Source organism: Paracidovorax wautersii (assembly GCF_900113035.1).
Lineage (GTDB): Bacteria > Pseudomonadota > Gammaproteobacteria > Burkholderiales > Burkholderiaceae_C > Paracidovorax > Paracidovorax wautersii.
The window spans coordinates 1-56,152 of record NZ_FONX01000024.1; the positions used below are offsets into that span (position 1 = coordinate 1).

Here is a 56,152-nt window from a genome sequence, read left to right on the forward strand (position 1 = left end):
CGTCGATGGCCCGGGGCGAGCGCGTTGGTCTGGAGGATGCATCGGCCAGGGCGGCTTCGCCACCGCTCAGATACCGGCCCAGCCACTTCCTGGCTGTCTGAGCGGTGACGCCTTGGGCGAGAGCTGCCTGGGCGGCGTCCTGGCCATGAATGGTCATCTGTTGAACCATCTCAAGTCGGCGGGCGAAGGTAAGTCGGGCATGCTTATGGGTGTTCATCCGGTTGGGTGTCCTGAGTCGATTGGGTGTTTGGCGACTTCCAGTCTCTCAAATCCAACCAGGATGAACACCGGATACAACCTATTGAAGCTTCACAGCTAGCCGGCCGAGCGAGCCCTCACAGGGGCTGGGCTGGCGGGGGCGAAGGTTTCGCTTTGCAGCGGCAGGGCCATGTCGTCGTGGGTCAGGGGCGGCGGCTTTTCCGCATAGGGCACGGGCGGCGCCAGGGCATCGGCGTCGTCGCCCGGCTGCCGGTCCAGCCAGAGCGTGGTGCGCGCCACCGCGTAGAGCGTGCCGAAGCAGGCCGCGAGCAGGGCGATGTCCAGCGGCCAGGGGCGCTCGTAGTTGGCGCCGAACAGGCCCAGCACCAGCAGCACCACCACCAGGTGGGCGCAGAACACGGCCAGCGACGCCGAACCCAGCGTCTCCAGCCAGCGCATGCGGGGCAGGCGCGCGAGCAGCGCGGGCCCGAAGCGGATGGCCAGCACGGTGAGCGCGAAGAGGTCGATCAGCCGCAGCGGCGCGAGCAGCCACTTGTCCTGCAGCACGTTCCATTGCGGCATGTGCGGGAAGGGCGCCTGCCCCACGGCGTGGCGCCAGACGAAGCCGGTGAGCGCGATGGCGCCGGCCACCCAGAGCGTCCAGCGCGGGAAGGCGAAGGGCGGCGCCTGCGGGTCGTTGCGGCTCGCGCCCATCCACAGGCCCATCACCCAGAGGAACTGCCAGGCCCCCATCACGAAGGAGCCGGTTTCGGTGAACGGCACCGACACCGGCAGCACGTGCGCGAAATGCCCGTAAGCCCACTGCGCGAAGCCGAACTGCGCCAGCACCCAGAGCAGCACGCTCACGGCCATGACCGGCACCCAGCCGCGCCGCAGCGCGAAGGCCAGCACCCACGGGCTGAGCAGCATGAAGAGCACGTAGAGCGGCAGGATGTCCAGCAGCGGCGGCTCGTGCACCAGCAGCAGCCCGCCCACGAGCGCATCCACCGGCCGGGCGAAGTAGAAGGCCAGCAGGCCCTTGATGGCTGGCTCGTCGATGCCGATGACGGTGATGACGGTGAAGAGAAACAGCAGCGCCGCCGCCTGGCAGCCATAGAGCGTGAGCGCCCGGCGCCAGAAGGCGCGGCGCATCTGCGGCACGCCCTTGCGGAAGGCCACGCGCCCATAGACCAGGCCGGCCATGTAGGCCGACAGCAGCACGAAGCCTTCGGCGGCCGAGACGTATCCGAAGGGCTGGCCCAGCGGCAGCGAAATGCGCGTGGGCAGGTGGGTGACCGTCATCAGCACCAGCATCAGGCCGCGCACGGCGTCGATCTCCCAGCGGCGCTGGGAGGGGGCGGAGGCGGGCGGAGGTGGCGGCATGGGCAGTGGAGGCCGGGTGCGGAGAGCATGGCCGGCGGTGCGCCATGGTGGCATGGCCGCCGCGGGCCCGTTGTAGGTCGTTGACAACTGCCCCGATCGGAGGGTGTGCCGCAGGGCCGCCATGGGCTACCCTCGCTGCACTCCTGCCTTCGTGGCGCCCTCCGCCTCGCCCCAGCCCACCGCCGACCGACCATGACGACAGCCCACACCTTCTCCCGACACACCCTGCGCCGCCTGCTGGCGGCCCTGTCCCTGACCGCGCTGGCCGGTGGCGCGCAGGCGCTCACGGTGGCCAGCCTGTCGCCGCAGGGCGAGGTGGCCCGCGTGCGGCAGGTGGTGGCCAAGTTCGACGGCCCGGCCGTGGCCTTCGGCGACCCGAAGGCGCCCGCGCCCTTCACCGTGGATTGCAGCGAGGGCGCGGCCCGCCAGGGCACGGCCCGCTGGACCAGCGACCGCGAGTGGGTCTATGACTTCGCGGGCGACCTGCCGCCCGGCGTGCGCTGCACGGTCAGCCCGGTGCCGGGCTTCAAATCGGCCGCCGGCGCTCCGCTGACGGGGGCGAGAAGCTATCAATTCAATAGCGGCGGGCCGTTCGTGCAGAGCGTGCAGCCGGGCACCTACCAGCCCATCGACGAAGAGCAGTTCTTCCTGCTGCGGCTGAGCGGCCCGGCCACGCAGGCCAGCCTGCTGGCCCATGTGTGGTGCGTGGCCGATGGCGTGGGCGAACGCATTCCGGTGCGCGCCATCGATGGGCCCGACCGCCAGGCGCTGCTGCAGTCGCAGGGCCTGGAAAAGGCCGCCGCCAAAGAGCCGCTGCGCTATGCCACGCTGGCCTGCAACCGGCGGCTCACCTCCGGCTCGCAGGTACAGCTGGTCTATGGCGCGGGCGTGGCCACGCCCAGCGGCGTGGCCAGCACGGTGGAGAAACGCTACACCTACAAGGTGCGCGAGCCCTTCGCGGCCGACTTCGCCTGCGAGCGCGAGAACGCCCAGGCCGCCTGCCTGCCGATCCGCCCGCTGCGGCTGTCGTTCAACGCGCCCGTGCCGCGCAAGCTGGCCGAAGGCATCCGCCTCAAGTCGGGCAGCGAGACGCTCAAGCCCCGCATCGAGCAAGAGGGCGATGCCGATTCGGTGGTGACGCGGCTTTCGTTCGCGCCGCCTTTCACCGCAGGCGGCAAGTACACGCTGCAGCTGCCCGCCGATTTCAAGGACGCCTCCGGCCGCACGCTGGCCAATGCGGCGAGCTTCCCGCTGCCGGTGGCCGTGGGCGCCATGCCGCCGCTGGCCAAGTTCGCGGCCTCGCCCTTCGGCATCGTCGAACGCTTCGCCGAAGGCCCGCAGGGCCCGGCGCTGCTGCCCGTCACGCTGCGCAACGTGGAGGCCGCGCTGCGCGTGCAGGGCCTGCAGCCGGGCCAGGAGCCGGCCAAGGGCCAGGTGAGCACGCTGCAGGCGGAGAACGACGCGGACATCATCGCCTGGATGCGCAAGCTGCGCCGCTACGACGGCCCCAGCATCGCCCGCGACCAGGCGCGCCGCGACGTCAAGGGCGCGCTGCCCCCCGCGCTGCCGGAGCAGGGCCGCGGCGAGGTGCAGACCCGCATGCTGTCGCTGCTGGGCGGCCTGCCCGGCGTGAAGGCGCTGGACCTGCCCCGGCCCGCGAACGGCGACCCGCGCCCCTTCGAGGTGGTGGGCATTCCGCTCACGCCTGGCTTCCATGTGGTGGAGATCGCCTCGCCCCTGCTGGGCCAGTCGCTGCTCGATGAGCGCTACGGCGCGGGCCGCACGATGTACGTGCGCACCTCGGCCCTGGTCACCAACCTGGCCGTCCATTTCAAGCTCGGGCGCGAGAACGCCGCGGCCTGGGTCACCACGCTGGACAAGGGCCAGGTCGTGCCCGGCGCGCAGGTGCGCGTGTCGGCCTGCGACGGGCGCGTGCTGGCCACGGCCACCACCAATGCCGACGGCGTGGCGAGCTTCGACGGCCTCTCGCCCCAGGCGCCCACCTGCCAGGACCGGGGCGACTGGAGCCAGGCCTACTTCGTCAGCGCCCGCGCCAAGGGGCCCGACGGCGTGCCCGACATGGCCTTCACCTGGAGCGACTGGCAGCGCGGCATCGAGCCCTGGCGCTTCAACGTGCCCACCAGCAGCAGCCCGCAGCCCGACGAGGTGGCGCACACCATCTTCGACCGCACCCTGGTGCGCGCCGGCGAGACCGTGTCGATGAAGCACCTGCTGCGCAGCGAGACCCGTCAGGGCTTCGGCCTGCCGGAGAGCGACCCCGCCACGCTGGTCATCACCCACGTGGGCAGCGGCCAGCAATACACCCAGCCGCTCGCCTGGCGCAAGACGGCCACCGGCGGCCTGAGCGCCGAGAACACCTTCGCCGTGCCGCCCGCCGCCAAGCTGGGCGTCTACAGCGTCGAGCTGCGCGGGGGCGGGGAGAACGGCCGCAGCTTCAGCTCGGGCGAATTCCGGGTGGAGGAATTCCGCCTGCCGGTGCTCGAAGGCCGCATCGCGCCCATCGACAAGAAGCCGCTGGTGCGCGCGCGCTCGGTGCCCACCGAGGTGCAGATCAACTACGTTGCGGGCGGCGGCGCGGCCAACCTGCCGGTGCGCGTGTCGGCCATGGTGCGCGGCAAGTCGCTGCAGTACCCCGACTACGACGCCTTCAGCTTCAGCCCGCCGCGCCCTGCCAAGGAGGCCGTGGCCGGCAGCACCGCCGCTGAAGGCGACGGCGAGCAGGAGGCCGCCGCGAGCGAGGACACGCGCGTGATCGCCGACAAGCGCGCGCTCACGCTGGACCGCAACGGCGCGGGCAAGCTCACCATCGACGACGTGCCCCAGGCCCGCCAGCCGCAGGAGATGGTGCTGGAGGCCACCTACGCCGACCCCAACGGCGAGGTGCAGACCCTGCGCAGCGTGCAGACGCTCTGGCCCGCCGGCGTGGTGGCCGGCATCAAGACCGAAGGCTGGGTGTCGGCCGCGCAGAAGATCCGCTTCCAGGCGCTGGCCCTGGGCATCGACGGCCGCGCCCGCGAAGGCGTGCCCATGACCGTCAAGGCCATCGCCCGCATCACCACCAGCAGCCGCAAGCGCATGGTGGGCGGCTTCTACAGCTACGACAACAAGACCGAGACCAAGGACCTAGGCACGGTCTGCTCGGGCCAGACCGACAGCCGTGGCCTGCTGCTGTGCGACGCGAAGCTGGATGAGGCCGGCGAGGTCGAGCTGGTGGCCACCGCACGCGACAAGGACGGCAACGAGGCGCAGGCGGCATCGTCCGTCTGGGTCACCAAGCAGGGCGAGCTGTGGTTCGGCGGCGAGGACCACGACCGCATCGACGTGCTGCCCGAAAAGAAGAGCTACCAGCCCGGCGAGACCGCCCGCCTGCAGGTGCGCATGCCCTTCCGCCACGCCACGGCGCTGGTGGCGGTGGAGCGCGAAGGCATCCTGAGCACCCGCGTGGTGCAGCTCAACGGCCAGGACCCGACGGTGCAGGTCAAGGTGGAGGAGGGCTGGGGCCCCAACGTCTATGTGAGCGTGCTGGCCCTGCGCGGGCGGCTGCGCGAGGTGCCCTGGTACAGCTTCTTCACCTGGGGCTTCAAGGCGCCGCGCGAATGGTGGAACGCCTTCTGGTACGAGGGCAAGGAATACGTGGCGCCCACGTCCATGGTGGATCTGTCCAAGCCCGCCTACCGGCTGGGCATGGCCGAGATCAAGGTCGGCGCGCAGGCCCACCGCATCGAGGTGAAAGTGGCTGCCGACAAGGAAAGCTACCCCGTGCGCGGCCAGGCCCAGGTGACCATCACCGCCACGCTGCCCGGCGGCAAGCCCGCCGCCAATGCTGAGGTGGCGGTGGCCGCCGTGGACCAGGCCCTGCTGGAGCTGATGCCCAACACCAGCTGGAACCTGCTGGACGCCATGCTGCAGCGCCGGCCCTGGGGCGTGGAGACCTCCACCGCGCAGATGGAGATCATCGGCCGCCGCCACTACGGCAAGAAGGCCGTGCCCGCAGGCGGTGGCGGGGGCCGCGCGCAGACGCGCGAACTGCTGGACACGCTGCTGCTCTGGAAGCCTGCCGTGCAGCTCGACGCCAACGGCCAGGCCAAGCTGACCGTGCCGCTCAACGACGCGCTCACCACCTTCAGGATCGTCGCCGTGGCCGACGCCGGCACGGGCCTCTTCGGCACCGGCGCCGCCAGCATCCGCGCCACGCAGGACCTGCAGATCATCAGCGGCCTGCCGCCGCTGGTGCGCGAGGACGACCAGTTCCGCGCCCAGGTCACGCTGCGCAACACCACGCAGAAGGCCATGAAGGTGCAGGTGTCTCCGCGCGCCACGCTGCTGAGCCTGGAGCCGCAGACCGTGGACATCCCGGCCGGCGAATCGCGCGAAGTGGCCTGGAACGTCACCGCGCCCGCGCAGCTGGGCCAGACGCGGGCCCAGGCGCTGATCTGGGAGATCGACGCCCGCGACACCCTGGGCAGCGCCCGCGACGCGCTCAAGGCCAGCCAGCGCATCATCCCGGCCGTGCCGCTCACGGTGCAGCAGGCCACGCTGGTGCAGCTCGACGGCAGCTTCTCCATGGACGTGGCCCCGCCTGCCGACGCGCTGCCCGCCACCGGCGCCAAGCGCGGCGGCCTGAAGCTGTCGCTGGTGCCCAGGCTGGCCGAAGGCCTGCCCGGCGTGCGCGACTGGTTCGCCAACTACCCCTTCGTCTGCCTGGAGCAGAAGACCAGCAAGGCCGTGGGCCTGCGCGACGGCAAGCTCTGGCAGACCGTGGCCGCGCAGCTGCCCACCTACCTCGACTCGGACGGCCTTGCCAGCTACTTCCCGCCGCAGGCCGGCAGCGCCGACCGGGGCAGCGACACGCTCACCGCCTACCTGCTGGCGGCCACGCACGAGGCCTCTGCGCTGCACCCCGAGTTCAAGCTGCCCGAGGAATCGCTCGCCGCCATGGAGCGCGGCCTCACGGCCTTCGTCGAGGGCCGCATCCAGCGCGACTTCTGGAGCCCGCGCAAGGACCTGGACGTGCGCAAGCTCGCCGCCATCGAGGCGCTCTCGCGCTACGGACGCGCCAGCGGCCGCATGCTGGGCAGCATCGCCATCGCGCCCAACCAGTGGCCCACGCACGCGGTGATCGACTGGCTGAACATCCTCAAGCGCGTGCAGGACGTGCCCCAGCGCGAGCAGCGCCTGGCCGAGGCCACGCAGGTGCTCAAGGGCCGGCTCTCCTACCAGGGCACCAAGGTGCTCTTCACCACCGAGCAGGACGACTACTGGTGGTGGCTGATGCAGAACGGCGACGTGAACACCGCCCGCCTGATGCTGGCCGTGATGGACGACCCGGCCTGGCAGGACGACATGGGCCGGCTGGCCAACGGCTTCATCGCCCGCCAGCAGAACGGCGCCTGGCATACCACCACCGCCAACCTCTGGGGCGGCCTGGCGCTGGAGAAGTTCAGCGCCCGGTTCGAGGCCGTGCCCGTGGCCGGCAGCACCCGCGCCGCGCTGGGCGCGGCCACCGCCAGCGTGGACTGGGCCAAGGTGGAGCGCCAGCAGGCCGCAGGCGATGCCGGCGCGGCCCACCAGACCACCTGGTTCGGCGCGCCCGCATCGCCCGGCAACCTGAAGAACAACAGCATGTTCCTGCCCTGGCCCGACAAGGCCGGCAAGCAGCCGCTCACGGTGACGCAGCAGGGCACGGGCAAGCCCTGGCTCACGGTGCAGTCGGTGGCGGCCATCGCGCTCAAGGCGCCGTTCTCGGCGGGCTACACGCTCAAGAAGACCATCACCCCGGTCGAGCAGGCCGTGCCCGGCAAGTACACGCGCGGCGACGTGCTGCGCGTGACGCTGGAGGTCACCTCCAGCGCCGACATGACCTGGGTGGCGCTGACCGACCCCATCCCGGGCGGCGCCACCATCCTGGGCAGCGGGCTGGGCCGCGATTCCGAGATCGCCACCCAGGGCGAGAAGCGCTCGGGCAGCGCCTGGACGGCCTTCGAGGAGCGCAGCTTCGAGGCCTTCCGCAGCTACTACGAGTACCTGCCCAAGGGCACGGCGAGCGTGCAGTACACCGTGCGGCTCAACAACGTGGGCGACTTCGCCCTGCCGCCCAGCCGCGTCGAGGCCCTGTACGCGCCCGAGATGTTCGGCGAGACGCCCAACGCCCGCGTGAAGGTGGAGGCGGCCAAGCCCTGACGCCTGCACGCGGCCAGCGGCCCGTGCGCGCCGCGTGCGCCTCTGCCGCCAGAGGGGGGCGCCTGGTGGCGCCTGCCATGGGCCTGGGCCGGCCCGCCCACCTGCGACCGGCTCCCCTGGCGAGCCGCGGGCGTGGCCGCTGACTGCCTCGTCCGTAGTGCCGATGAGGCGCTTACCTACAAGGCGCGACACTTTGTAACTTTAGTATCCCTAACCACTATCTTGTGAGGCGACGTCAGCCGTGCAAGTGCCAGCAGGCTGCTGTCCTGGCACAGGCACGCCTGCCGTGCGGGCCTCATCCCCCAAAGACAGGAGTGGTTTCCATGAATTTTTCCCATTGGCCCCTGGCCCGGCGCCTTGCGCTGGCATTCGGTGGCGTCATCGCCATCTTTCTGGCCGTCATCCTGGTGGCCATGGCCAGCCAGGCGCGGCTCACCCGCGCCCAGGCCATGAACGTCCACACCTCCAAGGTGCTAGGCGTGGGCGAGCAGATGCTGCTGGCCATGGTGAACATGGAGACCGGCACCCGCGGCTTCGCGCTGACCGGCAGGCCGGGCTTTCTGGAGCCCTGGACGCAGGGCCAGCAGAGCTTCGATGCCGCCCTGAAGGAGGCGCGCTCGCTGACGGTGGACAACGCCGAGCAGCAGCGCCGCCTCGAATCCATGGGTGAGGCGGCCTCGCGCTTCAAGGAAGTCGCGCTGGCAACGCAGGCGCTGCGCCGCCAGGTGGACGCGGGCAGCGCCACGCTGGACGCGCTCTCCGACGATGTGCGCCGCGCCCGCGGCAAGGAGGCCATGGACGGCTTCCGCGCCGTGCAGGCCGAATTCATGGGCACCGAAGAGCGGCTGCAGGCCGAGCGCGAAGCCGCGGCCCAGCGCGCGGCCGACACCGCCTTCTGGCTGGAAATGGGCGGCTCCGCGCTGGCCCTGGTGATGGCGGTGATCCTGGGCACCTGGGTCACGCGCTCCATCACCCGCCCGGTGGCGCAGGCCGTGGCCGTGGCCAAGGCCGTGGCGGCCGGCGACCTGACGGTGCGCATCGATTCGCAGTCGCGTGACGAAGTGGGCGTGCTGCTGCAGGCGCTGCGCGAGATGAACACCTCGCTCGTGAACGTGGTCTCGCGCGTTCGCATCGGCAGCGAGGCCGTGGCCTCGGCCAGCACGCAGATCGCCCAGGGCAACTCCGACCTGTCCGGCCGCACCGAAAGCCAGGCCAGCGCGCTGGAGCAGACGGCGGCTTCCATGGAAGAGCTGGGCTCCACCGTGCAGCAGAACGCCGACAACGCCCGCCAGGCCAACCAGCTGGCCCAGGCCGCCAGCGGCGTGGCCGAGCAGGGCGGCGTGGTGGTGGCGCAGGTGGTGGACACCATGAAGGGCATCACCGACAGCTCGCGCAAGATCAGCGACATCATCTCGGTGATCGACGGCATCGCCTTCCAGACCAACATCCTGGCGCTCAATGCGGCGGTGGAAGCCGCCCGCGCGGGTGAGCAGGGCCGGGGCTTCGCCGTGGTCGCATCGGAAGTGCGCAGCCTGGCCGGCCGCTCGGCCGACGCCGCCAAGGAGATCAAGCAGCTCATCACCGACAGCGTCGCGCGGGTGGAGTCCGGCGCGCAGCTGGCCGACCAGGCCGGCAGCACCATGACCGAAGTCGTCGCCAGCATCCGCCGCGTGACCGACCTGATGGGCGAGATCAGCGCGGCCAGCAGCGAGCAGAGCTCCGGCGTCAGCCAGGTGGGCGAGGCCGTGACCGAGATGGACCAGAGCACGCAGCAGAACGCCGCCCTGGTCGAGGAAATGGCAGCCGCCGCGGCCAGCCTGAACAGCCAGGCGCAGGATCTGGTGCAGTCGGTGAGCCTGTTCCAGTTGGGCACCGGTACGGCCGCTGCCGGGCAGCCCGGGGCCTTGCGCAGCCCCGCGCCACGCAGTGCGATGGCGATGGCGCCGAAGAAGGCGGCTGCGCCCACCATCGCGGCATCGTCCACTCCCGCCCTGGCCCCGGCGCACCAGGCGGCCAGGCCGGCACCGGCACCCCGGCCGCGCGCCGCGCAGCCGCTGCGCACGGCGCTTGCCGGCGCGGGTGCGGGAGCCGCCTCGAAAGCCGAGGGCGACTGGGAGTCGTTCTGACGCTGCGGGGCAAGCGGGCGCGCAGGCAGCGCGGTGGTAGCCTGCGGCCTGCATGATCCGCCGCCCCATTCTTTCTTCATTCCGCGCGCTGGCGGGCCGCCTGGCTCAGCGCTTTTTCACGGATAGCCCGGCGCCACGCCTTCTTGCACGGAAGGCGTGGCGTTCTGCCATGGGCGCGGCGGTGGCGGTGGCCGCGCCCTGCGGCATCGCGCTGCTGGCGGCCGGCCCGCAGCCCGCTCTGGCCCTGCCCACGCCCGCCGAGGTGCGCGCGGACTTCCGCTCTTCCGACACCCTGGTGCTCTCGCGCGAGGGCGAGGTGCTGCAGCGCGTGCGCACCGATGCCAGCGTGCGGCGCGGCCAGTGGGTGCCGCTCGCGGACGTGTCGCCCGCGCTGCGCACGGCGCTGGTGCTGAGCGAGGACAAGCGCTTCTACGAACACAGCGGCGTGGACTGGGCGGCCGTTTCCGCTGCCGCCTGGGGCAATCTCTGGAACCAGCGCACGCGCGGCGCCAGCACCATCACCATGCAGCTGGCCGGCCTGCTGGACGGCGACTGGCGCCAGGGCCCGGGCGGGCGCAGCGCGGTGCAGAAGCTCGGCCAGGCCGTGGCCGCCCAGGTGCTGGACCGGCGCTGGCGCAAGGACCAGATCCTGGAGGCCTACCTGAACCTGGTGCCGTTCCGCGGCGAGATTGTCGGCATCGACGCGCTCTCGCGCACGCTCTTCGGCAAGGCGCCGCACGGGCTCGATCTGCGCGAGGCGGCGGTGGCCGCGGCGCTGGTGCGCGCGCCCAACGCCCGGCCCGCGCTGGTGGCGCAGCGCGCCTGCGGAGTGCTGCAGGCCATGCAGCCGCGCGAGGGCAGCGGCAAGGGGGGCGACAAAGGGGGCGACAAGGGGGGCGACAAGGGCGGCGCTGCCGCCGAATGCGATGCGCTGGACCTCTTCACCACCGCCGCACTGCAGCGCCGCGCGTTCGACGCAACCGAAGGCATCGCGCCGCATTTCGCCCGGCAGGCGCTGCGCGGCCAGGGCGGTGGCGACGCCGCCGCCGGCCCGCCGCCCGAGCGCGTGGCCACCACGCTCAGCGCGCCGCTGCAGCGCATGGCCCTGCAGTCGCTCACCCAGCACCTGCGCGAGCTGCGCGGCCGCAACGTGGAGGACGGCGCCATCGTGGTGCTGGACAACGCCAGCGGCGAGGTGCTGGCCTGGGTGGGGTCGTCGGGCACGCTCAGCCGCGCGGGCGAGGTGGACGGCGTGCTCGCGCTGCGCCAGCCCGGCTCCACGCTCAAGCCCTTTCTCTATGGCGAGGCCTTCGCCGAGCGGCGGCTCACGGCTGCATCGCTGGTCGATGACGCGCCGGCCAACATCCCCACGGCGAGCGGCCTCTACATTCCGCAGAACTACGACCGGCGCTTCAAGGGCTGGGTGTCGGCGCGCACGGCGCTGGCCGCCTCGCTGAACGTGCCGGCCGTGCGCACGCTGGTCATGGTCACGCCCGATGCCTTCTTCGCCCAGCTGCGGGCGCTGGGCCTGCCGCTGCGCGAATCGGGCGGCTACTACGGCTACAGCCTGGCGCTGGGCAGCGCCGAGGTGCCGCTGCTGCAGCTGGCCAACGCCTACCGCGCCCTGGCCCAGGGCGGGCGCTACAGCCCGGTGCGCTGGCTGCCGCGCGTGCCCGGCGAGCCGCCCGCGCCCGTGCAGGCGCTGGACGCGCGCGCCGCCTTCATCGTGGGCGACATCCTCTCCGACGCCAACGCCCGCACCCGCACCTTCGGCACCGACAGCGTGCTGGGCACGCGCTTCTGGACGGCGGTGAAGACCGGCACCAGCAAGGACATGCGCGACAACTGGGCCATCGGCTGGTCGCAGCGCTACACCGTGGGCGTGTGGGTGGGCAACGCCAGCGGCGCGCCCATGCACGAGGTGAGCGGCACCAGCGGCGCAGCGCCCATCTGGGCCGAGGTGATGGGCTGGCTGCACCGCGCCACGCCCAGCCGCGCGCCCAAGCCGCCCGCCGGCCTGGTGCAGGCGGCGGTGCGCTACGGCCCGCAGCCGGGCGCGGCCGGCACGCCGCTGGAAAGCGCCCGGCAGGAATGGTTTCTGGCGGGCACGCAGCAAAGCCAGTTTGCTATCGATACGGTAGCTAATGGCGACGCATCCATGCGCGCTGCAGCCCCTTCGGGCACGCAAGGCCGCACCGCCGGGGCCGCTGCGGGCGACGGTGACGGCGGGGGCCCGCAGGCGCCGCGCCCGCGCATCCTGGCGCCCGCGCCGGGCACCATCATCGCGCTCGACCCCGACATTCCGCCGGACCACCAGCGCCTGCGCTTCGCGGCCGACGACGTGTCTACCGGCGCCGGCCCGCTGCGCTGGCGCATCGACGGCAAGGTGCAGGGGCGGGGTGCGCAGTGGGGCTGGCTGCCCTGGCCGGGCCGGCATCGGGTGGAGCTGATCGACGCGCGCGGCGCGGTGCTCGACCAAGTGCAGATCGAGGTGCGCGGAGCCGGGGTGCGCGAGAGTCGTCGCTGAGACGGCGGGCTGCCGCCGCGCAGCCTACACTCCCCGTCCCGCCGGCGGAGCGAGCCGATCCGCACGCACCGCCACGGCCCTGCCGCTTTCTTGCCCCCGCGCTTCGCTTCGTCCCGCACCGCCTTTCATGCCTACCGCCGCTCCCCTGCTTTTCGTGTTCATCTGGTCCACCGGTTTTCTGGTGGGGCGCGGCGTGGCACCGCATGCCGATCCGTTCTGGTTCCTGTCGATGCGCTTCGGCGGCGTGGCGCTGGTGTTCATCGCCGTGGCGCTGTGGGCGCGCGTGGCGTGGCCGCGCGGCGCCAAGCGCATTGGCATGCAGCTGCTGGCCGGCGCGCTGATGAACGGGCTCTACGTAGGCCCGAGCTGGTGGGCGATGTCGCAGGGGCTGCCGGCCGGCGTCATGGCGCTCATCGGTTCGCTGCAGCCGCTGCTCACGGCGCTGATCGCGGTCGCGGTGCTGGGCAAGCGCCTGGCCCGCGCCACCTGGTGGGGGCTGGCGCTGGGCTTCAGCGGCGTCACGCTGGTGCTGCTGCCGCGCCTGCAGGACACCAGCGCGGCCGGCCTCTCGCTGCCCGTGGTGCTGGTGGGGGCGGGCGGCATCCTGGCGCTCACGCTCGGCTCGATGGTGCAGAAGTCGCCCTGGGCCGCGGGCGATCTGCGCAGCGCCGGCGCGCTGCAGAACCTGGGCGCCGTGCTGGTGCTGCTGCCCATGGCGCTGTGGCTGGGCGAGCCGCGCTGGGACCATGCGCCGCTGCTCTGGGGCTATCTGGCCTATTCGGTGCTGGTGCTGTCCATCGGCGGCGCCACGCTGCTGATCTGGCTCATGCGCCGCGGCGAGGCCACGCGCACCACCGCGCTGCTGCTGGGCGTGCCGCCCTTGTCGGCCCTGCAGGCCTGGCTGATCTTCGGCGAGCGGCTCTCGCCCGTGCAACTGCTGGGCTTCGTGGTGGCGATCGCGGGCGTGGCGCTGGCGCGCCGCCGCTGAGGCTGCGCCAGCGGCGTCCCACGGGGCCGGCTGCAGAAATTTCACGCGCCAGGCAAAAGCCTTCACGCACTGCCGCACGGGTGCGGGCTACGATCGTTCATCGATTGCCAGCCCCTCTTTTACGGAGATCTTCCCGTGCCCGACCTTTCCAAAATCACCACCATCGAAGACCTGCGCACCGTGGCCGAGCGCCGCGTGCCGCGTATGTTCTACGACTATGCCGACTCGGGCTCCTGGACCGAAGGCACCTACCGCGCCAACTCCGAGGACTTCCACCGCATCAAGCTGCGCCAGCGCGTGGCCGTGAACATGGACGGCCGCAGCACCGCCGTGAGCATGGTCGGCACGCCGGCCCGCATGCCGGTGGCCATCGCGCCCGTGGGCCTCACGGGCATGCAGCATGCCGATGGCGAGATCCACGCTGCGCGCGCTGCCGAGAAGTTCGGCATTCCGTTCACGCTGTCCACCATGAGCATCTGCTCGATCGAGGACATCGCCGAGCACACCAGCTCGCCCTTCTGGTTCCAGCTCTACATGATGCGCGACCGCGATGCCATGGCCCGCATGATCCAGCGCGCCCGCGCCGCCAAGTGCAGCGCGCTGGTGCTCACGCTCGACCTGCAGGTGATCGGCCAGCGCCACAAGGACATCAAGAACGGCCTGTCGGCGCCGCCGCGCCCCACGCTCAAGAACATCGTCAACCTGATGACCAAGCCGTACTGGTGCCTGGGCATGGCCGGCACGCGCCGCCACACCTTCCGCAACCTGGTGGGCCACGTCAAGGGCGTGACCGACATGCGCTCGCTCTCGGCCTGGACCAACGAGCAGTTCGACCCGCGCCTGTCGTGGGCCGACGTGGCCTGGGTCAAGGAGCAGTGGGGCGGCAAGCTGATCCTCAAGGGCATCATGGATGCCGAGGACGCGCGCCTGGCCGTGGCCTCCGGCGCCGACGCCATCGTGGTCAGCAACCACGGCGGCCGGCAGCTGGACGGCGCGCCTTCGTCGATCGCCGCGCTGCCCGCCATCGTGGCCGAGGTGGGCTCGCAGATCGAGGTGTGGATGGACGGCGGCATCCGCTCCGGCCAGGACGTGCTCAAGGCCTGGGCCCTGGGCGCGCGCGGCACCATGATCGGCCGCGCCATGGTCTATGGCCTGGGCGCCTACGGCGAAGCCGGCGTGACCCGCGCGCTGCAGCTCATCCACAAGGAGCTGGACGTGACCATGGCCTTCTGCGGCCACACCAACATCCAGAACGTGGACCGGCACATCCTGATCCCGGGCACCTACCCGGTCTGAGATCCCGCAGGGCCGGCCTCGCCTGCTACATCGCCTTGAAGAGGTGGGCGTAGAGCCGGCTCACCGCCAGCCGTTCGGGCCGCTCGCGCAGCTGCAGGTGCAGCCGGCCCGCCTCGTCGCGCGTGGCGCTGGCGATGGCCGTGGCGCGCACCACCGTGCCGCGGTGGATCTGCCAGAACTGCTGCGCATCGAGCTGTGCCGCCAGTTCCTTGAGCGGCGTGCGCACCAGGTATTCGTGCTGCGCCGTCAGCACCCGCACGTACTTGTCGGCGGCCTCTAAATACACCACGTCCTGCACCGGCACCAGGTGGATCTGCGTGCCCACGCCGGCCTGCAGCAGCTGCAGCGGGGCGGGGACAGGTTCCGGCTGCGCCACCCGGGCGGCCAGCGGCAGGGCGGTGAGGGCGCGCAGCTGCTCCAGCATGGTCTGCAGCGCGGCGTCGGGCGCCGTATCGGGCGCTGCGGCACTGGCGCTGGCGCTGGCGGTGGCGGTGGCTTCGGCCGTCGCCGCGCGCCGCGCCAGCACCTCCTGCAGCCGCTGCACCGTGCGCGCCAGCCGCTGCGGCTGCACGGGCTTGAGAACGTAGTCGATCGCCTGCGCCTCGAAGGCCCGCACCGCGTACTGGTCGTAGGCGGTGACGAAGACCAGGGCGGGAAAGGGCGGCGCCCCGTCGCCCTGCGGCCAGGCGTCGGCCAGTTCGTGTGCGGCCTCCAGCCCGTCCAGGCCGGGCATGCGGATGTCGAAGAACAGCACCTCGGGCCGCAGCGCCAGCGCCTCGCGCACGGCGGAACGGCCGTCGCCCACGGTGGCGGCCAGCTGCAGTTCGGGCCAGGCGCGGGCCAGCTCGCGGCGCAGCGCCTCGGCCAGCAGGGGTTCGTCTTCGGCGATCAGGGCGCGGGGGGCTGGCATGGCGGTGTCGGTATCGATGCGGATGTGGAATCCAGGGGAAATACGGCTCGCGCGCAGGTAACGCCTGGGCTCGATGCTATCAATTCAAGAGTGGCCTGTGCGCCGTGCAGCGTGGCGAGCCGCTCGCGCACCTGCACCAGCCCGAAGCGGCTCGCGCCCTGCGGCGCTGCGGGCGGCGCGCCGCCCGGGGGCAGGCCGGCGCCATCGTCTTCCACCGTCAGCTCCAGGCGTTCGGGTTCGGCCGGCGTGGCGGGCAGGCGCCGCGCCCGCACGGTGATGTGGCCGCCGGCCAGCGTGGGCTCCAGCCCGTGGCGGATGGCGTTCTCCACCAGCGGCTGCAGCAGCAGGGGCGGCACCGGGGCGGCCTGCAGATCGGCGGGCAGATCCAGCGTGAACGCCAGGCGCGGGCCCATGCGCACGGCCATCAGCGCCAGGTAGTCGTTGATGCGCGCGAACTCGTCGGCCAGCGGGTGCCGGGTGGCCCGCGATGCGCCCAGGGTGGCGCGCAGGTAGTCGATGAGGTGGTCCAGCATGGCCTGGGCGCGTTCGGGGTCGGACGCCACCAGCACGCGCAGGTTGGCCAGCGTGTTGAACAGCATGTGCGGCTCCAGCTGCGACTGCAGCAGCGCCAGCCGCGCCTCGGCCGCGTCGCGCTGGGCCTGCGCCACGCTGGCGGTGAGAAAGCGCGACTTGCCCTGGCTGTAGAAGAAGAACGAGATCACCACGCTGGCGACGACGGTGATGACCAGGGACGAGCTGAGCGCGAACGGCGAGGTGAAGCTGGCCAGCTGCAGCGGCAGGCCGCTGTACCAGTTGCCCAGCGCCATGCCGGTGCAGTAGCCGAATGCCGAGCCGGCCGCCACCACCAGCCAGCCCTTGAACCCGTGCCAGCCCTGAGGCCAGGGCGTATCTTGATGGCGCGAGAACCAGAGCCGGCCCAGGTCGATGCTGATCCAGCTGAAGAAGCCGATGCCCAGCGCATGCGCGAGGTTGTCGTCCAGCCGGCCGTTGCCGGCGAGGGTGAGCGACGTGGCGATGGCGATGGAGAACGCGGCGACCAGCAGGCCGTGGCGGATGAGGTCGTGCAGGACTCGGTGGCTCATGGGGCGTGGGTTCCAGGTTCAGGCGGGCACGGCGGATCGGGCGGGCCCTGCCGGGTACGCCAGGCGCAGCAGGCGCGCCGCGCGGCTCAGGAAGCCGCCGGTCGCCACTCCATAGACGGCGGCCACCGCCAGCGCGAAGCCGGGGCGGGCGGCATGCGCCGGGTCCAGCGCCGTTTCCAGCCCCACGGCGTACTTGATGCAGAACACCGCCAGGATCAGCAGCAGCGGCACGGGGCTGCCCGGCAGGCGGAAGCGGCGCGCAGCCGCGTCGTAGCGGGCGCCGGCCGGCGCCTGCGGCAGGAGCCGCGAAAGCAGGGCGCAGGTGGCGAGGGCAGCTGCGAGCCACAGCGCCAGCGGTTCCCAGGCGAGGCCGGCGGTGCGGGAGGCTGCCAGCACGCCCCAGGCGCCCAGGGCCGCCATGGCGAGAGGCAGCGCCACCGTGCGGCCCAGGCCGGCGCTGCGCGGGCGGCATTGCGACACGCCCAGCGCCGTCAGCCCGGCCAGCAGCAGCCACACGCCCGCCGGCGTGCCACGCAGCAGCCCGGCGATGGCCTGCGGGCGGTGAACGATCAGATCCAGCAGCATGGTGTCTTTCCTGGCGAGGTGGGGCGATGGCGCCACTGTCGGCCCCGGCCCGCCCGGGCGCCAGCGCCCTGCGACGAAGCGGCGGCCGCAGGGCGCGAGCGGCAGCCTGGCGGGTGCGGACGGTCGGGCATGCGCGCCGGCGGGCGGTGGCGAGGGCACATAATCCCGGCTCCCTCCAACTTACACCGAATTCCCCGTGGACATTCTTTTGCTGCTCAAGGCCGCCATCATGGGCGTTGTCGAGGGCCTGACCGAGTTCCTGCCCGTTTCCTCCACGGGCCACCTCATCCTGGCAGGTGCGCTGCTGGGTTTCGACGACGAAAAGGCCAAGGTCTTCGACATCGCCATCCAGACCGGCGCCATCTTCGCCGTCATCATGGTGTATTGGCAGCGCATCCGCGAAACCGTGGTGGCCCTGCCCAGCCAGCGCCAGGCGCAGCGCTTCGCGCTCAACGTGTTCGTGGGCTTCCTGCCCGCCGTGGTGCTGGCGCTCCTGTTCGGCAAGGCCATCAAGGCGCACCTCTTCACGCCCGTCGTGGTGGCCAGCACCTTCATCATCGGCGGCTTCATCATCCTCTGGGCTGAAAAGCGCACGGCGACGGCGGTGCGCGTGGAGTCGGTGGACGACATGACGGTGATGGACGCGCTCAAGGTCGGCCTGGTGCAGTGCCTGGCCATGGTGCCCGGCACCAGCCGCAGCGGCTCGACCATCATCGGCGGCATGCTGCTGGGCCTGTCGCGCAAGGCGGCGACCGATTTCTCGTTCTTCCTGGCCATCCCCACGCTGATCGGCGCGGGCGTGTACAGCCTCATCAAGGAACGCCACCTGCTGGCCTGGGCCGATCTGCCGCTCTTCGCGACCGGCCTGGTGTTCTCGTTCCTGAGCGCGCTGGTCTGCGTGCGCTGGCTGCTGCGCTACATCAGCACGCACAGCTTCGTGCCCTTCGCCTACTACCGCATCGTGTTCGGCGTGATCGTGCTGGCCACGGCCTGGTCGGGGCTGGTGACCTGGGCGGAGTGAAACCCTGGCAGCGCCAGATGGCCTGCCCCATCCGGCGGGGCGGCAATATCACCCCACGGCACTTGCTGCCGTAAAAAATAAGGTGATAAGCTGCCGCCTCATTTGAGGCCCCTGGACCGCGCGCCGTCGCCGCGGGGGATGACGCAGGCTGTTGCCGGGCCCGTCGGCCGCATCGCGCGCGCGGGCAGCCGGCCTCGGTACAAGGGACCCGTTGGCTATGACGCCGATCGAATTGCCGTTGAACGGCTCGCTTTCCGCCGTCGGGCCGTTCCCTGGACTGTCCGACTCCGACATGCTGCAGGTGCTCACGCACAACGTCGGCGCCACCGTGGCCGTGGTCAGCCGCGCATTGCGCATCGTCTATGTGAACGACGAGTACGCGCGCTGGTTTCGGGCTGCGCCCGAGGAGCTCGTCGGCAAGACCCTGATCGAACTCTACGGCGAGTACAACTACTCGCGCTTCCTGCACTACGTGCAGCGCGTGCTGGCCGGCGAACGGGTGAGCTACCAGCGGCCGGTGCTCGACCCCGATGGGCGTGAGTCCTGGCGCACCATCTGCCTGTCGCCCTGGCGCGACGCGAGCGGCGACATCGCGGGCTTCATCACCGCCGCGCTGGACGTGGACGAGCTCCAGGTCGCCATGAACGCGCTGCGCACGGCCAACCAGCGCCTGTCATCGCATATGGACAACAGCCCGCTCGCGGTGCTGGAGATGGATGACGAACTGCGCGTGCTGCGCTGCTCCAGCCGCGCCATCGAGCTCATGGGCTGGCAGGATCTGGGGCAAGTCGAGCACCGCTGCCTGCACGAGCTGCCCGGCACCTCGGCCATGGATCAGCACCTGTCGCAGGCGTTCTCGGACCTGCGCTCGGGCCGCGCCACGCGCAACCGGGTGGAATCGTGCCTGCATCGGGCCGACGGATCGGAGGTGCATTGCGAGTGGTTTAGCTCCGCGCTGACCGACGAAGGCGGCCGCGTGACCTCGATCATGTCGCTGGTGCAGGACATCTCGGCCAAGATCGAGATCGCGCGCCAGCATCACTACCTGGCCAACCACGACTCGCTCACCGGCCTGCAGAACCGCTCGGCATTCCAGCGCCGCTTCGAGCATTCCCTCTCCCGCGTGCGCTCGCGCGGTGGCGCGGTGGCATTGCTGTTCATCGACCTGGACGGCTTCAAGAAGATCAACGACTGCCACGGCCACAAATTGGGCGACGAGGTGCTGCGCTGCGTTGCGCGCCGCCTGGCCCGGGCGGTGCGTGGCAGCGACACGGTGGCGCGGCTGGGCGGCGACGAGTTCCTGGTGATGCTCGACACCGACGTGGAGGCGGACCTGGTCGGCTACATCGGCGCACGCATCATTTCCGCGCTGGCCGAACCCATGGAAGTGGACGGCCTGGCCTTGCAGGTGGGCGCGAGCATCGGCGTTGCCATGCACCCTCCGCTGGACGGCGACATCGAACTGCTCATGACCCAGGCCGACCAGGCCATGTACGCGGCCAAGCGCACCGGCCGCAACTGCATGCGCTACGCGGGCCAGGGCTGAGTTTTTTTCGCGGCGCCCACGTCCGGCGCCGGGCGCACCGTCAGGGCAGCTTCACGCTCTGCGCGAAGTGGAAGAAGTCCTGCGGGTCGTATTCCTTCTTGACCCTCTGCAGGCGCGCGTAGGTGTCCGCGCCCCAGTACGCCGCCGCGTAATCGGTGAGCGTGCCGTCGGGGTAGTTCTGGTACACCGCGCCGGTCAGGAAGGGCGCCATCAGCTCCATGAAGCCCGCGAGCCATTGCTCCACCGCGGCGCGTTCTTCGGCCGTGGTCCAGAACACGTCCGCGACGAGGTCCGCATCCACATCGCGGTGGACGAAGGCGCTGTCCGCGGCCGGGTAGCGCTGGATCGCGCCGCCGTAGGGCTCCAGGTAGACCAGCGACCAGGTGTTGGGCGAGGTCGTGAAATAGTCGATCGCGGCCTGCCACTGCTGCTTCGTCAGCGTCCGGCCGATATAGCCGCTGGACTTGGTCTCGCAGACGGCGGCGGTCAGGTTCTCCGGCAGCTCGTAGGGATGGTCTTCCAGCCAGACATTCATCTCGGGATACGTGCCCGACTTGTCCACCAGCAGCTTGGCGCTCGGCACCGCGAGCAGGGGGGCGATGGCCGCCATGCCTTCCTCGCGCGTGCCGCAGTACATGCCCTGGATCATGAAGACGGGTTTTCCGTCCTGGTAGCCGAGGTTCATCATGTAGCCCAGCGCATCGGGCGCGCCGCTGCGCATGAAGTCCTTTTGCAGCAGCACCAGCACGTCGGCCGCATCGGCCGCGTCCCAGCCGATCGACCAGGCCCACACGCTCGGCAGCGGCACCATGCGGTAGGTGACCTGCAGCAGCACGCCGAAGTTGCCGCCCGTGCCGCCGCGCATGGCCCAGTAGAGGTTCGGCTCCTCGGTGGCGCTGGCCGTCACGATGGTCTTGCCGTCGGCCAGCAGCACGCGCATCGATTCGACCATGTCGCTCTGGATGCCGAACTGGCGCGAGGTGTAGCCGTAGCCGCCGCCCTGCACGAAGCCGCCCACGCAGACGTTGCCGCAGGCGCCCGTCGGCACGTGCCACCCGGTGGCGCCCATGGCGCTGTTGAAGGTGTCGAAATCCGTGCCCGGCAGCACGTGCACGCGCTGCGCCTGGGTGTCGATGGTGACGCCGCTCAGGTTCTTGAGGTCGATCACCATGCCGCCGGTGTTGACCGAATAGCCCGCCGTGCTGTGGCCGCCGCAGCGCAAGGCCACCCAGAGCTTCCAGGTCTGCGCGAACTGCACGCACAGCATCGCGTCGTTTTCGCTCTTGCAGTAGGCGATGAGCAGCGGGAAGGCCTGGAAGGCGTGGTTCGACTCCTGGCGGTCATCGTTGTAGCCAGGCGTGGTCGGCAGCACGATGTAGCCGACCATCGCTCTCTCCAGCGCGGCCAGCGCCTCCCAGGGCCAGGGGGCGTCGGTGGGCGTGTTGGCGGCAGCCAGCGCCAGCAGGTGGGCGACGCGTTCGTCTTTGGCGTGGCGGGCAGGACTCTTGCGATGGGCCATGGTGGACTTTCCCTCGGTTCTTGAACGTGGTGGCGGATGTGGATACCGCAGGCCTGCAGCAGCCATGACTGCAGGTGGCGGACGGCAGCGCGCATGTGTCTGCATGTAACGCCGCGGCGTGGCAGTGTAGGGGATGGCTGCCGGGCTGGGCACGCGCTTTTTTCCACGCTACTCGGCCCTGCTGAAGATGGGGGAGACGTTGATGGGCCGTCCGGGGCGGGGGCCGTATGGCGAGCCCGCAGGTTGTGTCGCGGTCTGGGCTTGGCGGGCTCAGGCCGCGCTGGGCGTGAGCCCGCCGGTATTGCGGCGCAGGCAGAAGCGCCCGCCGTGCTTGCCGCTGTACATGGCCGCATCCGCCAGCTTGATGAGCGTGGCTGCGTCGGCGGCGTCGGTGGGTGCGAGCGCGTAGCCGATGGTCAGGCCCACGCGCAGGTCGTAGGCGCCCACGCGGAACGGGGTGCGGAAGGCTTCCAGCAGCGTGCAGCCCAGCTCGTGCGCCTGGTCGGGGCTGGGCAGTTCGCAGGCCATGACCACGAATTCGTCGCCGCCGACGCGCGCCACGGTGTCCGAGTTGCGCAGGTGTTCGCGCAGCCGCGCGGTCACCGCCACCAGCAGGTGGTCGCCCACGTCGTGGCCGAAGCGATCGTTCACCGGCTTGAAGTCGTCCAGATCGAGCATGTAGAGCGCCAGCAGGCCGCCGGGCCGGGAGCGGGGCAGGGCGGCCTCCAGGGCCTTGTCCAGCCCGCGGCGGTTGGGCAGGCCCGTCAGCGGATCGGTGTGGGCCAGCGACTGCATGGCGTCTCGCTCGCGGCTGGCGCGCTGGGCCTCCAGCCGCAGCGCGGCGGTGCGCAGGCCGAGCATGCGCATGAAGAGCAGCATGTCCAGCACGGTGCCGGCCTGGAAGGCGTGCAGCGTCCAGACGTTGGCGGGCAGCTTGCCATGCACCAGCAGGCCCAGCGTGACGGCGGCGACCAGATAGGCCGCCCAGGCATACAGCAGCGTGCAGCCCAGCGGGTCGCCGCGCCGGGCCTGGCGCAGGGCCAGCGGCACGCTGAGCACGGAAGGCATGGGGCCGAGCAGGCCCAGCACCGTCATGGCCACGCGCACCGACATCAGGTCGAGCGCGAAGGCCAGGCCCAGCACGCCCGTGAGCAGGGCGCAGCCCTGCATGATGCGGATGAAGCGGCGGGTGGGCTGGCTGGCATCCAGCACATGGCCCATGAAGAGGAACGATGCCATGGCCCCGAGGAAGCCGCACAGGCTGCCGATGTGCTGCTCCATCCAGAGGCTGTCGCCCCAGAGGAACTGCCCGCCGATGCCGAAGAACTGGACGGAAAAGCCGCCGCTGCCCAGCACCAGCAGCGTGTAGTAGAAAAAGAGCCGCTGGCGCAGCGAGAGCCATTGCCAGAGGCTGTACACGAGCAGGCAGATGGTCAGCCCCGCGAAGATGCCCTGCACCATCTGTTCGCCCAGCATGCGGGGGTCGAGCAGGCGCTTTTCACCGATGAAGAGCGGCACGATCATCCCCCCGCCGGTGCGCAGGCGGACGTAGAGCTCATAGCGCTCGCCGGGCTCGAGCGGCACGTCCATGGCCGGGGTGCGCCACAGCAGCGGCCGGGCGTTCTGCGGCTGCATGTTGCCCAGCGTGGCGTGCTGCGTGATCTCGCCCCGGTGGACGAGATACACATCCACCTCGTTGAGCAGCGCATAGTCGATGCTCAGCGCCGCCGCCACGGAATGGGTGCCCAGCGCCTGCAGCGGCACGCGCAGCCAGACCGCGTCGGTGCGCACGCCCAGGGAGCCGGGCTTCACGTCGGGTATCTCGAAGGCATCGGGCTGTGCCAGCACCTGTCCGATCCGCAGCGTCAGGCTGGGATCGGAGAGCATCTGCACGTAGGGCCAGGCCTTCACGGGCGGCGTGCCGGCCTGCAGCCACAGCACCGGCTGCGCCCGGGCCGGTGCGGGCGCGCCCAGGCCGGCCCAGCAGCAGGCCAGCAGCAGCCACAGCCACAGGCCGTGCAGGCAGAGGCGCCGTAACGGCTGGCCGGTGCCGCAGGGCCGTGTTTCGGAAGGCAGTGAGACGGCAAGGAGCGCGGATGCCGGCATGAAGGGCCTTCTCTCGCCCTCAGTTCACCGATTGCGGCCCGCCATCGGCCACTGCCGGCTGGGGCCTCGACAGGGGGCGCCACGTTCCGGTGGTCGTCAACCGGTCTTCGAGCCGGTTGAGCCACCGGGGCGCTTTCGGGTCGTCGCTCCAACTGGCAACCGTCTGGGTCATTTGCCCGAGCAGCGCCTCGGGCAGCTGCAGCGGCCGTGTCTGGTCCATGAGCAGCTTCACCAGCAGGTGGTAGCCCAGCACCCGCATCAGCGCGCGGGTGATCGAGAAACGCGGCACGAAGCACTGCGCGATGGCGTCGATCAGCCGCGCGGCGCCCAGGAGGAACCAGAACAGCAGCCAGGACCGCAGCGGGGCAGGCTGGTCATCGAGCCCCAGCTGCGCGAAGTTGACGCGGCCGCAGAGGTAGCGCGTCATCAGCCGCGGGAAGGGGCGGGCGATGCGCCAGGGAATGACCTGTTCCATGGCGGACATGAGCGCTTTCGCCAGGGCGGGCCGCACGTCGGGCGGGGTCAGGTGGGCCTGGCCCTCGGCCTGCATGCGTGCCAGCAGCGCCTGGCCCTCGTCCATGGTGCGGATCATCAGCGCGCTGTCGATGCCCAGCACGTGGCCCACCACGTTCCAGGTATGCAGATAGGCGCGCTCGTCGGCCTCGGAAAGGCCGATGCCCATCCGGCGCATGCCGCGCAGGAAGACGTAGCCGAAGGTGAGCAGGGTGTAGGCCAGCTCGGACTGGTTGCAGGGCAGGCCGTCGCGCTCGGTGTTCCAGCCCAGGGCGGCCAGCACCTGGTAGATATTGGGCTTGGCCGGGCGCTCCAGCGGCGCGACGTTGTGCAGGCGGGCGCGGCCGGGCTGCGGTTCCTCGCGCAGGATCAGGTAGCGGATGGTGGCGTGGATCAGCCGCACCTTGAGCACCTGGGCGACGCCCGAACCCTCGGGGCGCGTCAGGCCGCCGTGCATCATCACCGGGAAGATCATCGCGGCGGTGCTGCGGATGCGGTGCTCGGTGTTGTATTCGAGCTGGCCCGTGGCGTGCAGCACGCTGGCCAGGTCGGGAACGATGTAGCACTCGGGCAGGCTGGCGCAGAACAGCAGGGTGCAGGACAGGACCCCGTAGTCCATGAACACCCGCTCGGCGCGCCCGATGAGCGCCGGGTCGGCCCAGGACGGCAGATCGCGCCCGGCGCGGATGAAATCCTGCAGCGCCTCGGCGATGTCCGGCGGCACCGAGTCCGGGGGCTGCCAGTCGGCCATGGTGGCGTTGTCGGTCCAGGTGGCGAAGGCCCGGTTGACGGCGGCGATGCGCTGCCACTGCAGGGCCTGCGCGCCCGGCAGCGCGTCCTGCGGCCACGGCCCCAGGATGCGCGCGATGGTGTCGTCTGCCAGCGGGTCGGCCTGCCAGTGGGACGCAATGGCTTCGGAGCTGTCGGCTCGGGGTTCAGGCATGCTGTTCATGACGCGCCGTTGAAGGAGGGGGAGCAACGAGGAAAAGGCAGAGGGCGTAATCCCCCTGCCTGCAATGCGGTTGCAGTGTAGGGGAGGACTACGTCTTGTTGGGAACTGCGCAGTGTTGGCGTGTGACTGTCAAAGTCATTTCGCCACCATGCGGTTGCGCTTCAGCCGCCGTGTTGGGGGGCGTGGGCCAGATTCAGCAGCGCGGCCTCGATGGCGGCCGCCGTGGCGATGGGTTTTTCCATGGGGAAAAGGTGGCTGCCGTCCACCAGGGCGATGCGCCCCTGGGTGATGCGCTGGGTCATCGCCATGCCCACCTGGCGCAGCTCCTGCGACGCCAGCCCGCCGATGAAGGCGGCCGGGCAGCGCAGCGGATGCTGGCGCAGCATGCGGGCGAAGTCGTGCGGCAGGGTGTTGTAGATGGCCGTTTCCACGTCGCGGTCGAAGGCCAGCACGCGCTGGCCTTCATGGTCGCGCAGGCCGTGGGTGACGTAGTCGCGCAGCACCTGCCGGTCCCAGTGCATGAAGGCCTTCTTGCGGCTGAAGTGCTCCAGCGCCTCTTCGCTGCTGGCCCAGCTGTTGCGCCGGGCCCGGCTGATCTTGCCCGGCGAGACCGCGCCCACCAGCTGCGTGCGCTTGGCGACGTCGAGCGCGCTGGCCCGCCAGCCGCCCAGCAGGGGCGAATCCAGCAACAGCACGCCGCGCGCGAGCTGCGGGTGGCGCGAGGCCGTCATCACGCTGAGAAAGCCGCCCAGCGAGTGGCCGACCAGGAAGGCCGGCTCGCCGCTCTCCTGCTGCTGGGCCTGGGCGAAATCCGCCAGCTGCTGCACCAGGTGGGGCCAGTTGTTGGTGACGGGGTAGCGCTCGTCATGGCCGAACTGCGGCACGGCGGCGACGTCGAAGCCACGCCGCCGCAGCTCGGCGAACATCACGCGGTAGGTGCTGGCCGGAAAGCTGTTGGCGTGGGAGAAGACGATGCGTGTCATGGGCGGTGGTCGGGGCCGGGCTGGGGCGGGTGGGGTCAGACCAGCTTGTCGCGCGGGTTGGTGATCTTGCGCAGCGGCTTGTTGCGGGCGTTGTCCACGCGGATCGGCACCTCGGTCGCGCCGCCGTTCCAGGCCGGGTCCTCGATGCTGTCGAACACCTGGCGCAGCTTCTGGCCCCAGCTGTCGTGCAGCATGCGGAAGTAGGGGTTGTGCTCGTCGATGCAGACGATCTTGTCGGCCGAGAAGCTGCCTTCCTCATAGACCACCAGGTCCAGCGGCAGGCCTACCGACAGGTTGGACTTGAGCGTGCTGTCCATCGACACCAGGGCGCACTTGGCGGCCTCGGCCAGCGGGGTCTCGGGCGTGAGCACGCGGTCGAGCACGGGCTTGCCGTATTTGGATTCGCCCACCTGGAAGTAGGGCGTCTCGGAGGTGGCTTCGATGAAGTTGCCGGCCGAATAGACCTGGAAGAGGCGCATGCCCTCGCCCCGGATCTGCCCGCCCAGCACCAGCGAGACGTTGAAGTCCACGCCCGAGCGCTTGAGCGCCGGGCCGTCGCGTTCGTGGACCCGGCGCACGGCTGAGCCCAGCACGCGCGCCACCTCGAACATGCTGGTGGCGTTCCACAGGGTGATGGGCTCGCCGTCTTCCTCGCGGCTGGCGATCTGCTCGGTCTGCAGGATCTCGCGCACCGACTGCGAGATGCTCAGGTTGCCCGCCGACAGCAGCACCATGAAGCGGTCGCCCGTCTTCTCGTAGATCATCATCTTGCGGAAGGAGCTGATCTGGTCGAGCCCTGCGTTGGTGCGCGAGTCGGAAAGAAACACCAGTCCGGCGTTGAGTTTGATGGCGACGCAGTACGTCATGGTGGAGGTGCGGTCTGGTGAGGGTGGGGAAAGCGCCAGTGTAGTGCCGCGCATCGGGCGGCGCTGTCGCTGGCAGGATTGTTCAAGAACCGTGGCGGCAGGCGCCCGTGGGTAGGGCGCGGCAGGCCGGCTTGGCCTGCGCATCGCGCATCACTGCTGCGCCAGCCGCTTGAGCTGGTAGAGCGCGTCCAGCGCCTCGCGCGGGCTCAGGGCGTCGGGGTGGATGGCTTCCAGCGCCGCCTCGACCGCGCTCACGCCCGCGGCAGGGTCTTCGGGCGGCGGAGCGAACAGGTCCACCTGCGCCTGGCCTTCGCCGGCGCGCTCCTCCAGTGCGGCCAGCGTATGGCGCGCATGGCTCAGCACCGGCCCGGGGACGCCTGCCAGCTTGGCGACGTGGATGCCGTAGCTGCGGCTGGCCGGGCCGGGCTGGATCTCGTGCAGGAAGGCGATGGAGGAGCCGGTCTCGGTCGCGCCCACGTGCACGTTCATCGCGTGCTGGTGGCGGGCCGACAGCTCGGTCAGCTCGAAGTAGTGCGTGGCGAACAGCGTGAAGGCGCGGGTGCGGTCGTGCAGGTGCGTGGCGATGCCGCTGGCCAGCGCCAGCCCGTCGAAAGTGCTGGTGCCGCGGCCGATTTCGTCCATCAGCACCAGGCTGTGCGGCGTGGCGGCATGCAGGATCTGCGCGGCCTCGGTCATCTCCAGCATGAAGGTGGACTGCGCGTTGGCCAGGTCGTCGGCCGCGCCGATGCGGGTGTGGATGGCGTCGATGGGCCCGAGCCGGCAGGCCGTGGCCGGCACGTGGCTGCCCATGCTGGCCAGCAGCACGATCAGCGCCACCTGCCGCATGTAGGTCGATTTACCGCCCATGTTCGGGCCGGTGATGACCTGCATGCGCGTGTTGGCGTTCAGCCGCGTGTGGTTGGGGATGAAGGCGCCCGACGAAGTCTCGGCCAGGCGCGCCTCCACCACTGGGTGGCGGCCGGCCTCGATGTCGATGCAGGGCTCGGCCACGAACTGCGGGGCGCACCAGTTCAGCGTGAGCGAGCGTTCGGCCAGCGTGCACAGCACGTCCAGCGTGGCCAGGGCCCGCGCCAGCCGGGTGAGGGCGGGCACGTGCGGCTGCAGCTGGTCCAGTACCTGTTCGTAGAGCCATTTCTCGCGCGCCAGGCCGCGCTCCTGCGCCGACAGGGCCTTGTCCTCGAAGGCCTTGAGTTCGGGCGTGATGAAGCGCTCGGCGTTCTTCAGCGTCTGGCGGCGGCGGTAGTCCTCGGGCACGCGGCTGGTGTGGCTGCTGGTGACTTCGATGTAGAAGCCGTGCACCTTGTTGAACTGCACGCGCAGGTTGGGAATGCCGGTGCGGGCGCGCTCGCGGGTTTCCAGGTCCAGCAGGAAGTCGTCGCAGTGCGTCTGGATGCCGCGCAGCTCGTCCAGCTCGGCATCGAAGCCGGCTGCGATCACGCCGCCGTCGCGCACCAGGGCCGAGGGCTCCTCGTCGATGGCCGCGCGCAGCAGCGTGCTGCAGTCCACCGGGGGCTGTAGCTCCTCGAAGATCTGGGTCAAAAACGGGTCGGGCGCTTGATTCGCCTGGGCGAGTAGCTCCGCTTTTTGTAGCGTCTTGCACAGGCCCACCAGCTCGCGCGGGCGCACCTGGCGCAGCGCGATGCGGGCGGTGATGCGTTCCACGTCGCTCACGCCGCGCAGCTCGGCGCGCAGCACCTGCCAGGGGCCGGCGCCCGCGCCCGTGCCGCGCAGAGCGGCGGTGGCGGCCAGGCGCTGGCGGGCGTCGGTGCGGTCGCGGCGCGGCTCCAGCAGCCAGCTTTTCAGCAGGCGGCTGCCCATGCCAGTCATGCAGGTGTCCAGCAGCGAAAAGAGGGTGGGGGCCTCTTCGCCGCGCAGCGTGCGCACCAGCTCCAGGTTGCGCCGCGTGGCCAGGGGCAGGGCGATGAGTTCGTCGCTCTGCTGCACCCGCACGCTCTGCACGTGGGTCAGGGCGCGGCCCTGGGTGTGCTCGGCATACGAGAGCAGCGCCGCCGCCGCCGCGTGGGCATGGGGCAGCGCTTCGGCGTTCCAGGCCGCGAGGCTGGAGGCCTGGAGGTATTCGAGCAGCTTGCGCTCGCCCAGCGCGGCATCGAACTGCCAGTCCGGCCGCAGGCTCAGGGGGCAGGCGAGCGTGCCGTTCTGGCGCAGCGCCTGCAGCTGCTGCTCGAAGCGCTCGGTGGTGCCGGCGCTGTAGATCACTTCGCTGGGCGAGACGCGGGCCAGCCAGGCGCCGACTTCGTCGTGCGCGCATTCGGCCAGATGGACGATCCCTTGCGTCACCGACATCCAGGCTAGGCCGCAGCGCGCCCGCGCGCCCTGGTGGACGGCCAGCAGCATGGCTTCGGCCTTGTCGGAGAGCAGTTCGCTGTCGGTGAGCGTGCCGGGCGTGACCACGCGGACCACCTTGCGCTCCACCGGCCCCTTGGCCGCGCCCACCTCGCCCACCTGCTCGCAGATGGCGACCGATTCCCCCATGCGGATGAGCCGGCCCAGGTAGTTCTCGAGCGCGTGGAAGGGCACGCCGGCCATCACCACCGGCTGCCCGCCGGACTGGCCGCGCTGGGTGAGCGTGATGTCCAGCAGCCGCGCGGCCTTTTCGGCGTCTTCGTAGAACAGCTCGTAGAAGTCGCCCATGCGGTAGAAGACCAGCGTGTCCGGGTGCTGGGCTTTCAAGCCCAGATACTGCTGCATCATGGGTGTATGGGCTGAAACGTCGGGCTTTTCCATGTATTTCAAATCAATTGCTCGTCACGTGCGATCCCGGCCGCAGGGCCGGGCGGGCGCGCAGGCCCGTTGCGGAGGGCCTGCATTGTCGTCAAGTTTGCGGAAGGTGCCGTGCCAAAGCCTTGGCGCGGCCGGGCGGGGCGGCGGCGCGGGCCGGCTTCAGGCGGCGGGGCGCTTGTTCAGGTAGGCCGGTAGCAGCCGGGCCACCTTCTGCAGGAGCGCGAATTCCTCGTCCGGCAGCGGGTAGCGCTCCACGTCGAAGTGGCAGAGCGTGCCATAGAGGCGCCCGTAGTTGTCCATGAGCGGCAGGCCGTGGTAGGAGCCGAGCACGCCCTGGTACTTGTGGCCGTCCACGCGCCGGTCGCCGGCCGTGTCGGTGGAGGTGAAGATGCCGTCGCGCATCACGAACTGGCAGAAGCTGTCTTCCAGCGGCACCTGGGCCAGGTAGTCGGGCCGAACCATGCCCTGCTTGTCGAAGAGGTAGGTGTTGTGCAGCACGGCGTTCTCGATCCGGTACACGGCCGTGTAGCGGTGCGGCACCCGCGCGTTCAGGAACTGCAGGCCGGCCGGGCCGGTGGCGTCGAGCAGGGCGCGGTAGGCCTCGAGGGCGCGGTGGACTTCGTCAACCGTGGCGTTCATGGAAAAACCTTGTCGTCGGCTCCGAGGAAGGCGCCATTGTAGGCAAGGGGGCCACGGCGCGGTGTAGGGCGAGTGCGCAGCCGTTCAGGCCGGCATGACCCGGTTCTTGCCTGCCCGCTTGGCCAGATACATGCCCTGGTCGGCGCGGCGGATGGCGTCGTCGCTGCTTTCGCCGTTCGAGAGCTGCGCCACCCCGGCGCTGAAGGTGATGAGCACCTTGTCCTGGCCCTGCATGAAAAAGCGCGTGGTCAGCTCGCGCTGCAGCCGCGTCATGGCTTCCACGCCCTGGTTCAGGGCGGTGTCGGGCAGCACCAGCACGAATTCCTCGCCGCCGTAGCGCGCCAGCATGTCCTGCGGGCGCATGACTTCGCGGGCCACCGCCGCCAGGTGGATCAGCGCCTGGTCGCCGCTGGCATGGCCCAGCCGGTCGTTGATGGCCTTGAAGTTGTCCAGGTCCAGCAGCGCCACGCACAGGGGCGATTCGTTGCGCCGGGCGCGGGCGATCTCGCGCTCCATCACCTCGTCCAGCCCCTTGCGGTTGAGCGAGCCGGTCAGCGGGTCGTGCCGCGCCTGGGCGCTGGCTTCGTGCAGCGCCTGCTGCAGCTTGCTGATCTGGGCATGGCCGGCCTCGGAGCGCTCGCGCAGGTGGTGCAGCTCGTCGCGCGTCACCCGGCTTTCCAGGGCGATGGCGCGCGTGGCGGTCATCACCTCCTGCAGCAGCGGCGTGATCTCCTGCAGCTGCGTGGCCTGGCCGATGCGTTCCGCGCAGCCTTCCAGCGTGGCGTGGTAGGCGCTGCTGGATTCGTCCATGTGGGCCAGCCGCTCGATGAAGGCCGCCAGCAGTTCCTTCATCTGGTCCTGCGCCTCCAGCAGGCGGTCCTTGGCCTGGGACTGCTTGACGATCACGTCCTTGAGCCGGCGCTGCACGTCATCCAGGCGCCGCAGCGTCAGCGGCGGGGTGGAGGCGGCGATCAGCGCCTCGACCTGCCCGTGCAGCCACTGGTCGTCCAGCGTGAGCGCCGCGATGTTCTCGAACAGCATGCGCAGCAGCGCCAGCAGGTTGCCGCGGATGGCGGCCTGGTCCTCGGCCGTGAACGACAGCCGGTAGCTGAAGTTGTTGAGCATCAGCTGCAGGGTGGAGACGGGCGGCGAGGGCTGGCGCAGGAAGTTGGTCAGCTGCGCGGCCAGCTCGTGCACCCGGGCGTCGTCTTCGCCCAGCGCGGGCATCAGGGTCTCGATCAGCCGCACGAACTGCTCCGCCAGCTCGGGCGGCAGGTGGGCCAGGGCCTCGGGGGCCGAGGCCGCCTTGTCGGCTGCGGCCATGCTGGCGGCCGTGGCCGTGAGGCCCAGGTTGGCATAGCCCACCAGCACGCCTTGCAGCGCCGACCAGTCGCCCGCGGAGACCGCGCCGTCGAAGAGGCCCAGCAGCCGCTTCTGTGCGGGAGTCTGCCCCGGCAGCACGCGCATGATCTGGCGCAGCTGCGCCTCGGGGAAGGTGGCCGCGCTGCGGGTGCCGGCGATCTCGTCGTAGAGCGCCTGATAGTTGTCGGGAGTGGGGGGGAGCCGGCGGGTGGCCAGCAGCTTGAGCGTTTCGCGAGCGAGTTCGGAAGGGTTGCGTTCTGCCATCGGCTGCGCTGCGTTTTAGCGTTTTCTATCGAATTGGACGCCTAGTTTGACAGAGCCGCGCCGCCTTGAACAGGCTGACCGCGCGGTCGCGGATGCGCCGCGGCGGGTTCTTCCAGCGGGTGCCTAGTTCACCATCACCAGCTTGCCGATCACCCCGCGCGAGCCCATGTGCTCGTAGGCCGCCTTCAGCTGCGACATCGGCATGGTGCGGTCGATGACCGGCTTGACCTTGCCCTCGGCGTACCAGTGGGCCAGTTCCTGCATCATGGCCGCGTTGGCCTTCGGCTCGCGCTTGGCGAAATCGCCCCAGAACACGCCCACCAGCGACGCGCCCTTGAGCAGCGGCAGGTTCAGCGGCAGCGAGGGGATCGGCCCCGAGGCGAAGCCTACCACCAGGTAGCGACCGCGCCAGGCGATGGAGCGGAAGGCTGGCTCGGTGTATTCGCCGCCCACCGGGTCGTAGATCACGTCGGGCCCGCGCCCGTCGGTCAGCGCCTTGATGGCCTCGCGCAGGTTCTCCTGCGCGTAGTTGATGACGGCGTCGGCGCCGATCGAAAGGCAGAGCGCGCACTTCTCCTCGGTCGATGCCGCCGCGATGACGCGCGCGCCGCGTGCCTTGGCGATCTGGATGGCCGCCGTGCCCACGCCCCCGGCTGCGCCCAGCACCAGTACCGTCTCGCCGGCCTGGAGCTGGGCGCGGTCGATCAGCGCGTGGTGCGAAGTGGCGTAGATCATGATGAAGGCGGCCGCATCCACGTGCGAGAAGCCATCGGGCAGCGGCATGCACAGGGCCGCGGGTGCGAGCACGTGGGTGGCGAAGCCGCCGGTGCCGCTCAGGCAGGCCACGTTCTGGCCGGGCTGCAGGTGGGTCACGCCTTCGCCCACGGCCAGCACCACGCCGGCGTATTCGGAGCCGGGAACGAAGGGCAGCGGCGGCTTGATCTGGTACTTGTTCTGCACGATCAGCAGATCGGGAAAGTTCAGGCTGGCCGCCTTGATCTCGATGAGCACCTCGCCGGCCCGGGGCGACGGCGTGGGTTGTTCGGTCCAGGTCAGCGCGTCAACGCCAGTGGGGTCGGTGCAAAGCCAAGCGTGCATGGAATGTCTCCGGTCATCGATGCGGCGCATCATAGGCTGGGGGCCCGCGGCGGCCTTGTCTCTGGAGCGACGAGGCCGGCCCGGGCCCGCCTGGCTGGCCGCGCGCATGAGGCGCCACCTACAATCCGGCGCATTCCGCCAGACTGAACAATGAAGATACTCATTTCCAACGACGACGGTTACCAGGCCCCCGGCATCGTCGCGCTGCACGACGCGCTGCAGTCCATCGCCGATGTCGAGGTGGTCGCCCCCGAGCACAACAACAGTGCCAAGTCCAACGCGCTCACGTTGCACTCGCCGCTCTACGTGCACCGCGCGGCCAACGGCTTTCGCTACGTGAACGGCACGCCGGCCGACTGCGTCCACATCGCGCTCACCGGCCTGCTGGGCTACCGGCCCGATCTGGTGGTCTCGGGCATCAACAACGGCGCCAACATGGGCGACGACACCATCTATTCCGGCACGGTCGGCGCCGCCATGGAGGGCTACCTCTTCGGCATTCCGGCGATCGCCTTCTCGCAGGTGGACAAGGGCTGGGGCGAGATCGAAGCGGCCGCCCGCAAGGCCCGCGAGATCGTCCAGCAGATGGAGCGGCAGAGCCTGGTGGGCGAGGCGCCCTGGCTGCTGAACATCAACATCCCCAACCTGCCTTTCGAGGCGCTGCGGTCCATCAAGCTCTGCCGGCTGGGCCGCCGCCATGCGGCCGAGCGCGTGATCGAGCAGCAGAGCCCGCGCGGCGACCTGATGTACTGGATCGGCGGCGCCGGCCCCGCCAAGGACGATGCCGAGGGCACCGACTTTCACGCCACCGCGCAGGGCCACGTCGCCATGACGCCGCTGAAGGTGGACCTGACCGACCACGATGGCCTGGGCTATTGGGCGCAGACCGCCGCGCGCCTGGCGCCGCACGAGGCGGGCGGTGATGCTGCCAGCGAGGCCGCACACGCGGCGCCGGCCGGGCAGGGCGCGCCATGACGCAGCAGCGCCGGCCCGGTTTTCCCGCGCGGCTGGACGGCGGCGGGCCGCAGGCGCCCGCGCCGCAAGCGCGCCCGGCCGGCCTGCCGCAGCGCACGGCGCCGGCGCCGCTGGCTCCGCAGGGGCTGGGCCTCGATTCCGCCGCCATCCGCGCCCGCATGGTGCAGCGCCTGGCGGCATCGGGCATCCAGTCGCAGGCCGTGCTGGCGGCCCTGGGTGCGGTGGAGCGCCACCGGTTCGTGGACAGCGCCCTGGTCAACCAGGCCTACGAAGACACCAGCCTGCCCATCGGCCTGGGCCAGACCATCTCCAAGCCCAGCGTCGTCGCGCGCATGGTCGAGCTGCTGATGCGTGCCGAGAGCGCGCGCGGCGGCAGCCTGGGGCGGGTGCTGGAGATCGGCACCGGCTGCGGCTACCAGGCCGCGGTGCTGGCCCGGCTGGCCCGCGAGGTGTACACCGTCGAGCGTCTGCGCGCGTTGCATGAGAAGGCGCGCGACAACCTGCGCCCGCTGCGGCTGGCCAACGTGCATCTCCTTTTGGGGGACGGCATGGTGGGCTATGCCAAGGGGGCGCCCTACGCCGCCATCATCTCCGCTGCGGGCGGCGACTCCGTGCCGCAGCAGTGGTGCGACCAGTTGGCCCCGGGCGGCCGTCTGGTGGCGCCCACCGTCGGGGCGAACGGGCAGCAGGTGCTGCTGGTCATCGACAGGACTCCACATGGTCTTCAGCAGAGCGTTCTGGAGGCCGTCAATTTTGTCCCCCTAAAATCGGGGATTGTCTGAAGGGATTGCTTATGTTGGTATCGCGTGGTCTTGTTGCTTGGGTTCCTGCCCTTTTGGCTGGCGTGCTGCTGGCGGGTTGTGGAACCAGCGTCAACAGGGCTCCGGTCGAGGACCGCGGCACGGCCACCGGCATGGTCGGTTCGTCCAGCTCCGCCGCCGCTCCGGTGGTCAAGCCCCTGCCCGGTGCCGAAAACGCCGGCAAGCCCGGCTACTACACCGTCAAGCCCGGTGACACCCTGATCCGCATCGGCCTGGAACACGGCCAGACCTGGAAGGACATCGCCCGCTGGAACGGCCTGGACAACGCCAACCTGATCGAGGTCGGCCAGGTGCTGCGCGTGGTGCCGCCCACCACGGCCGTGGCGTCCGCCGAGTCCGGCGTGGTGACCCGCCCGGTGGCCTCGTCGCCCCTGGCGCCGCTGCCTGCGGCCAGCTCGGCCAAGCCTGCGGCGTCTTCCGCCCAGGCGGCTGCACCCGCTGCTCCCGCGTCGTCACACGCGGCGGCCGGCGGTGAAGACGACATGCCCTTCATCTGGCCTTCGTCCGGCCCCCTGCTGGCCGGCTTCGACGAAGCCCGCAACAAGGGCTACGACATCGGCGGCAAGGCCGGCGACCCGGTGCTGGCAGCCGCTGACGGCCGCGTGGTCTATGCCGGCGCAGGTCTGCGCGGATACGGCAACCTGATCATCCTCAAGCACAACAACACCTACCTGACGGCCTACGCGCACAACCAGACGCTGCTGGTCAAGGAAGACCAGAACGTGCGCCGCGGCCAGAAGATCGCCGAAATGGGCAGCACCGACGCCGACCGGGTCAAGCTGCATTTCGAGATCCGCCGCCAGGGCAAGCCGGTGGACCCGCAGCGCTACCTGCCTTCGCGTTGAGCGGGCCGAACCACGCGCCCGCAGCCGGCGACGACGCCGAGCTGACCGGCCTGGACGCGCAGGAGCCCGGCGACGAGGCGGGCGGCGAGACCCGGCAGCTGACCGCAGGCGCCGCCCACCACGGCGCGCGCCTGGACAAGGCGCTGGCCGAGCTGGTGCCCGAGCTGTCCCGCAGCTACCTGCAGCAACTGCTGTCGCAAGGCTGCGTGCAGCTCAACGGGCAGCCGGCTTCCAAGCCCGCGGCCAAGGTCAAGGCGGGCGACCGCATCACCGTCGAGATCCATCCCACCGAGCAGAGCCAGGCGTTCAAGCCCGAGGCCATGGCGCTCGACGTGGTGCATGAGGACGAGCACCTGCTCGTCATCCACAAGCCGGCAGGGCTGGTGGTGCACCCCGCGCCGGGCAACTGGAGCGGCACCCTGCTCAACGGCCTGCTGGGGCGTGACCCCAAGGCCAGCCTGGTGCCGCGCGCGGGCATCGTCCACCGGCTCGACAAGGACACCAGCGGCCTGATGGTGGTGGCGCGCGACCGGGCCACCATGGATGCGCTGGTGCGCATGATCGCGGCGCGCGAGGTCTCGCGGCAGTACCTGGCCCTGGCCTGGGGCGCATGGCGCCATGCGCCGCACCGCCGCGTGAGCGCCCCCATCGGCCGCGATCCGCGCAACCGGCTGCGCATGGCCGTGGTCGATCTGGCCACGCAGGCCGGCAAGCCCGCGCAGACCGACATCGACCTGCTGGGCGGCAATGCCGAAGCCAGCCTGGTGCGCTGCACGCTGCACACCGGCCGCACGCACCAGATCCGCGTCCACATGGCGTCGCTGAACCATCCGCTGGTGGCCGATGCGCTGTATGGCGGCGCGCCGGGCGCGGGCCTGCAGCGCCAGGCGCTGCACGCCTTCCGCCTCGCGTTCACCCATCCGGTGACGGGCGTGCCCATGCAATGGCATGCGCCTTTGCCGGCCGACATGCAGGCGGCGCTCGATTTCTGGGGCCTACGCTACAATCCGCTCTAAGTCCGCGCCGCTTTCGGTGCCGACACCACTTCCGCTCCGGCATGGCTCGTTGCCCATCGCTGCGTAGCGCTCCTCTCTTGATCCCCGTTGTGCTTATCGTTGGCGTGATGCCGCGACGCGTTGCGCTATCTCTCCGGGACTGCTGAAAATCATGAATACGGTGGATGCGAAAAGGGTTCTTGAAACCGCCCTGATCTGTGCGCCCCAGCCCGTGACGGTACGCGAGTTGCGCAGCCTGTTCGACGACGCCCTGGGTGCCGACACGCTGAAGGCGCTCCTGATGGAGCTGCAGCAGGACTGGGCGCAGCGCGGCGTCGAGCTGGTGCAGGTCGCCTCCGGCTGGCGCTTCCAGAGCCGGCCCGAGATGCGCCAGTACCTGGACCGGCTGCACCCCGAAAAGCCGCCGCGCTACACCCGTGCGGCGCTGGAGACGCTGGCGATCATCGCCTACCGCCAGCCGGTGACGCGGGGCGACATCGAGGACGTGCGGGGCGTGACGGTCAACAGCCTGATCATCAAGCAGCTGGAGGACCGGGGCTGGGTCGAGGTGATCGGACACCGTGAAACCGTGGGCCGCCCGGCGCTTTTCGCCACCACCCGCCAGTTCCTCGACGACCTGGGGCTGCAGTCCTTGGATCAGTTGCCGGTGCTGGACGATTCCGCGGTGCAGACCAGCATGTTCGATGCGCTGGGGCTGGTGGAATCGCCGGAGCCGCCGCCCGCGGATGCGCCGGCGGACGAGCAGTTCGATCCGGCCGAGCAAAACGATAACGCCGAAGTGGCGCAGGCCCCGCAGGCCGCGATGGAAGAAACAACGCCGGATCACGCCGGCGGGGCAATGGCCCCGGACGTGGACGCAACAGGAAAACCGATATGAACGACGACGCTCAACAAGACGAACCGGCCGGCGCGCCGGACGACGCATCCGGCGCGAAGCGCCGCGCGCCCGCCCGCAAGACGGCCGGTGCACGCGCCCCGGCACGCAAGACGGCGGCCCCGCACCAGGGCTACGGCTTTGCCGACGTGGTGTCGGGCCAGCTCGACGAGGACGACGCCAGCGCCGACCTGCCCGCCCCGAAGCGGGTGCTGCAGCCCCAGGTTGAAACGCCCAAGCTGCACAAGGTGCTGGCCCAGGCCGGCCTGGGCTCGCGCCTGGAGATGGAGCAGCTCATCCTGGAAGGGCGCATCTCGGTCAACAACGAACCCGCGCACGTCGGCCAGCGCGTGCAGCACGGCGACCAGGTCAAGGTCAACGGCAAGCCCATCCGCTACCGGATCGATCCGCCGCCGCCACGCGTCATCGCCTATCACAAGCCCGTGGGCGAAGTGGTCACCCACGACGACCCACAGAACCGGCCCACCGTGTTCCGCAAGCTGCCCCGCCTGATGCAGGGCAAATGGCAGTCGGTGGGGCGGCTCGACCTCAACACCGAAGGCCTGCTGCTGCTGACCAGCTCCGGCGAGCTGGCCAACCAGCTGATGCACCCCCGATTCGGGCTGGAGCGCGAATACGCCGTGCGCGTGCTGGGCGCCCTGAGCAACGATGAAAAGCAGCGCCTGCTCGACGGCGTTCAGCTGGAAGACGGCGTGGCCTCGTTCGGCTCCATCGAGGATGGCGGCGGCGAAGGCTCCAACTGCTGGTACCGCGTGACCATCTCGGAAGGGCGCAACCGCGAAGTGCGCCGCATGCTGGAGGCCGTGGGCCATGCGGTCAGCCGGCTGATCCGCATCCGCTACGGCGCCATGATGCTGCCGCGCGGCCTCAAGCGCGGCGCCTGGATGGAGCTCGACGAGCGTGACATCCGCGCCCTGGTGAACGCTGCGGGCGCCGGTGCCGGCCGCCCGCGTGCCGCTGACGGCGAAGCCGCGGCCGAGGCGCCCGTGCGGCGTGAACGTGCCGCCGCTGCGCGCGGCCCGCAGTCGCGCAATTCCGCTGGCGCCGCCGGTGGCCGGGCCGCCGCGCCCAAGCGCGGTGCCGCCGGTGGCGCCCGTGGCAAGGGCGCCGGTGGTGCTTCGCCCAAGAAGGGCGGGGCGGGCCAGCCCGATCCGATGAAGACCTCCGTGGGCTACATCGGCGGCGACAGCCTGCAGCGCCAGCGCGAAGACCGCAAGCGCACTGGGGCTGGTCCTCGCCGGGGAACCCGCTAGGGTCATGCCCACGGGCTAGAATCAAGGGCTTTGCCCCACGGGGCAAACAAAGAACGCAATTTTTCATTCCAAGCAGGAACAAGACCATGGCCATCGAACGCACCCTCTCCATCATCAAGCCCGACGCCGTCGCCAAGAACGTCATCGGCCAGATCTACGCTCGCTTCGAAGCCGCCGGCCTGAAGGTCGTGGCTGCCCGCATGGCCCACCTGTCGCGCCGCGAAGCCGAGCAGTTCTACGCTGTCCACAAGGAACGCCCCTTCTTCAACGACCTGGTGGAATTCATGATCTCCGGCCCGGTGATGATCCAGGCTCTGGAAGGCGAAAACGCCATCCTGAAGAACCGTGAACTGATGGGCGCCACGGACCCCAAGAAGGCCGACGCCGGCACCATCCGCGCCGACTTCGCCGACAGCATCGACGCCAACGCCGTCCACGGCTCCGACGCTCCCGAAACGGCTGCCGTCGAAGTCGCGTTCTTCTTCCCCGGCCTGAACGTCTATTCCCGCTGAAGCGGCAACGCCGCCGGCAAGGCCCGGAGCCACAGCGCTCCGGCCCCAGCAGGCGGCGATGCATGGCGCGCTCCGGCGGCCATCAGCCTGGATCACGCCATGAGCACGAACCTTCTCGATTTCGACCTCGACGGACTGGCTGCTTTCTGCGAGCGGCTGGGTGAGAAGCGTTTCCGCGCCACGCAGCTCTTCCGCTGGATCCACCAGCGCGGCGCCAGCGAGTTCGACGCGATGAGCGACCTCGCGAAGTCGCTGCGCGAAAAGCTCAAGGGCGTGGCCGTGGTGACCGGCCTGCCGGTCATCAGCGAACACGTGTCCGCGGATGGCACCGTCAAGTGGCTTTTCGACGTGGGTGACGGCAATGCCGTCGAATCCGTATTCATTCCTGAAGACGACCGCGGCACCCTCTGCGTTTCTTCGCAGGCGGGTTGCGCCGTGGGCTGCCGGTTCTGTTCCACCGGCCATCAAGGCTTCAGCCGCAATCTGACGACCGGCGAGATCGTCGCCCAGCTCTGGTTCGCCGAGCACGCGCTGCGCGCGCGTCTGGGCACGTCCGAGCGCGTGATCTCCAATGTCGTGATGATGGGCATGGGCGAGCCCCTGCAGAACTACAGCGCCCTGGTGCCTGCCCTGCGGGTCATGCTGGACGACCATGGCTACGGCCTGTCGCGCCGGCGCGTGACCGTGTCCACCTCGGGTGTCGTTCCGATGATGGATCGCCTGGCCCAGGACTGCCCGGTGGCCCTCGCGGTGTCGCTGCACGCCCCCAACGATGCGCTGCGCGACAACCTGGTTCCGCTCAACCGCAAGTACCCGATCAGCGAGCTGCTGGAAACCTGCAACCGCTATCTGGAGCACGCGCCGCGCGACTTCATCACTTTCGAATACTGCATGCTCGACGGGGTGAACGACCAGCCCGAGCATGCGCTGCAACTGATCGAACTGGTGCGCCAGCATGCCGGCAAGGGCGTGTGGTGCAAGTTCAACCTGATCCCCTTCAACCCCTTTCCCGCTTCCGGTCTGCTGCGCTCTCCCCCTCAGCAAGTGTCGGCTTTTGCCAAGTTGCTCAGCGATGCGGGTATCGTCACGACCGTGCGCAAGACGCGCGGTGACGACATCGATGCGGCCTGCGGCCAGCTCGCCGGGGACGTCAAGGATCGGACCCGCGCGTCCGAGCGTATGGCCAAGCAGCGCGTGATCGCGCTCAAGCCGGTGTCCTAGTCGGAATGCATCTCATATCAAGGGGGCGGGCATGACGTTTTCGTGGGCTCTGTGGCGCCGCTGGGGTGCCGCAACGGGCATCTATCTGGTCTGCGCGTACCTGCTGGCCGGGTGCGCCAACGCGCCCGGGTCTGCTTCCGCCTCCGCTTCCTCGGCATCGGACCCCATCGTCACGCCTTCCGACGAGTCCGAGACCCGCCGCCGTGCGCGCATCCGGCTCGAACTGGCGGCCAGCTACCTGCAGCGCGGCCAGGCCACCGTGGCGCTGGACGAGGTCAAGCAGTCCGTCGCCATCGACCCGACCTTCGCCGATGCCCATCACCTGATGGGCCTGGTCTACATGCGGCTGGGCAATCTCGACCAGGCCGAAGACAGCCTGCGGCGAGCCCAGTCCCTGAAGCCGGGCGACCCGGACATCATGCACAACTACGGCTGGCTGCAGTGCCAGCGCCAGCGCTATGCGGATGCCGAACAATGGTTCGAGCGCGCGCTGGCCGTTCCCACCTACCCGTCGCGCAGCCGCACGCTGATGTCGCAGGGCGTCTGCCTGGAGCGCGCCGGTGATCCGGTGCGGGCCGAGCAGGCTCTTTCCAAGGCCTACGAGATGGATGCCGGCAACCCGGTCATCGGCTACTACCTCGCTGCCTTGAAGTTCCGCAAGGGCGATGTCAAGCAGGCCCAGTTCTATGTGCGGCGGGTGAACAACGGCGAGTTCTCCACGGCTGAGTCGCTCTGGCTGGGCATCAAGGTGGAGCGCGCTTTGAAGGAGCCGCTGGCCATGCGCCAATTGGGCGACCAGCTGCGCAGGCGATTCCCCGATTCCCGCGAGTTGCTGGCATATGAGCGAGGCACGTTCGATGAGTGAGATGCTGGAAGCAGACAACATGAATTCCATGGGCGCGCAGCCCGGAGCCGGCGGCATGACCGCAGGAACGCTGCTGCGCCAGGCGAGACAGGCCGCGGGCGTGCATGTGGCCGCGCTGGCCGTGGCGCTGAAGGTGCCGGCCCACAAGCTGGAGGCGCTGGAGGAGGACCGCTATGAAGTATTCACCGACGTGGTGTTCCTGCGGGCCCTGGCATCCAGCGTCTGCCGCACGCTGAAGGTGGATGCGGCCCCGGTCCTGGCCCTGCTGCCGACGAGCTCGGCGCCCCGGCTGGCCGTGGACCACGGCATCAACGCCTCGTTCAAGGACGGCAGCGCGCGCGCGTCGAGCGCCAGCGGTTCCGCCATCTCGCGTTCCGTCATCGGCGTGGTGCTGGTCTTGCTGCTGGCCGCCCTCGCCATGGTCTTCGTGCCGCGTGCGGTGGATCAATCCGCATCCGCGGGCAAGCCAGCCACGGCGCAGCCAGGCGCCGTCGTGGAGACTCCCGCTGCGGCGCCGGCCGAGGCCGCCTCCAGTGCCGTGGCTGCCGTGGCCGAGCCTTCGCAGCAGCCTGCGGCTGCCGCACCGGCTCCGGCCGCAACCCCGGCCCCGACTCCCGCGCCGGCCATCGCTGCGGCTTCCGTGCCTGCGGTGGTGGTGCCCGCTGCGCCGGCCGCGCCCAGCGTCGGCTCGTCGCCCCTGGCGGCATCCAGCCAGCTCTCGTCCGTGCCCGTGGCGGCTGCCGATGAGGGCACGCTGGTGATCACCGCGAGCGGAACCTCCTGGGTGCAGGTGCGCAGCCTCTCCGGCGGCGGCACCACGCAAAAGACATTGACCGCCGGCGACAAGCTGGTGGCGCCGGGCTCGCCGCCCTGGGCGGTGGTGATCGGCAAGGCCGACGCCACCACCGTGACGGTGCGCGGCAAACCCATGGACGTGGTCAGCATTGCGCGCGAGAACGTCGCGCGCTTCGAGGTGAAATAAGTGAACGACGAAACAACGGCCGCTCCCATCGCCATCGCGTCGCCGCTGCCCCGGCGCACGCGCCAGGCGCGCGTCGTCTGGGGTTCGCGGGTGGTGACCGTCGGCGGCGACGCGCCCGTGCGCGTGCAGTCCATGACGAACACCGACACGGTCGATGCCATCGGCACGGCCATCCAGGTCAAGGAGCTCGCCCAGGCGGGTTCCGAGTTCGTGCGCATCACGGTCAACACGCCCGAGGCCGCCGCCGCGGTGCCGTACATCCGCGAGCAGCTCGACCGCATGGGCGAAACCGTGCCCCTGGTCGGCGACTTCCACTACAACGGCCACCGCCTGCTGACGGACTACCCCGACTGCGCGCAGGCGCTCTCCAAGTACCGCATCAACCCCGGCAACGTGGGCAAGGGCGACAAGCGCGACCGCCAGTTCGGCCAGATGATCGAAGCCGCGATGCGCTGGGACAAGGCCGTGCGCATCGGCGTCAACTGGGGCAGCCTCGACCAGGAACTGCTGGCCCATCTCATGGACGAGAACAGCCGCCGCGCCGTGCCCTGGGATGCCCGGCAGGTGATGTACGAGGCGCTGATCACCTCGGCCGTCGAATCGGCCCGCCGTGCCGAGGCCATGGGCCTGGACGGCAACCAGATCATCCTGTCGTGCAAGGTCAGCGGCGTGCAGGACCTGATATCCGTCTACCGCGAACTGGCGCGGCGCAGCGACTACGCCCTGCACCTGGGCCTGACCGAAGCCGGCATGGGCACCAAGGGCACGGTGGCTTCGGCCGCTGCGCTGTCCGTGCTGCTGCAAGAGGGTATCGGCGACACCATCCGCGTGTCGCTCACGCCCCAGCCGGGCGAAGCCCGCACGCAGGAGGTGGTGGTGGCTTCCGAGCTGCTGCAGGCCCTGGGCATGCGGGCCTACGTGCCCAGCGTGACGGCCTGCCCCGGCTGCGGCCGCACCACCAGCACCACGTTCCAGGAACTGGCCAAGCAGATCGACGACCACCTGCGTTCGCAGATGCCGGTGTGGCGGGTGCGTTACCCGGGCGTCGAGAAGCTCAAGGTCGCGGTCATGGGCTGCATCGTCAATGGCCCCGGCGAAAGCAAGCATGCCGACATCGGCATCAGCCTGCCCGGCACCGGCGAGGCACCGGCCGCACCCGTGTTCATCGACGGCGAAAAGGCCCTGACGCTGCGCGGCGACAACATCGCGCAGGAGTTCCATCAGCTGGTCGAGGACTACATCGCCAAGCGATTCGGCGGACGCCAGCCCGAGTCCGTTGCCTGACGCGCTGGCCGGCACCGCGCCTTCGCCGCTCAGGCGGGGCAGGCCCGGTCCGAGCCGTCCGAATCATTCATCGAGAAATACCGTGAGCAATAACAAAGAGAACAACAAGGAAGCCGCACTGCCCAAGCCCCAGAAGCTGGTGGCGGTCAAGGGCATGAACGACATCCTGCCGCCCGAATCCGCGCGCTGGGAATGGCTCGAAGAGAAGGTGCGCAACCTGATGGAGCGCTACGCCTACCGCAACCTGCGCACGCCCATCGTGGAGCCCACGGCGCTCTTCGTGCGCGGCCTGGGCGAGGTGACGGACATCGTCGAGAAGGAGATGTATTCCTTCGAAGACCGGCTCAACGGCGAGCAATTGACGCTGCGCCCTGAATCCACCGCCGGCGTGGTGCGCGCCGTGGTGGAGCACTCCATGCTGTACGAAGGCGGCAAGCGCCTCTACTACATGGGGCCGATGTTCCGGCACGAGCGGCCGCAGCGCGGGCGCTATCGCCAGTTCCACCAGATCGGCGCGGAAGCACTGGGCTTTCCGGGCGCCGAGGTGGATGCCGAACTCATCCTGCTGGCCGATGCCCTGTGGAAGGAGCTGGGCCTCACCGATGTCCGGCTCGAACTCAACAGCCTGGGCCAGCCCGATGAGCGCAAGGCGCACCGCGCTGCCCTGATCGCCTATCTGGAAGCGCATGCCGACCAGCTGGACGAGGAGGCGCGCCGGCGCCTGCACACCAACCCTCTGCGCATTCTCGACACCAAGAACCCTGCCATGCAGGCCCTGGTGGAGGCCGCGCCCAAGCTCATCGACTTCCTCGGCGAAGACTCGCTGCGCCACCTGGACCGCGTCAAGGCGATCCTAGATGCGAACGGCGTGGCATGGCGCATCAACCCGCGCCTGGTGCGCGGCATGGACTACTACAACCTCACGGTGTTCGAGTTCATCACCGACCGGCTGGGCTCGCAGGGCACCATCTGCGGCGGCGGCCGGTACGACTATCTGATCGAGCAGGTGGGCGGCAAGCCCGCGCCGGCCGTGGGCTGGGCCCTGGGCGTTGAGCGCGTGCTCGAATTGCTGAAAGAGCAGGGCACGGCACCCCGTGAGCTGGTTCCCGATGCCTATGCGGTCGTGCAGGATGTCGATTCCATGCCCGCCGCGATGGCCGCGCTGCAGCAGCTGCGGGCGCTGGGCGTGCGGGTGCAGATGCAGCCCTCCGCGGCCGAGGGCATGGCGAGCCTGAAGTCCCAGTTCAAGAAGGCGGACGCGAGCGGCAGCCCTTATGCCCTGGTGTTCGCCGGCGACGAGCTGGCGCGTGGCGCGGTCCTCGTGAAGTCGCTGCGCGACGGCAGCGGCGCGCAGGTCGAGCGTCCCCTGTCCAGCCTGGCCGAATGGGCCGGCACCCTACAATCGATCCGCTGAACACACCACATCATGGCAAACCATTTCGACCTCGAAGAACAAGAGCAGCTGGATCAGATCAAGCACTTCTGGAACACCTGGGGCACGCTCATCAGCAGCGTGCTGATCGTGGTGTTCGGTGCGATCGCCGCGTGGAACGGCTACCAGTACTGGCAGAACCGCCAGGCCTCCCAGGCCGCAGCGCTGGCCGACGCCATGGATTCGGCCGTCGCCTCCGCCGACACCGCCCGCATCGAGCAGGTCTTTGCGGACATGAAGTCGCGCTACGGCGGCACGGTCCAGGCCGGGCAGGCCGGGCTGCTCTCCGCCAAGGCGCTTTTCGATGCCGGCAAGCTGGACGCTGCCAAGGCCGAGCTGACCTGGCTGGCGCAGAACGCATCCGACGACGGCTACAAGGCCCTGGCCCGGCTGCGGCTGGCCGGCGTGCTGATCGACGAGAAGGCTTACGACGAAGCCATGAAGCAGCTGTCGGGTTCGGTGCCGGCAGGTTTCGACGCGGCCTTCGCCGACCGCAAGGGCGACGTGCTGGCGCTGCAGGGCAAGAAGGCCGAGGCCATCGCGGAATACGAGCGTGCCTACAAGGCCTTCGAAGACCGCGTGGATTACCGGCGTCTGGTGGAAGTGAAGCTGAATGCCCTCGGGGCATCGGTGCCGCAGCAGTCCGTGGCCGTGGCCACGTCATCCGGAGGTGTTCAATGATGGGTCGTCTGATGGCGATGAAGCGGCCTCTGGCCGGTGGCATTCTGCTGGCCGGCGCGCTGCTGCTGACCGGCTGTTCCCTGTGGGGCGGCTCTTCCAAGCCCAAGCCGGCGGACCTCGGTCCCAACGTGCCGATCCTGGGCGTGCGCCAGGCCTGGACCGCCAAGATCGGCTCCACCGCCGGCCTGCCGCTCGAAGTCCAGGTCAACGGCAATGTGGTGACGGTGGCGTCCGCCGATGGCGCCGTGGCGGCCATCGACGCACGCACGGGCGGCGACATCTGGCGTGCATCCCTGGGCGAGCCCCTGTCCGCCGGCGTGGGCAGCGACGGCAAGTGGACGGCCGTGGTCACGCAGAAGAACGACGTCGTCGTGCTGGCGAATGCGCGCGAACTGTGGCGCCAGACGCTGCAGGCGCAGTCCTATACGCCGCCCCTGGTGGCGGGCAATCGTGTTTTCGTGCTGGAAGCCAACCGCTCCGTTGCCGCCTTCGATGCGGCGACCGGCCGGCAGCTCTGGAGCCAGCAGCGTTCGGGCGATCCTCTCGTCCTGCGCCAGCATGGCGTGCTGATCGCGGTGGGCGACACCCTGGTGGCGGGCCTCGGCGGACGGCTGGTGGGCTTCAATCCTGATAACGGCAGCATCCGCTGGGAGGCCCCCGTGGCCAGCTCGCGCGGCACCAACGACGTCGAGCGGCTGGTGGAGGTCATCGGCCGTACGAGCCGCGTGGGCGACGTGGTCTGCGCGCGCGCCTTCCAGGCCGCTGTGGGTTGCGTGAACGCGCTGCGTGGCAGCACGCTCTGGACCCAGCCTGCCAACGGCGCCGAAGGCGTGGACGGCGACGACCAGCTGGTCTTCGGCACCGAAAGCAACGGCACGGTCATCGCATGGAAGCGCCAGGACGGCGCCAAGGCCTGGACGTCCGAGCGCCTGCAATACCGCAAGCTGTCGGCACCCCTGGTGCTGGGCCGCTCCGTCGTAATCGGCGACGACTCCGGCCTGGTGCATCTGCTGTCCCGTGAAGATGGCTCCCCTCTGAACCGCCTGACCACCGATGGCTCGGGCGTGTCGGTCGGCCCCGTGGCTTCGTCCGACACCCTGGTCGTCGTCACCCGCAACGGCGGCATCTACGGCTTCCGCCCAGAATAACAAGCGTAAGAATGAAGCCAGTCATCGCCCTCGTCGGGCGGCCCAATGTGGGCAAATCCACGCTGTTCAATCGGCTCACCAAGTCGCGGGATGCGATCGTCGCCGATTTCGCCGGCCTGACCCGGGACCGGCATTACGGCAACGGCAAGCAGGGCAAGCACGAGTACATCGTGATCGATACCGGGGGCTTCGAGCCCGATGCCTCCGCCGGCATCTACCGGGAGATGGCCAAGCAGACCCAGCAGGCCGTGGCCGAGGCCGACGTCGTCGTGTTCGTGGTCGATGCCCGTGCGGGCCTCTCGGCGCAGGATCACGACATCGCTAACTACCTGCGCAAGCTGGGCAAGCCCTGCGTGCTGGTCGGCAACAAGGCCGAAGGCATGCTCGAAGGCGCGCAGCTGGCCGAGTTCTACGAACTGGGCCTGGGCGAGGTCCACCCCGTCTCGGCAGCGCACGGCCAGGGCATCCGCAGCCTGGTGGAGCTGGCCCTCGCGCCGCTGCAGCTGCCCGATCCGGACGAAGACGCCGATCAGGTGGATGCCGGCGTGATCCGCCTGGCCGTGGCCGGTCGCCCCAATGTGGGCAAGTCCACCCTGATCAACACCTGGCTGGGCGAAGAGCGGCTCGTCGCCTTCGACATGCCCGGCACCACGCGGGACGCGATCTCCGTTCCGTTCGAACGGCAAGGCCAGAAGTTCGAGCTGATCGATACGGCCGGGCTGCGCCGCAAGGGCCGGGTGTTCGAGGCCATCGAGAAGTTCTCCGTCGTCAAGACCTTGCAGGCGATCGAATCGGCGAACGTCGTGCTGCTTTTGCTCGATGCGACGCAAGGCGTGACCGACCAGGATGCCCACATCGCGGGCTACGTGCTGGAAAGCGGCCGCGCCGTGGTGCTGGCCGTGAACAAGTGGGATGCGGTCGATGACTACGGCCGTCAGATGCTCGAGCGTTCCATCGAGACGCGGCTTTCGTTCCTGAAGTTCGCCTCGCTGCACTTCATCTCCGCGAAGAAGCGGCAGGGCCTGGGGCCGCTCTGGTCCTCGATCGCGCAGGCCCACAAGGCGGCCACGTGCAAGATGTCCACGCCCGTGCTGACGCGGCTGCTGCTGGAGGCCGTGCAGTTCCAGAGCCCCAAGCGTTCGGGCATGTTCCGCCCGAAGCTGCGCTATGCGCATCAGGGCGGCATGAACCCGCCCGTGATCGTCATCCACGGCAACTCGCTGGAACATGTCACGGATGCGTACAAGCGCTTCCTCGAAGGTCGCTTCCGCAAGGAGTTCAACCTCGTCGGAACGCCTCTGCGCATCGAGATGAAGACCTCTCACAATCCCTTTGCGGACAAGGACGACGCGTAATCGGCCGTCCATCGGAACCTAAGGCTTTGTGGCCCGGTGGGCTGCAGGGCTGTGGTATGGTGCAGTTTTACAACAACATTCGTTGAACACGGAGAATATCGTGAGCAATAAAGGCCAACTCTTGCAAGACCCGTTTCTGAACGCACTGCGTCGTGAGCATGTGCCGGTGTCCATCTATCTGGTCAATGGCATCAAGCTCCAGGGGCAGATCGAATCGTTCGATCAGTACGTGGTGCTGCTGCGCAATACCGTGACCCAGATGGTTTACAAGCACGCCATTTCCACGATCGTTCCGGGCCGCGCCGTGAACTTCAGCACGGCCGAAGCTGGCGACAGCGACGCTGCTGCCTGACGTTGGCGCTTCCATCCCATTGGCGTATCTCCTTCTTGCCTTCTAGCTCCAATTTGTCTTGAGTTCTCCCGATACTCCTGAGGTTTCCGCCACGCCCGTGGTTCTCGTGGGCGTTGATTTTGGGCTGCCCCATTTCGATGGGGAACTGGAGGAGTTGGGTCTGCTCGCGCAGACGGCCGGCCTCGACCCCGTGGCCCGGCTGACCTGCAAGCGCAAGGCGCCCGATGCGGCCTTGTTCGTCGGCAGCGGCAAGGCCGACGAGATCCGCATGCTCGCGCAGATGCATGGCGCGAAGGAAGTGCTGTTCGACCAGGCCCTCAGCCCGGCGCAACAGCGCAACCTCGAGCGCCAGCTCGAAATGCCGGTCAACGACCGGACACTGCTCATCCTCGAGATATTCGCCCAGCGCGCCCGCAGCCATGAAGGCAAGCTGCAGGTGGAGCTGGCGAAGCTGCGCTACCTGAGCACGCGCCTCGTGCGCCGCTGGTCCCACCTGGAGCGCCAGCGCGGCGGTATCGGAACCCGGGGTGGCCCGGGCGAAACGCAGATCGAGCTGGACCGCCGCATGATCAACGAGGCGATCAAGCGCACGCGTGAGCGGCTCGACAAGGTCAAGCGCCAGCGTTCCACGCAGCGCCGCCAGCGTGAGCGGCGCGACACATTCAATATCTCGCTGGTGGGCTACACCAATGCCGGCAAGTCCACGCTGTTCAACGCGTTGGTGAAGGCCCGTGCCTACGCGGCCGACCAGCTGTTCGCCACCCTGGACACCACGACCCGGCAGCTCTACTTGGCGGAGGCGGGGCAGTCCGTGTCCCTCTCCGACACCGTGGGTTTCATCCGCGATCTGCCGCACGGGCTGGTGGATGCTTTCCAGGCCACGCTGCAGGAAGCCGTCGATGCGGATCTGCTGCTGCATGTCGTGGATGCGGCGAACCCCGGCTTTCCCGAACAGATCGCGCAGGTGCAGAAGGTGCTTGCGGAGATCGGTGCGTCGGACGTTCCGCAGCTGCTGGTTTTCAACAAGGTGGATGCCCTGGCGCCCGAGGCCCAGGCGACCCAGCGGCAGGACACCTACGAGCTGGACGGCACCCCCGTTCCCCGCATCTTCGTGAGCGCACGCACGGGCGAAGGCCTGGCGCAGTTGCGGGCCCAGCTGGCCGCGACGTGCATATCGGCCCGCACGGACGGCATGACCCCTGGCGATACTGCTGAATTGACGGGCAGTGATGGCTGATTGGGCACAATGCCCGATCGGCTCCATGTCTTCAGAGAAACAGAGACTTTCCGCATGAATCTGCATCGACGCGCTCCCCGTTGGGCCCTGTTGCCCCAGCGTATCCGGGGAATGTTCAATTTAAACGACCCCCGCTGGGGGCGTGGCGACGACAAGAGCGAAGGTGCCGGTCGCCCGGATTCCGATCCCCCTCCAGCGCAGCGTCCCCAAGGACAGCGCGGCAGAGACCAGGGCAATGCGGGACAGCCGCCGGATCTCGATGAACTCTGGCGCGATCTCAATCGCAAGCTCGGCGGCCTTTTCGGCGGCAAGAATGGTGGCGGCCGTGGCCCGACGGGCGGCGGCAACGGCGGGTTTCAGCCCGACATGAAGAACGCCGGCGTGGGCGTGGCCCTGATCGCAGGCGTGGCCGTGCTGATCTGGCTCGGCACGGGCTTCTTCATCGTGCAGGAAGGCCAGCAGGCGGTCATCACGCAATTCGGCAAGTACAAGGGCACCGTGGGTGCCGGCTTCAACTGGCGCCTGCCGTACCCCATTCAGCGGCATGAACTGGTGTTCGTCACGCAGATCCGTTCCGTCGATGTGGGGCGCGACAACGTCATCAAGAGCACGGGCCTGCGCGAGTCGGCCATGCTGACCGAAGACGAGAACATCGTCGAAATCAAGTTCGCGGTGCAGTACCGGCTGAGCGATGCACGCGCATGGCTGTTCGAGAGCCGCAATCCGGCTGACACGGTGGTGCAGGTCGCTGAAACCGCGGTGCGCGAAGTCGTCGGCAAGATGCGCATGGACGCCGCGCTGGCGGACGAGCGCGATCAGATCGCCCCCCGCGTCCGTGCGCTCATGCAGACCATCCTGGACCGCTACAAGATCGGCGTGGAAGTGGTCGGCATCAACCTGCAGCAGGGCGGCGTCCGTCCGCCCGAGCAGGTGCAGGCCGCGTTCGACGATGTGCTGAAGGCCGGCCAGGAGCGCGAGCGCGCCAAGAACGAGGCCCAGGCCTATGCCAACGACGTGATCCCGCGCGCCGTGGGTGCTGCATCTCGCCTGAACGAGGAAGCCGCTGCCTACAAGGCACGCATCGTCGCGCAGGCGCAAGGCGATGCGCAACGTTTCAGCTCGGTGCTGACGGAATACCAGAAGGCCCCGCAGGTAACCCGCGACCGCATGTATCTCGAATCCATGCAGCAGGTGTACAGCAACGTGACCAAGGTGCTGGTGGATTCGCGCCAGGGTTCCAACCTGCTGTATCTGCCGCTCGACAAGATCATGCAGAGCGTCTCCCAGAACGTGTCCGGCACGGCCGCGAGCGGAGCCCCCGTCGAAGCGCCGCCGGCGACCAGCTCCAGCGTTCCTGCGACGACGCCGTCGTCGTCTGCCTTCCAGAATGATGCCCGCATGCGTGACACCAGCCGCACGCGTGAGCGCGATGCCCGCTAGGAGTGAGTTGTGAACAGAGTCGGATTTATCGCTTCCACCTTGCTGCTGGCGCTGGCCTTGCTGAGCTCCATGCTGTTCGTCGTCGATCAACGCCAATTCGGCGTGGTCTATGCGCTCGGGCAGATCAAGGAAGTCATCACCGAGCCGGGCCTGAACTTCAAGCTGCCGCCGCCGTTCCAGAACGTGCGCTACATCGACAAGCGCCTGCTGACCCTGGACAGCACGGATACCGAGTCGATGCTGACGGCTGAAAAGCAGCGTGTCGTCATCGACTGGTACGTGCGCTGGCGCATTTCGGACCCGCTGGAATACATCCGCAATGTGGGCCTGGACGAGAACGCCGGTGCGATCCAGCTCAACCGCGTGGTGCGCAACGCCTTCCAGGAAGAAGTGAATCGCCGCACGGTGAAGGATCTGCTCTCCGGCAAGCGTGAAGAGCTGATGGCCGAGGTCAAGCGCGAAGTGCTGGACACGGTGCGCGGCAGCAAGCCCTGGGGTGTGGATGTCGTCGATGTGCGCATCACCCGCATCGACTACGTCGAAGCCATCACCGAGTCCGTCTATCGCCGCATGGAGGCCGAACGCAAGCGCGTCGCCAATGAACTGCGTTCCACGGGCGCCGCAGAGGGCGAGAAGATCCGCGCCGACGCCGACCGGCAGCGCGAGATCACGATCGCCAATGCGTACCGTGACGCGCAGAAGGTCAAGGGCGAGGGGGATGCCGAAGCATCGCGCGCGTATGCAGAGGCCTTTGGCCGCGATCCGCAGTTCGCTCAGTTCTATCGCAGCCTCGAAGCGTACAAATCCAGCTTCAACAAGAAGAGCGATGTCGTGATCGTCGATCCTTCTTCGTCCGAGTTCTTCAAGGCCTACCGCGGCACGCCATCGGCGGCACCGCGTAACTGACATCGGCCTGCTGGCCTCGCAGCATGGGCCCGCGCAAGTGGGCGGCCTGCGAGGTCGGCTTGGGTTCTCTGCCACTGCGGTGGCACCCAGCTCCCAAACCCCTCCTTGACGGTTCTGCTCGCCTGACTCCGCGCGGCCTTGTGTGCCTCGCTTCGCCATGCCGGGCCCATTCATGTGCCATCGCCGTTTCGCCTTGGGGGCGTTCGGCACTTGTCGGGCAGGCCTTTGCGGGCCGCACCCGGTAGAATCGCGTTTTTAACAGCTACCCGATTTCTCATGTCTGCTTGGGTCCTGCCGGATCACATTGCTGATGTGCTGCCTTCCGAGGCGCGGCATATCGAAGAACTGCGCCGAGGGTTGCTCGATACGGCTTGTAGCTACGGCTATGAGCTGGTCATGCCTCCTCTGCTGGAGCATTTGGAGTCCTTGTTGACGGGCGCAGGCGAAGCGCTCGATCTGCAGACATTCAAACTGGTGGACCAGCTCTCTGGTCGCTCCATGGGCTTGCGTGCCGACACCACGCAGCAGGCGGCGCGCATTGACGCCCACCTACTCAATCGCAAGGGGGTCAGCCGGCTGTGCTACTGCGGCCCGGTGCTGCACACCCGACCCGACAAACCGCATGCCACGCGCGAGCCGCTGCAATTCGGTGCGGAAATCTACGGCCATTCCGGCCTGGAGGCCGACATCGAGAGCGTGCTTCTGGCGCTGGAGTGCCTCGCGGTGGCCAAGGTCAAGAGCGTGAGCGTCGATCTGGCCGATGTGCGTATCGTGCGCAGCCTGCTGCAGCACGTGCCCAAGGAAGACTTCGATCTGGCGCGCATCCAGAACGCGCTGGCCGTCAAGGATTCGAGCGAGCTGGCCGATCTGACCAGGCAGTTGCCTGCGGCCTCCCGCGATGGCCTGCAAACGCTGCTGCGGCTCTACGGTGGCATTGATGTGCTGGACGACGCCGAGCGCATGCTCGGCGACTTCCCGGGCATCAAGCCGGTCCTGGCGGGGCTGCGCACGATCGCGTCGCGGCTCTCCTCGGCCCAGGTCACGGTGGATCTCGCCGATCTGCGGGGCTATGCCTATTACAGCGGCGCACGCTTCGCCATGTACGCGCCGGGTGCCAGCGACGCGCTGGTTCGCGGTGGCCGCTACGACGAGGTGGGGGCGGCCTTCGGGCGCAACCGCCCGGCGGCGGGCTTCAGCCTGGACATCAAGCAATTGGTGAGCGTTGTTTCGCCTCGTGCGCTCCGGGCCGCAGTCCGCGCGCCGTGGGGGGAGGGCGCTGAAGTCGAGTCGATGATCTCTGCGCTTCGTCGCCAGGGTGAGACGGTCGTCTGTGTCCTGCCGGGGCACGAAAGCGAAGTGGATGAATTCCTCTGTGACAGAGAGCTGTTGCACGTGAACGGGCAGTGGACCGTTCGTCCTATCTGAAGCATTTGAACAATGGAATCGGGTTTGAAATGAAAGCAAGCAAGGGTCGTAACGTCGTTGTGGTCGGAACCCAGTGGGGTGACGAGGGCAAGGGCAAGCTGGTGGACTGGCTCACCGAGAGTGCTCAGGGCGTCGTCCGTTTCCAAGGGGGCCACAACGCGGGCCACACGCTCGTCATCAATGGCGTCAAGACCGCCTTGCACCTGATTCCCAGCGGCATCATGCGCCCCGGGGTCAAGTGCTACATCGGCAATGGCGTGGTGCTGTCGGCTGCCAAGCTGTTCGAGGAAATCGAAGGCCTGGAGCGTGCCGGCGTGGACGTGCGTTCCCGGCTGCGCGTGAGCGAAGCCTGCCCGCTGATCCTGCCCTTCCATGCGGCACTGGATGTGGCGCGTGAAGCTGCGCGCGAGCATGGCGGCGTGGAAAAGATCGGCACCACCGGCCGCGGCATCGGCCCCGCATATGAAGACAAGATCGCCCGCCGCGCCCTGCGCGTGCAGGATCTGAAGTACCCGGAGCGTTTCGCTGCCAAGCTGCGCGAACTCCTGGAACTGCACAACCATGTGCTGACCTCGTTCCTGCGCTCGGGTGAATTCGTCTTCCCGGAGGCGCTGCGCCCCTATCTGCACAACGGCGAGGTGCAGTTCGACGCGGTCTATTCGGAAGCCATGAAGCACGCGGAACTGCTCAAGCCGATGATGGCCGACGTGTCGCGTGAACTGAACGAAGCGCATCTGGCCGGCGATAACCTGCTGTTCGAAGGCGCCCAGGGCACGCTGCTGGATGTCGATCACGGCACCTACCCCTATGTCACGTCCAGCAACTGCGTGGCGGGCAATGCCGCCGCCGGCGCGGGCGTCGGCCCCGGCCTGCTGCACTATGTGCTGGGTATCACCAAGGCCTACTGCACCCGCGTGGGCGGTGGCCCGTTCCCGACTGAACTGGAATGGGAAAAGCCGGGTACCCCGGGTTACCACATGAGCACCGTGGGCGCCGAAAAGGGCGTTACCACCGGTCGTAGCCGCCGCTGCGGCTGGTTCGATGCCGCCTTGCTCAAGCGCAGCGCGCAGGTGAATGGCCTGACCGGGCTGTGCATCACCAAGCTGGATGTGCTGGATGGCCTGGAAGAGCTGAAGCTGTGCGTCGGCTACGAACTCGACGGCGCCAAGGTCGATCTGCTGCCCATGGGCGCTGAAGAGATCGCACGCTGCGTGCCCATCTATCAAAGCATGCCCGGCTGGACCGATTCCACCGTGGGCGTGACGCGCTATGACGAACTCCCCGTCAATGCACGGAAGTATCTCGAGCGCATCGAGGAAGTCACGGGCGTGCCCATCGCCATGATTTCCACCAGTCCCGACCGGGATCACACCATCCTCATGCACAACCCCTACCAGGTTGGCTGATGTTTTTGACGCTTGGCGCCCTATGTGTGGGCGCTAGGTGCTATGAATTTAGGAGTTTTCATGTTGACGGAAGACGGCAAGCATCTCTATGTGAGCTATGACGAGTACCACAGCCTCATCGAGAAGCTGGCCTTGAAGGTACATCAGTCCGGTTGGGAGTTCGACACCATCCTGTGTCTGGCCAGAGGAGGTCTGCGCCCGGGTGACATCCTGAGCCGCATCTTCGACAAGCCCCTGGCCATCATGTCCACCAGTTCCTACCGCGCTGAAGCCGGTACGGTGCGTGGACATCTCGACATCGCCCGCTTCATCACCACGCCCAAGGGCGAGATCGCCGGGCGTGTGCTGCTGGTCGATGACCTGGCAGACTCGGGTCACACCTTGAACGCAGTGATCTCGATGCTCAAGAGCAACTACTCTCCTATTAGTGAGTTGCGCAGTGCAGTGATCTGGACCAAGGGGCTGTCCACCTTCGTGCCGGACTACTCGGTCGAATTCCTGCCCACCAACCCCTGGATCCACCAACCGTTCGAAGGCTATGACAGCCTGACGCCTGAGAAGCTTCTAGAGAAGTGGCGGGTCTGAAGAGCCTCCCAAGCAGGTTGTAGGAAAAAGATTGCAGGAAAAGACGCCGGGCCCCGATTCTTGTGTACACTAGCGGGCTTGGCGCAGTCGAGGCAACGAAAGGAGCTTCGGAGGTGTTGAGAAAAAAGGTTGGTTTTGAGTTGCGGCTGGTTGAAAAATCGGTGTAGAATTCAAGGCTCCGCTAAACGGGGTTGATTGCTGATGCGATCGGTTCTGTGAGGTGAAAATAAAGACCTTCGGTCTTGACGGTGTTTAAAAAATGCTGTTATAATCGAGGGCTTCGCTGAAAGCGGTTTGCGAAAGCAAGTTGATTAAAGCGAATAACCTTCAAGTTTGACAGGACTTTAAAAAACCTGTTAGAATTCAAGGCTCTGCTGATCGCAGCAAAGCTTGAAAGAAAAGAAGAGATTCTGATCTTTCGGTTCCTTAAAAATATACAGCCGATAAGCGTGGGCGTTTGATGGCGAGTGCCAAGTTCTTTGGAACTAGTGCTTAGCACTACAAACGCTCATGAGATAGAAGTGAAGTTCACTTCAATTCTTTTTTATGAGTTGCTCGAAAGAGCGA

General features: G+C 69.0%; 43 protein-coding genes. 29 read left to right on the forward strand and 14 right to left on the reverse strand.

Going from position 1 to position 56,152, the window contains the following annotated elements; all coding sequences use genetic code 11:
• On the reverse strand, positions 1-217 hold a 217-nt coding region (locus tag BM070_RS22525), incomplete at its 3' end, for a leucine zipper domain-containing protein (RefSeq protein WP_139222910.1).
• 98 nt (positions 218-315) lie between these two features.
• A complete protein-coding gene (locus BM070_RS22530) occupies positions 316-1,581 on the reverse strand; it encodes an OpgC domain-containing protein (protein ID WP_092942157.1) in 1,266 nt (421 codons plus the stop codon).
• A gap of 192 nt (positions 1,582-1,773) precedes the next feature.
• On the opposite strand from BM070_RS22530, the gene BM070_RS22535 reads away from it, so the two are divergent.
• The 5 genes from BM070_RS22535 to BM070_RS22555 all read left to right on the forward strand — a co-directional run bounded on the left by BM070_RS22535 (position 1,774) and on the right by BM070_RS22555 (position 14,719).
• Positions 1,774-7,782 (forward strand): alpha-2-macroglobulin family protein, encoded by a 6,009-nt coding sequence (locus BM070_RS22535; protein ID WP_092942160.1) that lies wholly within the window; start codon positions 1,774-1,776, stop codon positions 7,780-7,782.
• A gap of 323 nt (positions 7,783-8,105) precedes the next feature.
• On the forward strand, positions 8,106-9,908 hold the full coding sequence (locus BM070_RS22540) for a methyl-accepting chemotaxis protein (RefSeq protein WP_139222911.1): 1,803 nt from the start codon (positions 8,106-8,108) through the stop codon (positions 9,906-9,908).
• A gap of 169 nt (positions 9,909-10,077) precedes the next feature.
• Positions 10,078-12,435, forward strand: coding sequence for a penicillin-binding protein 1C (pbpC, locus tag BM070_RS22545; RefSeq protein WP_092942166.1), 2,358 nt, complete (start codon positions 10,078-10,080; stop codon positions 12,433-12,435).
• Positions 12,436-12,562: 127 nt separating this feature from the next.
• Entirely contained in the window at positions 12,563-13,423 is an 861-nt protein-coding gene (locus BM070_RS22550) for a DMT family transporter (RefSeq protein ID WP_092942169.1), read from the forward strand.
• A 135-nt stretch (positions 13,424-13,558) separates the two neighbouring features.
• Positions 13,559-14,719: an alpha-hydroxy acid oxidase gene (locus BM070_RS22555; RefSeq protein WP_092942172.1), complete on the forward strand. Its 1,161-nt coding sequence runs from the start codon at positions 13,559-13,561 to the stop codon at positions 14,717-14,719.
• A 25-nt stretch (positions 14,720-14,744) separates the two neighbouring features.
• Here BM070_RS22555 and BM070_RS22560 read toward each other — a convergent pair whose 3' ends face one another.
• Genes BM070_RS22560 through BM070_RS22570 form a run of 3 tightly spaced genes read right to left on the reverse strand, consistent with a single transcriptional unit; the run spans position 14,745 to position 17,317 of the window.
• The gene (locus tag BM070_RS22560) at positions 14,745-15,629 is read right to left on the reverse strand and encodes a LytR/AlgR family response regulator transcription factor (RefSeq protein WP_092942176.1); all 885 of its coding nucleotides are present in this window, start codon (positions 15,627-15,629) and stop codon (positions 14,745-14,747) included.
• Complete coding sequence (locus BM070_RS22565; protein WP_092942179.1) at positions 15,608-16,732, reverse strand: sensor histidine kinase; 1,125 nt, start codon at positions 16,730-16,732, stop codon at positions 15,608-15,610. Before BM070_RS22565 ends, BM070_RS22560 begins: the two co-directional genes overlap by 22 nt.
• 18 nt (positions 16,733-16,750) lie before the next feature.
• On the reverse strand, positions 16,751-17,317 hold the full coding sequence (locus tag BM070_RS22570; protein WP_092942182.1) for a DUF6622 family protein: 567 nt from the start codon (positions 17,315-17,317) through the stop codon (positions 16,751-16,753).
• 196 nt (positions 17,318-17,513) lie between these two features.
• Between BM070_RS22570 and BM070_RS22575 the strand changes: the two genes are divergently transcribed.
• Positions 17,514-18,338, forward strand: coding sequence for an undecaprenyl-diphosphate phosphatase (locus BM070_RS22575; RefSeq protein ID WP_092942185.1), 825 nt, complete (start codon positions 17,514-17,516; stop codon positions 18,336-18,338).
• 217 nt (positions 18,339-18,555) lie between these two features.
• On the forward strand, positions 18,556-19,884 hold the full coding sequence (locus tag BM070_RS22580; RefSeq protein ID WP_092942188.1) for a diguanylate cyclase domain-containing protein: 1,329 nt from the start codon (positions 18,556-18,558) through the stop codon (positions 19,882-19,884).
• A gap of 40 nt (positions 19,885-19,924) precedes the next feature.
• Here the strand turns inward: BM070_RS22580 and BM070_RS22585 are convergent, their stop codons facing one another.
• From BM070_RS22585 to BM070_RS22625, 9 genes are all read right to left on the reverse strand, one after another.
• Positions 19,925-21,403 carry an FAD-binding oxidoreductase gene (locus tag BM070_RS22585; RefSeq protein WP_092942191.1) on the reverse strand — a complete coding sequence of 493 codons (1,479 nt, stop codon included), beginning with the start codon at positions 21,401-21,403 and terminating at the stop codon, positions 19,925-19,927.
• A 270-nt stretch (positions 21,404-21,673) separates the two neighbouring features.
• Positions 21,674-23,509, reverse strand: coding sequence for a diguanylate cyclase (locus BM070_RS22590; RefSeq protein ID WP_092942194.1), 1,836 nt, complete (start codon positions 23,507-23,509; stop codon positions 21,674-21,676).
• Positions 23,510-23,528: 19 nt separating this feature from the next.
• Positions 23,529-24,965 carry an oxygenase MpaB family protein gene (locus BM070_RS22595; RefSeq protein ID WP_245785336.1) on the reverse strand — a complete coding sequence of 479 codons (1,437 nt, stop codon included), beginning with the start codon at positions 24,963-24,965 and terminating at the stop codon, positions 23,529-23,531.
• Positions 24,966-25,135: 170 nt separating this feature from the next.
• The gene (locus BM070_RS22600) at positions 25,136-25,957 is read right to left on the reverse strand and encodes an alpha/beta hydrolase (protein WP_092942200.1); all 822 of its coding nucleotides are present in this window, start codon (positions 25,955-25,957) and stop codon (positions 25,136-25,138) included.
• Positions 25,958-25,992: 35 nt separating this feature from the next.
• Positions 25,993-26,823: a proteasome-type protease gene (locus BM070_RS22605; protein WP_092942203.1), complete on the reverse strand. Its 831-nt coding sequence runs from the start codon at positions 26,821-26,823 to the stop codon at positions 25,993-25,995.
• Positions 26,824-26,973: 150 nt separating this feature from the next.
• Positions 26,974-29,556 carry a DNA mismatch repair protein MutS gene (mutS, locus tag BM070_RS22610; RefSeq protein ID WP_434803210.1) on the reverse strand — a complete coding sequence of 861 codons (2,583 nt, stop codon included), beginning with the start codon at positions 29,554-29,556 and terminating at the stop codon, positions 26,974-26,976.
• 189 nt (positions 29,557-29,745) lie between these two features.
• Complete coding sequence (locus tag BM070_RS22615; protein WP_092942209.1) at positions 29,746-30,225, reverse strand: GAF domain-containing protein; 480 nt, start codon at positions 30,223-30,225, stop codon at positions 29,746-29,748.
• A gap of 84 nt (positions 30,226-30,309) precedes the next feature.
• The gene (locus BM070_RS22620; RefSeq protein WP_092942212.1) at positions 30,310-31,851 is read right to left on the reverse strand and encodes a GGDEF domain-containing protein; all 1,542 of its coding nucleotides are present in this window, start codon (positions 31,849-31,851) and stop codon (positions 30,310-30,312) included.
• Between the two features lie 123 nt (positions 31,852-31,974).
• Complete coding sequence (locus BM070_RS22625; protein ID WP_092942215.1) at positions 31,975-32,949, reverse strand: NADPH:quinone oxidoreductase family protein; 975 nt, start codon at positions 32,947-32,949, stop codon at positions 31,975-31,977.
• A gap of 150 nt (positions 32,950-33,099) precedes the next feature.
• On the opposite strand from BM070_RS22625, the gene surE reads away from it, so the two are divergent.
• From surE to BM070_RS22735, 22 genes are all read left to right on the forward strand, one after another.
• On the forward strand, positions 33,100-33,924 hold the full coding sequence (surE, locus tag BM070_RS22630) for a 5'/3'-nucleotidase SurE (RefSeq protein ID WP_092942218.1): 825 nt from the start codon (positions 33,100-33,102) through the stop codon (positions 33,922-33,924).
• Positions 33,921-34,706 carry a protein-L-isoaspartate(D-aspartate) O-methyltransferase gene (locus BM070_RS22635; RefSeq protein WP_092942221.1) on the forward strand — a complete coding sequence of 262 codons (786 nt, stop codon included), beginning with the start codon at positions 33,921-33,923 and terminating at the stop codon, positions 34,704-34,706. Before surE ends, BM070_RS22635 begins: the two co-directional genes overlap by 4 nt.
• Before the next feature lie 11 nt (positions 34,707-34,717).
• Complete coding sequence (locus BM070_RS22640; protein WP_092942224.1) at positions 34,718-35,590, forward strand: peptidoglycan DD-metalloendopeptidase family protein; 873 nt, start codon at positions 34,718-34,720, stop codon at positions 35,588-35,590.
• A complete protein-coding gene (locus BM070_RS22645; protein ID WP_092942228.1) occupies positions 35,587-36,606 on the forward strand; it encodes an RluA family pseudouridine synthase in 1,020 nt (339 codons plus the stop codon). Before BM070_RS22640 ends, BM070_RS22645 begins: the two co-directional genes overlap by 4 nt.
• A gap of 151 nt (positions 36,607-36,757) precedes the next feature.
• On the forward strand, positions 36,758-37,483 hold the full coding sequence (gene scpB, locus BM070_RS22650; protein WP_245785337.1) for an SMC-Scp complex subunit ScpB: 726 nt from the start codon (positions 36,758-36,760) through the stop codon (positions 37,481-37,483).
• Positions 37,480-38,754: a pseudouridine synthase gene (locus tag BM070_RS22655; protein ID WP_092942231.1), complete on the forward strand. Its 1,275-nt coding sequence runs from the start codon at positions 37,480-37,482 to the stop codon at positions 38,752-38,754. Before scpB ends, BM070_RS22655 begins: the two co-directional genes overlap by 4 nt.
• An 86-nt stretch (positions 38,755-38,840) precedes the next feature.
• Positions 38,841-39,266 carry a nucleoside-diphosphate kinase gene (gene ndk, locus BM070_RS22660; protein WP_092942234.1) on the forward strand — a complete coding sequence of 142 codons (426 nt, stop codon included), beginning with the start codon at positions 38,841-38,843 and terminating at the stop codon, positions 39,264-39,266.
• Between the two features lie 99 nt (positions 39,267-39,365).
• Entirely contained in the window at positions 39,366-40,487 is a 1,122-nt protein-coding gene (gene rlmN, locus BM070_RS22665; protein WP_092942237.1) for a dual-specificity RNA methyltransferase RlmN, read from the forward strand.
• Positions 40,488-40,518: 31 nt separating this feature from the next.
• On the forward strand, positions 40,519-41,352 hold the full coding sequence (gene pilW, locus BM070_RS22670; RefSeq protein WP_092942241.1) for a type IV pilus biogenesis/stability protein PilW: 834 nt from the start codon (positions 40,519-40,521) through the stop codon (positions 41,350-41,352).
• A gap of 19 nt (positions 41,353-41,371) precedes the next feature.
• Positions 41,372-42,334: a helix-turn-helix domain-containing protein gene (locus tag BM070_RS22675; RefSeq protein ID WP_092942274.1), complete on the forward strand. Its 963-nt coding sequence runs from the start codon at positions 41,372-41,374 to the stop codon at positions 42,332-42,334.
• On the forward strand, positions 42,335-43,618 hold the full coding sequence (ispG, locus tag BM070_RS22680; RefSeq protein WP_092942244.1) for a flavodoxin-dependent (E)-4-hydroxy-3-methylbut-2-enyl-diphosphate synthase: 1,284 nt from the start codon (positions 42,335-42,337) through the stop codon (positions 43,616-43,618).
• 154 nt (positions 43,619-43,772) lie between these two features.
• Entirely contained in the window at positions 43,773-45,032 is a 1,260-nt protein-coding gene (gene hisS, locus BM070_RS22685; protein ID WP_217648966.1) for a histidine--tRNA ligase, read from the forward strand.
• A 12-nt stretch (positions 45,033-45,044) separates the two neighbouring features.
• The gene (locus BM070_RS22690) at positions 45,045-45,731 is read left to right on the forward strand and encodes a YfgM family protein (RefSeq protein ID WP_092942247.1); all 687 of its coding nucleotides are present in this window, start codon (positions 45,045-45,047) and stop codon (positions 45,729-45,731) included.
• Positions 45,728-46,879 (forward strand): outer membrane protein assembly factor BamB, encoded by a 1,152-nt coding sequence (bamB, locus tag BM070_RS22695; RefSeq protein WP_434803211.1) that lies wholly within the window; start codon positions 45,728-45,730, stop codon positions 46,877-46,879. Before BM070_RS22690 ends, bamB begins: the two co-directional genes overlap by 4 nt.
• Positions 46,880-46,890: 11 nt before the next feature.
• Entirely contained in the window at positions 46,891-48,234 is a 1,344-nt protein-coding gene (der, locus tag BM070_RS22700) for a ribosome biogenesis GTPase Der (protein ID WP_092942254.1), read from the forward strand.
• 100 nt (positions 48,235-48,334) lie between these two features.
• Positions 48,335-48,586, forward strand: a complete 252-nt coding sequence (gene hfq, locus BM070_RS22705) for an RNA chaperone Hfq (RefSeq protein ID WP_092942280.1) — start codon at positions 48,335-48,337, stop codon at positions 48,584-48,586.
• A 97-nt stretch (positions 48,587-48,683) separates the two neighbouring features.
• Positions 48,684-49,823, forward strand: coding sequence for a GTPase HflX (hflX, locus tag BM070_RS22710; protein WP_175518584.1), 1,140 nt, complete (start codon positions 48,684-48,686; stop codon positions 49,821-49,823).
• A 54-nt stretch (positions 49,824-49,877) separates the two neighbouring features.
• Positions 49,878-51,263 carry an FtsH protease activity modulator HflK gene (hflK, locus tag BM070_RS22715; protein WP_092942260.1) on the forward strand — a complete coding sequence of 462 codons (1,386 nt, stop codon included), beginning with the start codon at positions 49,878-49,880 and terminating at the stop codon, positions 51,261-51,263.
• Between the two features lie 9 nt (positions 51,264-51,272).
• A complete protein-coding gene (gene hflC, locus BM070_RS22720) occupies positions 51,273-52,169 on the forward strand; it encodes a protease modulator HflC (RefSeq protein ID WP_092942264.1) in 897 nt (298 codons plus the stop codon).
• A gap of 276 nt (positions 52,170-52,445) precedes the next feature.
• On the forward strand, positions 52,446-53,594 hold the full coding sequence (locus BM070_RS22725) for an ATP phosphoribosyltransferase regulatory subunit (RefSeq protein WP_092942267.1): 1,149 nt from the start codon (positions 52,446-52,448) through the stop codon (positions 53,592-53,594).
• A 29-nt stretch (positions 53,595-53,623) separates the two neighbouring features.
• On the forward strand, positions 53,624-55,000 hold the full coding sequence (locus tag BM070_RS22730) for an adenylosuccinate synthase (RefSeq protein ID WP_092942269.1): 1,377 nt from the start codon (positions 53,624-53,626) through the stop codon (positions 54,998-55,000).
• 60 nt (positions 55,001-55,060) lie between these two features.
• Positions 55,061-55,585 (forward strand): phosphoribosyltransferase, encoded by a 525-nt coding sequence (locus BM070_RS22735; RefSeq protein WP_092942271.1) that lies wholly within the window; start codon positions 55,061-55,063, stop codon positions 55,583-55,585.
• The last annotated feature ends 567 nt before the right edge of the window (positions 55,586-56,152 follow it).

Bases quoted from the DNA above. Each gene is read 5' to 3' on its own strand.
- BM070_RS22530 (WP_092942157.1), bottom strand. From the start codon at position 1,581: ATGCCGCCACCTCCGCCCGCCTCCGCCCCCTCCCAGCGCCGCTGGGAG.
- BM070_RS22535 (WP_092942160.1), top strand. From the start codon at position 1,774: ATGACGACAGCCCACACCTTCTCCCGACACACCCTGCGCCGCCTGCTG.
- BM070_RS22540 (WP_139222911.1), top strand. From the start codon at position 8,106: ATGAATTTTTCCCATTGGCCCCTGGCCCGGCGCCTTGCGCTGGCATTC.
- pbpC (WP_092942166.1), top strand. From the start codon at position 10,078: ATGGGCGCGGCGGTGGCGGTGGCCGCGCCCTGCGGCATCGCGCTGCTG.
- BM070_RS22550 (WP_092942169.1), top strand. From the start codon at position 12,563: ATGCCTACCGCCGCTCCCCTGCTTTTCGTGTTCATCTGGTCCACCGGT.
- BM070_RS22560 (WP_092942176.1), bottom strand. From the start codon at position 15,629: ATGCCAGCCCCCCGCGCCCTGATCGCCGAAGACGAACCCCTGCTGGCC.
- BM070_RS22565 (WP_092942179.1), bottom strand. From the start codon at position 16,732: ATGAGCCACCGAGTCCTGCACGACCTCATCCGCCACGGCCTGCTGGTC.
- BM070_RS22570 (WP_092942182.1), bottom strand. From the start codon at position 17,317: ATGCTGCTGGATCTGATCGTTCACCGCCCGCAGGCCATCGCCGGGCTG.
- BM070_RS22580 (WP_092942188.1), top strand. From the start codon at position 18,556: ATGACGCCGATCGAATTGCCGTTGAACGGCTCGCTTTCCGCCGTCGGG.
- BM070_RS22585 (WP_092942191.1), bottom strand. From the start codon at position 21,403: ATGGCCCATCGCAAGAGTCCTGCCCGCCACGCCAAAGACGAACGCGTC.
- BM070_RS22590 (WP_092942194.1), bottom strand. From the start codon at position 23,509: ATGCCGGCATCCGCGCTCCTTGCCGTCTCACTGCCTTCCGAAACACGG.
- BM070_RS22595 (WP_245785336.1), bottom strand. From the start codon at position 24,965: ATGCCTGAACCCCGAGCCGACAGCTCCGAAGCCATTGCGTCCCACTGG.
- BM070_RS22600 (WP_092942200.1), bottom strand. From the start codon at position 25,957: ATGACACGCATCGTCTTCTCCCACGCCAACAGCTTTCCGGCCAGCACC.
- BM070_RS22605 (WP_092942203.1), bottom strand. From the start codon at position 26,823: ATGACGTACTGCGTCGCCATCAAACTCAACGCCGGACTGGTGTTTCTT.
- mutS (WP_434803210.1), bottom strand. From the start codon at position 29,556: ATGATGCAGCAGTATCTGGGCTTGAAAGCCCAGCACCCGGACACGCTG.
- BM070_RS22615 (WP_092942209.1), bottom strand. From the start codon at position 30,225: ATGAACGCCACGGTTGACGAAGTCCACCGCGCCCTCGAGGCCTACCGC.
- BM070_RS22620 (WP_092942212.1), bottom strand. From the start codon at position 31,851: ATGGCAGAACGCAACCCTTCCGAACTCGCTCGCGAAACGCTCAAGCTG.
- BM070_RS22625 (WP_092942215.1), bottom strand. From the start codon at position 32,949: ATGCACGCTTGGCTTTGCACCGACCCCACTGGCGTTGACGCGCTGACC.
- surE (WP_092942218.1), top strand. From the start codon at position 33,100: ATGAAGATACTCATTTCCAACGACGACGGTTACCAGGCCCCCGGCATC.
- BM070_RS22635 (WP_092942221.1), top strand. From the start codon at position 33,921: ATGACGCAGCAGCGCCGGCCCGGTTTTCCCGCGCGGCTGGACGGCGGC.
- BM070_RS22640 (WP_092942224.1), top strand. From the start codon at position 34,718: ATGTTGGTATCGCGTGGTCTTGTTGCTTGGGTTCCTGCCCTTTTGGCT.
- scpB (WP_245785337.1), top strand. From the start codon at position 36,758: ATGAATACGGTGGATGCGAAAAGGGTTCTTGAAACCGCCCTGATCTGT.
- BM070_RS22655 (WP_092942231.1), top strand. From the start codon at position 37,480: ATGAACGACGACGCTCAACAAGACGAACCGGCCGGCGCGCCGGACGAC.
- ndk (WP_092942234.1), top strand. From the start codon at position 38,841: ATGGCCATCGAACGCACCCTCTCCATCATCAAGCCCGACGCCGTCGCC.
- rlmN (WP_092942237.1), top strand. From the start codon at position 39,366: ATGAGCACGAACCTTCTCGATTTCGACCTCGACGGACTGGCTGCTTTC.
- pilW (WP_092942241.1), top strand. From the start codon at position 40,519: ATGACGTTTTCGTGGGCTCTGTGGCGCCGCTGGGGTGCCGCAACGGGC.
- BM070_RS22675 (WP_092942274.1), top strand. From the start codon at position 41,372: ATGAATTCCATGGGCGCGCAGCCCGGAGCCGGCGGCATGACCGCAGGA.
- hisS (WP_217648966.1), top strand. From the start codon at position 43,773: ATGAACGACATCCTGCCGCCCGAATCCGCGCGCTGGGAATGGCTCGAA.
- BM070_RS22690 (WP_092942247.1), top strand. From the start codon at position 45,045: ATGGCAAACCATTTCGACCTCGAAGAACAAGAGCAGCTGGATCAGATC.
- bamB (WP_434803211.1), top strand. From the start codon at position 45,728: ATGATGGGTCGTCTGATGGCGATGAAGCGGCCTCTGGCCGGTGGCATT.
- der (WP_092942254.1), top strand. From the start codon at position 46,891: ATGAAGCCAGTCATCGCCCTCGTCGGGCGGCCCAATGTGGGCAAATCC.
- hflK (WP_092942260.1), top strand. From the start codon at position 49,878: ATGAATCTGCATCGACGCGCTCCCCGTTGGGCCCTGTTGCCCCAGCGT.
- BM070_RS22725 (WP_092942267.1), top strand. From the start codon at position 52,446: ATGTCTGCTTGGGTCCTGCCGGATCACATTGCTGATGTGCTGCCTTCC.
- BM070_RS22730 (WP_092942269.1), top strand. From the start codon at position 53,624: ATGAAAGCAAGCAAGGGTCGTAACGTCGTTGTGGTCGGAACCCAGTGG.
- BM070_RS22735 (WP_092942271.1), top strand. From the start codon at position 55,061: ATGTTGACGGAAGACGGCAAGCATCTCTATGTGAGCTATGACGAGTAC.